This window comes from Rathayibacter sp. PhB152, assembly GCF_003751395.1.
Lineage (GTDB): Bacteria > Actinomycetota > Actinomycetes > Actinomycetales > Microbacteriaceae > Rathayibacter > Rathayibacter festucae.
In genome coordinates this window covers 230,687-287,365 of the sequence record NZ_RJUT01000002.1, presented here as the reverse complement: position 1 = coordinate 287,365, position 56,679 = coordinate 230,687, and the positions used below count along the sequence as shown (strand labels likewise).

Sequence of the window (56,679 nt, the reverse complement as noted above, 5' to 3'; positions counted from 1 at the left end):
CGCTCGATGGCAGTGCGCTTCGACAGTCCGTCGAGCGGGCCGGAGTTGATCAGGCGGCCGTCGCCGGTCAGCGCCTCGCCGGTGGTCGCCGGGTCGAGCGAGTACTCCTTCTCGAGCGCGGCCAGCTCCTCCGGGTCCTTCGGGATGACCGGGATCGCGCCGGTGACCGAGGCGGTCGTGTCGACGACGACCCGCACCGGCAGGTCGAAGGCGCGGGCGAAGTCGAGGTCGCGCTGGTCGTGCGCGGGCACGGCCATGACCGCGCCGTGACCGTAGTCGGACAGCACGTAGTCGGCCGACCAGATCGGCAGGCGCTCGCCGTTGACGGGGTTGATCGCGTAGCGGCCGAGGAAGACGCCGGTCTTCGGGCGGTCGACGGTGAGGCGCTCGATCTCGCTCGACTTCTGCACCTTCTCCAGGTAGCTCTTGAACGCGGTCCGCAGCTCGGGCTCGGCGCCCTCGACCAGCTCGGCGGCCAGGTCGGAGTCGGGCGCGACGACCATGAAGGTCGCGCCGAAGAGGGTGTCGGGGCGCGTCGTGAAGACCGTGATCCGCTCCTCGCGGCCCTCGATCTCGAACTCGACATCGGCGCCGATCGAGCGGCCGATCCAGTTGCGCTGCATGGCGATGACCTTCGACGGCCAGGAGCCCTCGAGCTGGTTGAGGTCGTCGAGCAGGCGGTCCGCGTAGTCGGTGATCTTGAAGTACCACTGCGTGAGCTTCTTCTTCACGACGACGGCGCCGGAGCGCTCCGAGGTGCCGTCGGCGAGGACCTGCTCGTTCGCGAGGACGGTCTGGTCCACCGGGTCCCAGTTGACCCAGCTGTCCTTGCGGTAGGCGAGGCCCTTCTCGTACATCTTGAGGAACAGCCACTGGTTCCACTTGTAGTACTCGGGGTCGGAGGTGTGCAGCACGCGGTCCCAGTCGAAGGACGCGGCGTAGCGCTTCATCGAGCGCTTCTGCTGCTCGATGTTGTCGTAGGTCCAGGTGACCGGGTTGAGGCCGCGCTTGATCGCCGCGTTCTCGGCGGGCAGGCCGAAGCTGTCCCAGCCGATTGGGTGCAGCACATTGAAGCCCTGCTGGCGCCAGTAGCGCGCGATGACGTCGCCCAGCGCGTACGCCTCCGCGTGGCCCATGTGCAGGTCGCCGGAGGGGTACGGGAACATGTCCAGCACGTACTTGCGCGGGCGCTTGTCGGTGGAGTCGCCGGTCGCGAACGGCCGGGTCTCCTCCCAGATCGGGAGCCACTTCTCCTGGAGCGCGCGGAAGTCGTAGCGCTCCTCGTCGGTCGGGCCGGTCTGCTGGGAGGTCTCTTCTGCCACAGGTGTGTCCTACTTCTGTGAGGGTGGGGGTGGGCGCGCGCTCGGAGGGCGCCTGCGTCCGACCAACAACCCTACTGGCCTCTAGCGACCGGGCGACGACTCCGCCGTGACGTGCGGGTCGACTCCGAGCGCGGCCAGCAGTGCGCGGGCCTTGAGGCGGGTCTCCTCCACCTCCTCGTCCGGGACGGAGAGCGCGGTGATGCCTCCGCCGGTGCCGATCCTGGCGCGGACGCCGTCGAGCACGAGGGTGCGGATGGTCATCGCGAGATCGAGTGAGCCGTCGCCGCCGAGGCGGCCGAACGCGCCGGCGTAGAGACCGCGCGGCCCGGCCTCCCACTCGTGCAGGAGCTCGATCGCGCGTCGCTTCGGCGCTCCCGTCATCGATCCGGCGGGGAAGGTCGCGGCGAGCAGCTCCGCCGGTCCGACACCGGGCGCGAGCTGCGCCGACACCTCGCTCACCAGCTGGTGCACGTGCGGGTAGGTCTCGATCTCGAGGAGGCGGTCCACCTGCACCGAGGCGGGGGCGGCGATGCGGGCCAGGTCGTTCCGCACGAGATCGACGATCATCACGTTCTCGGCGCGCTCCTTGACGCTCGCGAGCAGCTCGGCCCGCAGCTCCGCGTCGACGACGGGGTCGGCGCTGCGCGTCCGGGTGCCCTTGATCGGATGCGTGGCGACGCGGCCGTCGGCCGTGACGTCGAGGAAGCGCTCGGGCGAGGCGCTGACGAGAGCGAGCCCGCCGACCCGGATCAGTCCGCCGTGGTGACTGGGGCTCGAGCGGCGCAGGCGCCGGTACGCCTCGACCGGATCGAACGCACCCTCGACCACCACCTCGTTGGTGAGGCAGAGCTGATAGGCGTCACCCGCGCGGATCGCGGCCTGGCAGTGGGCGATCAGGGCTCGGTACCGCTCGGGACCGTGCCGCCACTCGGCGGGTCCGGACGGCTCCGCGTCACGCGGCTCGCCGACGTCGGCAGCGGTCTCGGCGAGCGCCGTCAGCGCCCGCTCCAGCCGCCGCGCCTCCTGCTCCCTCTGCGGGGAGGAGACGAGGTGCAGGGTCCGCCGGGCGTGGTCGAACTCGAGCACCGGGTCGCCGCGGATCAGAGCGAGCGCGGGCGGGGCGTCGGCGTCGACGGGGGCGGGCGGAAGGGCGACGAACGGCGCACCCGCCTCGTAGGCGATCCAGCCGTACCGCCCGAGCGCCCGGTCGCCGGTGCGCTCCGTCTCCACGGCGGCGAGCGCCGCCGACACGTCCGCGCCGGGCCCGACCGTGAGCACGTCGTCCGAGGAACCGAGGAAGGAGAGGCCCTCGGCGGCGTCGCGACCGGAGTCGAGCCAGAAGGAGGCGTTCGCCGAGGCGAACAAGCCGAGGTATGCTCGCTCCGGATCGACCCAGGTCAGCTGCCGCCGGGCGGCGGAAACCTCGGGGAGCGCGGCCACTGGGCTAGCGTAGGCCGTCGTGGACGGCGAGCTGGTGCGGAAGTGGGACGGGCGGGAGCTCGGTCCCGCAGTGGACGAACCGGCCGGCGCCCTCCTCGCGGCCGACTCCTGGCTGGTGTCGGAGGGCCGCGTGCGCGGTCTCGAACTGCACCGGGAGCGGTTCCTGGGCGCGCTCAGCGACGCCGGGCGGCCCGTCGGCGGAGACCACGACGACTCCGCGGCGTTCCTCGACGCCGCGATCGCGGCGCTCCCCCGCACCGGCGACTCCTTCCCGCGCGTCGAACTCACCGCCGAGGGTCTGCGCCTCCGGCTGCGCCCCGCCCCGCCGCGGGGCCGCACCGTCGTCCTCTGGACCAGCCCCGTGGATCCGCGCCGCACCCCGGAGCGCAAGGGACCCGACATCGCACGGCTGGCGCTCCTGCGCTCCCGTGCTCTCGCCGCTGGTGCGGACGAGGCCGTGATCCTCGGTGCCGACGGCGCGGTGATCGACGGCGCCTCGAGCGCCGTGCTCTGGTGGCTCGGCGACGCGCTGGTCGTCCCGCCCGCGAGCAGCCGCCGGGTGCGGAGCGTGACAGCCCGCACGGTCTCCGTGCTCGCGGGGGCACTGGGCGTCGACGTCATCGAGGCGCCGGCTGAGCCGGTCGACCTCGACGGCCGCGAGGTGTGGACGGCGAACGCCCTGCACGGCCTGCGCCTGGCCACGGGCTGGGTCGACGGACCGGCGCTCGCCGCGGTGCCGGGCCGGCTCGATGCCTGGCGCCGGCGCCTGGACGCCCTCCGCCGCCCCCTCCCCTGACGCGCGCGAGGCGCCGGAACGGACGGCGTGCCAAGGACCGGTCACCGCGCGCCGATCCCTCGTCGTACGCACCCGCGCGCGCCAGGATCGAAGCAGTCCGCTCGTGATGCCGCCCTCACCCCGACGGCGCCCATCTCTCGAGAAGGAACTGCGATGACAGCACACACCACCCCCCGCCCGCTCGCCTCAGGTCTCGTCGCGCTGGTCGCGACCGGCGCCCTGCTCTTCAGCGCGACACCCGCCCTCGCTCAGGGCGGTCTCAGCACCGCGTCCTCGAGCATCTCCGCCGCCGCCCGCGCGTCGGCCCCCGACGCACTGAACCCCGGCCAGCAGCTCCTCGCCGGTCAGTCCATCGCCTCGAGCCAGTCGGGAGGCGGGTACACCTTCCGGATGCAGGACGACGGGAACGCCGTCGTCTACGACGAGGTCGGCCACGCCCTCTTCAGCACGGCCACCTCGGGGCGGAGCAACCGCCTCGTGATGCAGGAGGACGGCAACGTCGTCATCTACTCCGCGGACGGCCGTGCGCTCTGGAGCACCGGGACGGACAGCGAGCCGGACGCCCACCTCGTGATGCAATCGGACGGCAATCTCGTCCTCTACCGCGAGGACGACTCCCCGGCCTGGGCGAGTGACAACAACAGCAGGATCCCCGAGCCGCCGTTCAGCACTCTCTACGACGACGAGGTGCTGTACCGCGGCCACCAGCTCACGTCACCGAACGGACTGTTCCGCGCCGTCATGCAGCGCGACGGCAACCTCGTCGGCTACGGCCCGGACGGCGTCGTCTGGAGCACCGGCACCTTCGGCACCGACAACCAGCTCCTCGTCTCCGACGACGGCTACGCCGTGATCATCGGCGCGGACGGGGGGATCGTGTGGGCGGCCGACACCGAGGGTCCGGCCACCTCCATCGCCCTCGACGACAGCGGCGTCCTGAACGTCCTCGACGAGGACGACGCCGTCCTGTGGACGAGCCAGTCCGGACTGCCCGGCGCTCAGCTGTACGCCCCCAACACCCTCGAGATCGACGACCACCTCCGCTCCGACGACGGCGCCTACCGTGCCGTGATGCAGGCCGACGGCAACTTCGTCGTCTACGGCCCGACCGGAGCGATCTGGCAGACCGCCACCTCCGGAGTCGAGAGCTCGTTCGAGTTCTCGGAGGACGGCACGGCACAGGTCGTGGCCGGCAACGGCGCCGTCACCTGGACGGCGACACCCGCCGCCGGTGCCGCCCCGTTCCACTTCGTCATGCAGGGCGACGGCAACCTCGTCGAGTACGACGCCCACCACCACGCGGTCTGGTCCAGCCGCTGACGGCTCCTGCGGTCCGGCGACCGCAGTCGCGCTGACGCTTCCACTCGACGGCCCGGCCCGTGCCCCTCAGCACGAGCCGGGCCGTCGTCGTGCCCTCGGAGCAGCATGCGAGGAGATCGCGTGCCGACCGCCGGCGCCGTCCGGAGAGCCGGGAACCGGACCGCGCGACAGAGAGCACGTGCCGAACGCCAACGGGTGACGGGTCCGAGCGCGAGTGCTTCGGTGAGAGGGAAGACCGCTCGGCGACGCCGCCTCGTCAACGGCGGTGCCGATCTCTCGAGAAGGAACTGCCATGACATCCACCACCCACCCACGACGCCGAGCCTCCGGGATCGTCGCACTCGTCGCAGCCGGAGTCCTACTCCTGGGTGCGACACCTGCTGTGGCCCAGGAGGCCGCCGCTGACGCGTCTGCATCGACGCACTGGAGTCCGACCACGCCGGCCTTCAAACGGTGGCCCGCCCCGTCCGGTGGCCCCGACCGCGATTACTACAACGCTCTTCTCGCCGGGGAAGTGGTCTACTACATCGGCACGAACCCGGGCGGAAGCCCGAACCTGGACCGAACCGTGCTCTCCGACCCGTCCGGAAGCTACGTCTTCGCCATGCAGGAGGACGGTGACGTCGTCCTCCGCTCCAACGACGGCAGGATCCTGTTCCGCACAGGGACCCGCAACGCCTCCCCGACCCAGGTGAACTATCTGGGACTGCAGAAGGACGGGAACATCGTGGTCCTCTCGGGCGATGATCGTCCGATCTGGAGCTCCGGAACGGACGGCGAACCGGGCGCGAATCTCGTGCTCGGGGAGGACGGCGATCTCGTCCTCTACCGCCGGAACGGCACTCCGGCCTGGTCCGCCAGCGCCGGGAAGATCGCCGAACCGCCGACCGACACCCTCGCCACCGGCGGCACCCTCACCTACGGCCACCAGCTCACCTCCGAGAACGGGCTCTTCCACGCGGTCATGCAGCGCGACGGCAACCTCGTCGGCTACGGCCCCTCCGGAGCGATCTGGAGCACCGGCACTCGCGGCATCGGCAATCGCTTCGTCATCCAGGACGACGGGAACGCCGTGGTCTACGGAGCCGACGGCGCGGTGAAGTGGGCGTCCGGTACCAGCGGGGACGGTCTCACCGTCCAGCTCGACGACAGCGGCGTGCTGGAGATCCGCGATGCCGACGACGACCTGGTATGGGACAGCCAGTCTGCGCTGCCCGGATCGATTCTGTACGCCCCGAACTACCTCCAGACCGACGACCGGCTGCGCTCGGACGACGGCGCCTATCGTGCCGTGATGCAGGGTGACGGCAACTTCGTCGTCTACGGCCCGACGGGAGCGATCTGGCAGACCGCCACCTCCGGTGTCGAGAGCTCGTTCCAGTTCTTCCGGAACGGGAGAGCGCAGGTCGTAGCCGACAACGGCGCCGTCACCTGGACGGCGAAGCCCGCCGCCGGCGGTGACGGCCCGTTCCGCCTGGTCATGCAGAGCGACGGCAACCTCGTCGAGTACGACGGACAGGGCCACGCGATCTGGTCCATCCGCTGACCGCGCCGGGATCGACGCGTCGGCGGACGCGCTGACGTCCCCCTCCGATGGCCCGGCTCGTGCACACCCTGCACGCGCCGGGCCCTCGGCGTTCTCACGCGCACGGTCCGGCCCTGCGCGACTCCCCCTCAGAGCGCAGAAGCAGGACGACGCGACAACGACCCTGCGCGCCGCGCCGGAACGCATCGAAGTCCAGCAGCAGTGCTTCGGTGAGAGGGAAGACCGTTCGGCGATGCCGCCTCGTCGACGGCGGTGCCGATCTCTCGAGTAAGGAACTGCCATGACGTCCACCTCACATCCACGCTCCCTCGCCTCCGGACTCGTCGCGCTCGTCGCGGCGGGAACCCTGCTCCTCGGCGCGACACCCGCCCTCGCCGAGAGCGCCGTCGGAGCAGCATCCTCAGCGAGCCGCGCTCCCGCCTGGTCCGCCGGCGCCGGGACGACCGCCGAACCGCCGCACGACACCCTCGGCACCGGCGGCAGCCTCGCGCCGGGCGACCAGCTGACCTCGAAGAACGGGCTGTTCCGCGCGGTCATGCAGACCGACGGGGACCTCGTCGGCTCCGGGCCCTCCGGCGTGATCTGGCACACCGGCACCCACGGCGCGGGCAATCGCTTCGTCCTGCAGAACGACGGTGACGCCGTCGTCCTCGGCGCCGACGGCTCGGTGAAGTGGACGTCCGGCACCAGCGACGACACTCTCACCGTCCAGCTCGACGACAGCGGAGTGCTGATGCTCGTCGACGACGAGGGCGACCTGGCGTGGGACAGCCAGTCCCAGCTGCCGGGGTCGGTCCTGTACGCACCGAACTACCTCTCGGCCGGTGACGTGCTGCGCTCGGACGACGGTCGGTACCTCGCGGTGATGCAGTCGAACGGGGACCTCGTCGTCCACGGTCCGACGGGCACTGTCTGGCAGAGCGGGACCTCCGGCATCGACAACGCGCTGCACGTCGCCGAGAACGGCGTCGCGTCGATCGACGACTGGAAGGACACCGTGGTCTGGACGAACGGTCCCGCCTCCGGTGCGGTCGGACCGTTCCGGTTCGTGATGCAGAACGACGGCGCCCTCGTCGAGTACGACGGCCAGGGCCACGTCGTCTGGTCCAGCCGCTGACGGCAGCGGACAGCGGGCTCCGCCGAGGCGGTCGGCCCTGCTCCGACGGCCCGGTCGTGCGCATCCCGCACGGACCGGGCCGCCGTCGTGAGGGCACGAGATCGGGGCGACGGGCGAGCGAGTGCCTCCGTCATGCCGACGAGCGCTGGACCGGGACACGGCGTCCCGACCGCACGCCCGATCCCGCCCCCGCGTGCGAGCATTCGAGGATCCGCTCGGCGACGCCGACCTCTCGAGAAAGAACTGCGATGACGCCTCCCTCTTCCTCCCGCTCCACCGGAGCCTCGCGCTCCACCGGGCCCTCCCGATTCGCCGGCTCCGGGCTCGTCGCGCTGGTCGCGACCGGGGCTCTGCTCTTCACGGCGACGCCGGCGTTCGCCGAGGAGGCGGTGCAGCAGACGCTCTCCTCGTCCTCCGCCGACTCGGCGCCCGCACTCCAGACGAACGCCGACCCGCAGGCCCGCGCCGCCGGCGCGTACTACAACGCGCTGGAGGGCGGCGAGGAGCTCGCCCGCGGCGAGAGCATCGTCTCCGACAACCCCGGACCCGCCTACGAGTTCGTGATGCAGGCCGACGGCAACGCCGTCACCTACGGACCCGACGGCCGCGTCGTCTACGCGACCGGCACCGCCGGGCGCGGCGACCACCTCGTCATGCAGACCGACGGCAACGTCGTGATCTACTCCGCCGACGACCGGCCCGTCTGGAGCACCGGCACGAACGACGAGCCCGGTGCGTACCTGATCATCCAGCAGGACGGCAACCTCGTCGTGTCCCGCGAGAACGGCTCCCCCGCCTGGGCGAGCAGCGTCAACGGGAGGATCGCCGAGCCCGCGACCGACACCCTCTTCACCGGCGAGACCCTCCGCGGCGGGCACCGGCTCACCTCGGCCGACGGCCGCTTCCGCGCCGAGATGCAGACCGACGGCAACTTCGTCGGCTACGGCCCGCAGGGCGTCGTCTGGACCACCGGCACGCGCGGCGCCGGCAATCGGCTCGTGCTGCAGACCGACGGCAACGCCGTGATCTACGGGCCGGACGGCTCGGTCCAGTGGTCCTCCGGCACCCGCGGCTCGGATCTACGCCTCGGCATCAACAACGCCGGATCGCTGATCATCGTCGACCAGGTCGACACCGTGCTCTGGACCAGCCAGGCGCAACTGCCGGGCTCGAGCCTCTACGCCGAGAACGGGCTCGCGGCCGGCAGTCTCCTCCGCTCGGCGAACGGCGTCTACCGCGCCGTCATGCAGGGCGACGGCAACTTCGTCGTCTCCGGCCGCTCCGGCCCGATCTGGTCGACGGTCACATCGGGCGCCGGCAGCTCGTTCAACCTCTACGAGGACGGCTTCATGGCCGTCGTCCGCGGCGACGGCGCCGGGACCTGGACGGTGACCCCCCGCGCCGGCGCGGTCGCTCCGTTCCGCCTCGTCATGCAGGACGACGGCAATCTGGTCGAGTACGACGGCCGCAACCAGGCGGTGTGGGCGAGCCGCTGACCGCGGTCGACTCGACGCAGCTCTGATGGGGTCCCGCCCTGCGGCGGGCCCCTCCCGACGGCCCGGCTCGCGCCTCCCGTGCACGGGCCGGGCCGTCGGCGTCCCCGGGCGGCGCGACCCGCGGCCGAGGGCGGACCGCGACCTTCGGCGCGCGGTCGCCGGCGGAGCACGGTTCGTCGCTGCTCCCCCGCGCGTCGCATGATGGAGGGGTGAGCGACGCCGGCGACTTCATCCGCACGGCGCTGGAGTACGAGGGCGACGTCTGGCGCGCGCAGGACGTGCGCGAGCGACTCGGCGCGGGCCTCGATTCCACCGGCGCCTCGGTCGGCGCCGTGCGCGGGACCGTGCGGGACGCGCTGAAGAAGTTCCGCGGGCTCGGGCACGACGACGTCACCGCGCTGTCGTCGGAGCTGTGGGAGGCGCACGTCTTCGAGACGCGGCTCGCCGCGATCGTCCTGCTGCAGTCGCGGGCGGCGCTCCTGCGCGCCTCCGACCTGACCCGGCTCGAGGGATTCGTCCGAGATGCACGGGTCGAGGAGTTGACGGCGCCGCTGGCCCGCGACGTGATCCGTCCTCTGCTCGAGAGCAGCAGCGGATCCGCACGGGCTCGGGTCGACGGCGTGCTCGACCGATGGGCCGCCGAGGGCGGGACGCTCGCCGAGGCCGAGAGACGGGTCCGGCCGGCGCACTGATCCGGCCGGATCACCACTCGATCACGACCGCGCCTCGGCGGCGTGGCGCGGCGAGCGGCGTGGAAGCATTCGGGAGAACCGCCCACCGACTCCGCTCGAAGGACCCGCGATGACGCCTCTCCACCCCGCCCGCACCCTCGTCTCCGGGGCGGTGGTGCTCGTGACCGCGGGCGCCCTGCTGCTCGGCGCGACTCCTGCCCTCGCCGCCGGCCCCGGGCAGGTCCCGACCACGGTCGTCACCGCCGCGAACGTGTTCACCGACGCGCTGGTCAGCGGAGAGCAGCTCGTGCCCGGCGAGAGCATCGCCTCGGTCGGCGGCGGCTACCGCTTCGTGCTGCAGACCGACGGCAACGCCGTCACCTACGACGCGAGCGGCCGGGCCACCTTCAGCACCGGCACCCAGGGCCGCGGCGACCGCCTCGTCATGCAGGCCGACGGCAACCTCGTGATCTACGCCGCGGACGGCCGACCCGTCTGGTTCACCGGCACCGACGGTGAAGCGGGTGCCAGCGTGCGGATCCAGAGCGACGGCAACCTGGTCGTCAGCCGCGCCAACGGCAGCCCCGCGTGGGCGAGCAGCATCGGCACGACGATCGCAGCGCCGCCCACGGACTTCCTCTACCCCACCGAATCCCTCCGGCCGGACGGACGCCTCACCTCGGGCGACGGCCGCTTCACCGCGGTGATGCAGGGCGACGGCAACTTCGTCGGCTACGGCCCGAACGGAGTGACCTGGAGCACCGGCACCTCGGGCGCCGGGAACCGGCTGGTGCTGCAGGAGGACGGCAACGCCGTCATCTACGGTGCGGACGGCTCGGCGAAGTGGGCCACCGGCACCAGCGGCTCCGGAGTGCGGATGAACCTCGACAACACGGGCAGGCTCGTCCTGTACAGCATCGAGGACACCGTGATCTGGAGCAGCCGGATCGCCTTCCCGAGCAGCACCCTGTTCGCTCCGGCCGCACTGTACGCGGGCGAGGGCCTCCGGTCGGGCAACGGCGCCTACCGAGCGACGATGCAGGCCGACGGCAACTTCGTCGTCTCCGGCCGCACCGGTCCGATCTGGACCACCGGGACGTCCACGTCCGGCGACTTCCTCTCGATCGACGAGAACGGATACATGGCGGTCGCCGGCCAGGGCCGAGCGAGCTGGAGCGTTCTACCGCGCTACTTCGTCAATGCCGGCCCCGCTGTTCCGCCGTTCCGCCTGGTGATGCAGGACGACGGCAACCTGGTGCAGTACGACGGGCGCGGCCGCGCGAGCTGGTCCAGCCGCTGATCGCCGCGCTCCCGGGCTGAGCGGATCCCCGGGCCGTCCTCCGGTCCGGGGATCTGCCGCGTCGGGGGTCAGCGGGCGGTGCCCTCCGCGACCGTGATCCGCCGGTCGAAGGCGAGGGACGCGGGGACGCGGTGCGCGATCAGCACGACCGTGCGGCCCGAGGCGGCGTGCAGCAGGTCGGCGAGCAGGGCGTCGGCCACCGGCGCGTCCACCGAGGCGGTGGGCTCGTCGAGCACCAGCACGTCGAAGTCGGCGAGCAGGGCGCGGGCGAGCGCCAGCCGCTGCGCCTGACCGCCCGAGACGAGCGAGCCGCGCTCGCCGACCCGCGCGTCGAGACCGCCGCGCACCGCGGTCCAGGAGGCGAGGCCCACCCGCTCGAGAACGGTGGTCAGCACCGCGTCGTCGGCCTCGGGCCGGGCGAAGAGCAGGTTCTGCCGAATAGTGTCGTCGAAGAGGTAGGGCTGCTGCTCGACGAGGCCGACCAGCCGGCGCAGCTCGTTCTGGGGCAGCGTGCGCGCCTCCACCCCGCCGATCCGGTAGGAGCCGGTGTGGTCGAGGAACCGGACGAGCGCGTGCGCGAGGGTCGTCTTGCCCGAGCCGCTGCCACCGGTGACGAGGACCCGCTCGCCCGCGCGCAGCTCGAGCGAGACGTCGCGGAGCGCCGGCGTCGCGGCTCCGGGCCAGGAGATCGAGAGGTCGCGGAGGACGATGTCGCGGCCGAGCGGGACGGCGGCCGACGGATCGACGTCGGCGTCGGTCGCCAGCGCCGGCGACGCGGCCTGCGCGTCGAGGTCCGCGAGCCGCTGCGCGCTCGAGAGCGCGGAGCGCGCGCTCTGCACCGCCAGCGGAGCGGCGGCCACGACCTCGAAGACGGCCAGCGGCACCAGGGCGAGCACCCCGAGCGCGGGGCCGCCCAGCTCGCCGACCGCCGGGATCCCGAGGGCCAGACCGGCCCAGACCGCGCCGCCGGAGCACAGCGCGAGAACGGCGGCGGCGAGCCCGGTCGACGCCGCGCGGCGACGAGCCGCCCGACTCAGCGCCGCCTCCGCCTGCGCGGCGTCGGCGATCGCGGCCTCGGCCGCGTCGAAGGCGATCAGCACGTCGAGCCGGGTGACCAGCAGGTTCAGGCGCTCGGCCAGCTCGCCGCGCAACGGCGCCAGCTCGCGGTCGGCGCGCGCCGAGACCAGCCCCGAGCCGAGGGCTCCGCCGAGGAAGGCGAGCACGAGCAGACCGAGCAGCACGGCGCCCATCGCGGGCAGCAGGAGCCAGATGCCCACCACCGCGGCGGCGGAGACGACGGCGGTGACGACCAGCGGCTGCACGATCCGCAGCGGCACGTCCTGCTGGGCGTCGACGTCGGCGACCACGCGCGAGACGAGATCGCCGCGGCGGACCCGCCCGAGTCCGTCGGGCGCCACGGGGACCAGCCGGTCGTAGACGCCCGCGCGCAGCTCGGCCAACGCGCGGAAGGCCGCATCGTGCCCGGAGAGGCGCTCGAGGTAGCGGAAGAACGCCCGCGAGAGCGCGAAGGCACGCACGCCGACGACGGCCATCGAGAGGAAGAGGATCGGCGGCTGCTCGGCCGCCCGCACGATCAACCAGGCCGAGCAGGCGAGCAGGGCGACGACCGACGCGGACGACAGCAGCCCGAAGGAGAGTCCGGGGAGGAAGCGCCGCGGCGCCGGCATCGCCGCGCGCAGCACCTCGGCGCGGTTCACCGGAGCACCGCCTCGGCGGGGGCGAGTGCGAGCACCGCGTCAGCGGCGGCGATGGTCGCCGGGCGGTGCGTGGCGACGAGCACGATCACGCCCTCGTCGGCGAGAGAGCGGAGCCCGGCGAGCAGCGCGCGCTCCGACTCCTCGTCGAGCGCGGCGGTCGGCTCGTCGAGAGCCAGTACGGCGCAGCCGCGCTCGAGGACGCGGTGCACGGCCCGGGCCACGGCGACCCGCGCCGCCTGCCCGCCGGACAGTCCGGTGCCGTCCGCATCGATCCGCCGGCCGGGGTCGAGGTCGGCACCCGCGATCGCGAGCGCCCGGTCGATGCGCACCGGGTCGGGCGAGCGCGAGCCGAGCGCCACGTTCGAGCCGACGGTCCCGGGGAGCAGATCGGGCCGCTGCCCCGACCAGGCGAGCCAGTCGCGGCCGGTCGACTCGTCGACGGCGACGCCGCCGAGGGCGATCGAGCCGGTCGCGGGAGCGAAGCCGGCGAGGGCGGCGAGGAGGGTCGACTTCCCGGATCCGCTGGGCCCGGTCAGCGCCGTGATCGAGCCGGCGGGCAGGACGGCGTCGACGGGCGCGAGCACGCGGCCCGCACCGTCGTCCACCGCGAGCCCGCGCAGCTCGAGCGCCCCCGAGCGACCGGGCACCGCGGTTCGCCCGGGGACGGTCGCCGCCGCCTCGATGATCGCGAAGGCCTCGTCCGCCGCCTGCACGCCGTCCGCCGCCGCATGGAACTCGGCACCGACCTGCCGCACCGGCAGGAACACGTCCGGCGCCAGCACGAGCACGAAGAGCCCGATCGCGAGCCCGAGCGAGCCGTCGACCAGGCGCAGCCCGATCGACACCGCGACGAGCGCGACCGAGAGCGAGCCGGCCAGCTCGAGGACGAAGCTGCTGACGAAGGTCACCCGCAGCACCTTCATCGTGTGCACGCGGTAGTCCTCGGTCAGCGCGCGGATGCGGGTGCTCTGCCGCTCCGCCCGTCCGAAGATCTTCAGCGTGGCCAGTCCGCCGACCGTGTCGACGAAGCCGGAGGCCAGCGCCTGCAGGCGGCTCCACTGCCGCTTCTGCACCGCCTGCGTCGCCCAGCCGATCAGGATCATGAACACCGGGATCAGCGGCAGCGTCACCACGAGGAAGAGCGCGCTGAGCGGATCCGCGAGGAAGACCACGAACGTCAGGATCGGCGTGGTGATCGCGGTCGCGATCAGCTGCGGCAGGTAGCGGGCGAAGTAGCCGTCGAGCGCGTCGAGCCCGCCGCCGAGCAGGGCGACGACCCCGCCCGAGCCACCCGTGCGGCCGGCCGGGCCGAGCGCGACGAGCGAGGCGAGGACCGCCGACCGCAGCTGCGCCTTCGCGTCGGCGCCGCCCCGCGCGGCGTTCACCTCGACGGCCCAGGCCAGCAGCGCGCGCACCGCCACGACCCCCAGCAGCGCCGCGAGCGACGGCGCCGGGTCGGCGGCCGAGCGCCCGTCGACCGCACCGGCGACGAGCTGCGCCACCAGCCACGCGAACGCGACCGCGGTCGCCGTGCGGGCCAGCGCGAGCGCCCCGCCGAGCACGAGGAACAGCCGTGCGGAGCGGGCGTAGCGGAGCAGTCGGGGGTCGAGGGGCTTCACGGTCGCGATCGGTCAGTGCGCGTCGACCGGGATGTGGCTCCGGGTGATGCGCTTGCGGAAGATCCAGTAGGTCCAGGCCTGGTAGCCCACGATGAGCGGGACGAAGACCAGCGCCGTCCAGCTCATCACCGTCAGGGTATAGGGCGTGCTCGAGGCGTTCTCGATGGTCAGGCTGTTGGCGACGTCGTTCGAGGCGGGCATCACCGCCGGGAAGAGCGTGGTGAACAGCGCGAGCACCGCGAGGCCGATGGTCCCGGCCAGCAGGGCGAAGGCACGGCCCTCCCGCCCGCGGACGTTCGCGAGCCAGGCGAGCACCAGGGCGGTCGCCGCGGCGATCGACAGCAGCCAGGACGGGCCGCTCCCCTGCGCCAGGTTCGTCCAGCCGAGGAACACCGCGGCGACCGCGATGGTCACCAGTCCAGCCCGCGTCGCCAGCCGGCGCGCCCGCTCGCGGATCTCGCCGTCGGTCTTCAGCGAGACGAAGACGACGCCGTGGGTGAAGAAGAGCAGGAGCGTCGTCGCGCCGCCGAGCAGCGCGTACGGGTTCAGCAGATCGAAGACCGTCCCGATGTAGTTGTGGTCCGCGTCCAGCGGCACGCCCTGCACGATGTTCGCGAACGCGACGCCCCAGAGGAACGCGGGCACGGCCGAGCCGACCACGATCATCGTGTCGAACCGCTTCTTCCAGGCGGCCTCCGGGCGCTGGTGCCGGTACTCGAAGGAGACGCCGCGGGCGATCAGCGCCAGCAGGATCAGCAGCAGCGGCAGGTAGAAGCCGCTGAAGAGCGTCGCGTACCACTCGGGGAACGCGGCGAACATCGCCGCTCCCGCGACGATGACCCAGGTCTCGTTGAGGTCCCAGACCGGCCCGATCGTGTTGATCAGGACGCGGCGGTCGGTGTCGTCGCGGCCGAGGAACGGCAGCGACATCCCGACGCCGAAGTCGAAGCCGTCGAGGACGAAGTAGCCGATGAAGAAGACGGCGACGATCCAGAACCAGAGCGTGGCGAGATCGAGCGATCCGAGGTCCATGTGCGCAGTGCCCTTCTCAGTAGACGGTGCCGACGAGCTGCGGGCGACCGCTCTCCTCGTCGATCTCGGGGGCGTCGTCGGGGCCGGCCTGGGCCGCCCGCTTGATCAGCCGGAACTCGACGACCGCGAGCGTGCCGTAGATGGCGGTGAAGGCGATCAGCGAGATCAGCACCTCGATGCCGCTGACCCCGGGCGAGACGCCGTCCGCGGTCTTCAGCAGGCCGAAGACGAGCCAGGGCTGGCGGCCCATCTCGGTGAAGACCCAGCCGACGATCATCGCCATCAGCGGCAGCGGTGCCGCCCAGATCGCGATCTTCCACATCCACTGCTTCGGCTCGCGGCCCTTGCGGGTGAACCAGAGGCCGGCAGCGGCGACGCCGATGGCGAGCACGCCGAGCGCCATCATCCAGCGGAACGACCAGTAGGTGATCCAGATGATCGGCGTGTAGTCGCCCGGGCCGTAGACCGCGCTGTACTGCGCCTGCAGATCGTTGATGCCCTCGACGGTGCCGGTGAAGGTGTGCGTCGAGAGGAAGGAGAGCAGATACGGGATGCGGATCGAGAAGAGCTCGCTCGAGCCGTCGGGAGTGCCCCAGGTGAAGATCGAGAACGAGGCCTCGACACCGGTGGACGTCTTGTAGAGCGCCTCCGCGGCCGCCATCTTCATCGGCTGCGTGTCGACCATCGCGAGGCCGAGCGAGTCGCCGGTGAAGAGGGTCAGACCGCCGCTGATCAGCATCATCCAGGCGCCGAACTTCAGTGCGGGGCGCATCGTCTCGAGGTGCTGGTTGCGCGAGAGGTGGTAGGCGGCGACGCTGACGATCACCGCGGCCGAGACCATGAAGCAGGCGAAGATCGTGTGCGGGAAGGCGGCGAGCGCGACCTTGTTGGTCAGCAGGGCCCAGATGTCGGTGAGCTCGGCGCGGCCCTTGGCCTCGTTGATCCGGAAGCCGACCGGGTTCTGCATGAAGGCGTTCGCGGCGATGATGAAGTAGGCCGAGAGCGTCGTGCCGAGCGTGGTGAGCCAGATCGTCGCGAGGTGCAGCTTCGCCGGGAGCTTGTCCCAGCCGAAGATCCAGAGGCCGATGAACGTCGCCTCGAGGAAGAACGCGAGCAGCCCCTCGAAGGCGAGCGGGGCGCCGAAGACGTCGCCGACGAAGCGGGAGTAGTCGCTCCAGTTCATCCCGAACTGGAACTCCTGGACGATGCCGGTGACCACGCCCATCGCGAAATTGATCAGGAAGATCTTCCCGAAGAACTTCGTCAGCTGCAGGTAGTGCACGCGACCGGTGCGCACCCAGCAGGTCTGGAAGATCGCCACCGTGAGCGCCATGCCGATGGTGAGCGGCACGAAGAGGAAGTGGTAGATCGTCGTCAGGCCGAACTGCCAGCGCGACAGGAGGAGCGGGTCCAGGAGTTCGTTCACGGCTCCGAGCCTAGGTTGGCCGGAGGGGCGCGATGCCCTCGGATCCCAGTACTGGGGCGGATGTGCGCCTCCCGCGGGGCCCCTGGCGACACCCTTCCGGGGCGGTCCGCGCGGCCCGCCGCCGGCCCGCGCGTCAGCGACGTCTCGACGTCGAGACAGAGCGTCTCCACGTCGAGAGATCTCCGCCCGCGGGTCCGGTCGAGCAGCGCCCGCGTCCGTCAGAGGGTCGGCGACGGACCTCTCGACGGCGAGCGACCACGTGCGCTGACGCTTCCCGCTGTCGAGCTCGCATCTTCACAGGTCTTTCCCAGTCGCCCCGGCGTCCCGCGTCCGCTGTGAGAGATCGTGCGCCGTCACCGCGCGACGCTCGCGGCTCCCGCCCGGCCGCGCCCCCTACGATCGAGGGATGCCGAGCAAGGGGAGCTACGCCAAGGGCGTCGCGAAGCGCGAGGAGATTCTGCAGACCGCTCTCGAGGTGTTCTCGCGGCAGGGGTACCGCAAGGCCTCGCTGCGCGAGATCTCGGAGGAGGTCGGCCTGACGCAGGCGGGGCTGCTGCACTACTTCGACTCGAAGGAGGAGCTCTTCGCCGAGGTCCTCCGCAAGCGCGACGACACGGACCGCGCCGTCTACGACCTGGAGAAGAAGGGCGACCAGGCGATCGAGGAGGTCGTCAGGCTGATCCGGCACAACAGCGAGGTGCCCGGTCTCGTCCACCTCTACGCGACGCTCTCCGCCGACGCGACCGACGAGTCGCACCCCGCGCACGAGTTCTTCATCGAGCGCTACCGGACCGTCAACGAGGTCTTCGCCGCCCGGGTCCGCGAGGACCAGAGCGAGGGGCTCATCGCCGCCGACATCGATCCGGAGCTGGCCGGCAAGATGATCACGGCGCTGTCCGACGGCCTGCAGGTGCAGTGGCTGCTCGACGACCGGGTCGACATGGGCTCGATCGTCGAGACCTTCTGGTCGCTGCTCAAGCGGGTCCGCTGAGATGCCGGAGCGCACGCGGCCGTGAACGACGCTCTGACCGGCATCCTCGCCTTCGTCGTGAGCGTGCCGCCCGTCTGGCGGACCCTGCTGGCCGGCCTCGCCGTCTTCTTCGAGACGACGATCCTCGCCGGGCTGATCGTGCCGGGCGACACCGTCGTGATCGTCAGCGCGACCGGCGTGACGTCTCCCCTGCAGTTCGTCGCCCTCGCCGTCGCCGTGATCATCGGCGCGCTCTGCGGCGAGTCGGTCGGCTTCTACCTGGGCCGCTGGTTCGGACCGCGGATCCGCGGGTCGCGCCTCGGTCGCCGCCTCGGCGAGAAGAACTGGCTGCGGGCCGAGCGCTACCTCGCGCGCCGCGGCGGCATCGCCGTCTTCCTCTCGCGCTTCCTCCCGGTGCTGCACTCCCTCATCCCGCTCACCGTCGGGATGAGCGGCATGAGCTACCGGACCTTCATGGCCTGGACGACGCCCGCGTGCATCCTCTGGTCGTTCGCCTACGTCGGCGTCGGAGCCGCGGCGGCGGGCGGCTACCGCGAGTTGTCGGACAGCCTGCACTACGCGGGCTACCTCTTCGTCGGCGCGATCGTGGTCTTCGTGCTGGTCGTGATCGGCGTGAAGAAGCTCCTCTCACGCGCAGAGGCGCGTCACCTCGACGAGTGACGCGCCTCCGGGCGTGAGCGGGTCGGGTCAGCCGAGGAGGCCGGCCGAGGTGAGCCACTCGGTCGCGATGGCCGCGGCCGACTTCTGCTCGTTGACGCTCTCGGAGTTCAGCGCGACGAGGTCGTCGGCGGTCAGCTTCGCGCTGACCCCGTTGATGATCTCGGCGGCGTCGTCGTCGACCTTGTCGGAGACGATGGGCACCACGTTGTCCGCGACGAACAGGCCGTCGGGGTCGGCGAGGGGCAGCAGATCGTTCGACTCGATGTTCGGGTCGGCGGTGTAGATGTTCGCCATCTGGATCTGGTTGCTGGCCAGCGCGTCGACGGTCGTCGATCCGCCGCTGTCCTCGATCGCCTGGAACGTCGTGGTGATGCCGTACTTCGACTGCAGCGCGTCGGGTCCGTAGGGACGGGTCTGCAGCTCCGAGTTGCCGCCGAGCACGATCGGGTCGGTGACGTTCTTCAGCGAGGCGATGTCGGTCAGGTTCCACTTGTCGGCGAAGGCCTGGGTGACCGTGTAGGAGTTCTGGTCGCTCGCGTCCGCGGCGTCGAGCGCGCGCAGTCCGTCGGGCAGGGCGTCGGTGAGCGCCGAGTAGACGTCGTCGGCCGTGGTCGCGGTCGTGTCCGGCTCCAGCGCCTGCAGGAGGCTGCCGCCGTACTCGGGGAAGACGTCGATCGAGCCGCTCTCGATCTCGGGCAGGTAGATCTCGCGCTGACCGATGCGGAAGTCGCGCTGCACGGTCATCCCCCCGTCCTCGAGGGCCTGCGCGTAGATCTCGGCGATGATCTCGTTCGAGTAGTAGTCCTGCGAGCCGATGACGATGGTGTCGCCGCCGGCGGTCGCTCCCGATCCTTCGTCGAGCGGATCGCTGGACGAGCACCCTGCCAGCGCCACCATGGCGCCGACCGCGAGTGCGCTGAGAACGACACGGCCCTTCTTGGTTGCTGTGAACATCTCTTATTTCCCTTCGTCGATGGGGATTCCCACCACCGCGCGGCGTCGGAATGACGACGCGCGGAAACCTGTGCGCTCGGTCGAGGCGCGGCCGAGGCCGAGCACGACGCCGCGGGGCACGGCGATCCGCTGGAGGACCGCGAACAGCACCTCGCTGAGCAGCGTGAGCACGATCACGATGATCGAGCCCGCGAGCATCTGCGGGTAGTCGCCCGCCTTCACGCCCTGGAAGATGTAGCGGCCGAGACCGCCGGCGCCGATGTAGTCGGCGAGCGTCGCCGTGGCGATGATCTGCAGGGCCGCGACGCGCAGACCGCCGATCAGCAGCGGCAGGCCGAGCGGGATCTCGACCTTCGCCAGGATCTGCCACTCCGTCATGCCGACGGAGCGCGCGGCGTCGACGGTGCGGCGGTCGACCGCCTCGAGCCCGGAGTAGGCGCCCGCGAGGATCGACGGGATCGCCAGGATCACGAGTGCGATCAGCGGTGCGCCCAGGCCGAGGCCGAGACTCATCGCCGCGAGCACCAGCACGCCCAGGGTGGGCAGCGCGCGGAGGCCGCCGGCGACGGGCACGGCGATGCCCTTGCCCTTGCCGGTGTGGCCGATGAGGTAGCCGAGCGGGATGGCGATGGCCGCGGCGATCACCAGCACGACGAGGCTGATGCCGAGGTGCTGCGCGACGCGGGTCGGGATGCCGTAGATGCCCTCCCAGTGCGCCGGGTCGCCGATCCAGGCGAAGGCCTGGGCGATGAGGTTCATGCGGTCACCGCCTTCGCGCTCGCGGCGCTCCTGCGGCGGGAGCGGCTCCGGTCGAGGGTGGTCCACGGCATGAGCAGGCGCCCGAGCAGCACGAGGAGCCCGTCGAGGACGAGGGCCAGCACGATGGTCAGCACGATGCCGGTGATGATCTCGCCCTGGATGCCGCGCTGGAAGCCGTCCGTGAAGAGCAGGCCGAGGCTCTGGATGCCCAGCACCGCGCCGACCGTCACGAGGCTGACCGTGCTCACCGTGACCACGCGCAGGCCCGAGAGCAGGACGGGACCGGCGAGCGGGAACTCGACCTTCCAGAACCGCGCCCAGGCCGAGTAGCCCATCGCCGTCGCCGACTGGGTGACGTCCTCCGACACCGCCGAGAGCGCGTCGGAGGTGGTCCGCACCATCAGCGCGATGCCGTAGAGGGTGAGGCCGATGATGACGTTCGCGGTGGAGCGCAACGGGATGCCGAGCAGCGCGGGCAGCAGGATGAACATCGCCAGCGACGGGATGGCGTAGAGCACGCCGAGTCCGGTGAGCAGCGTGCCGCGGCTCCAGCGGTAGCGGTTGGCGACCCAGCCGAACGGCAGCGAGATCACGAAGCTGAGCAGGATCGGCGGGACCGAGAGCGCGAGGTGCGCCAGCAGGTTCGCGACGATCTGATCGGTGTTGTTGACGACCCAGTTCACGCGCCGACGCCGTCCTGCGCGCGCAGGACGCCGGTCGGCCGCCCGTCGCCGTCGACGACGATCCGGGCGCCGTCGCGCTCCTCGATCGACAGCGATCGCTTGCCGCGGTCGGCGCCGACGAAGCCGGCGACGAACTCGCTGGCGGGGTTCGCGAGGATCTCGGCGGGCGAGCCCTTCTGCGCGATCCGGCCGCCCTTCTCGAGGATGACGACCTGGTCGCCGAGCAGGAACGCCTCGTCGATGTCGTGGGTGACGAAGACGACCGTCTTGTCGAGCTCGCGCTGCAGGCGCAGGGTCTCGCGCTGGAGATCGGCGCGCACGAGCGGGTCGACGGCGCCGAACGGCTCGTCCATCAGCAGGATGTTGGGGTCGACGGCGAGGCCGCGCGCGACGCCGACGCGCTGCTGCTGACCGCCGGAGAGCTGGCTCGGGTACCGGGTGGCGAGCGAGCGGTCGAGGCCGACGGTGTCCATCAGCTCGAGCGCGCGATCGTGGGCCGGCTTCTTCGCGACGCCGTTCAGCCGCGGCACGGTCGCGATGTTGTCGATCACCCGGCGGTGCGGCAGGAGACCGGAGTTCTGCATCACGTAGCCGATGCGGCGGCGGAGGGAGACAGCCGGGAGCGTGGAGATGTCCTCGCCGTCGATCTCGATCGTGCCGCCGGTCGGCTCGATCATGCGGTTGATCATCCGCAGGATCGTCGTCTTGCCGCAGCCGGACGAGCCGACGAAGACGGTCGTCTGGCGGGAGGGCAGCACGAGCGAGAAGTCGTCCACCGCCCGCGTGCCGTCCGGATACTGCTTGCTCACTCCGCGGAATTCGATCACGGTCCTGCTCTTCCCTGTCCCGTGGTCCCGGTCAGAACCTGGCGATCAGCAAAACATCATTCGGAGACGCGTGCCAACCCGGATGGCGCAGTGTTGCACCGGAGCGTGGAAAGAGCTAGGCCGTCGGCGGCCGTCGCGGTCAGGCCTCGATCGGCCCGTAGTGCATCGAGAGGTAGTTGCGCAGCAGCACCCGGGCCTCGTCGATGAAGCGCTGGTCGCCAGCCGGATCGATGAGGAAGGCGCGGGTGAGCATCGCGTCCGCGACCTCGATCACGACCTCGAGGCGGAACGACAGCTGGGCACCGCCGGGCAGGCCGTACTCGGAGGCGAGGATCTCGGCGAAGCGGCGGGCGAAGAAGCCGGCCTCGAACGCCTCCCCCGCGACCTCGGGGGCGTGGATCGTGTCGACGAAGCGGATCGAGCGGAAGCCGGCCTCGGTGCGGTGCATCTCGCAGAACGCGTCGACCGCGCAGTCGACGGCGCCCCACCAGTCCGCCGGGTGCTTCTCGCGGATGTCGGTGATGACCTTCTTGCGGAAGCGCTCGAGCGCGCGCTCGCGCAGGGCCTGGAGCACGGCGATGCGGTCGGGGAAGTAGCGGTAGACGGTGCCGATCGCGGCACCCGCGCGCTCGGCCACCATCGCGGTGGTCAGGCGGTCGAAGCCGACCTCGTCGACCACGGCCGCGGCGGCGTCGAGGAGGGAGGCCAGCCGGGCCGCGCTGCGGACCTGGACCGGCTCGTTGCGGACCTGAGGCGACTCTCCGAAAGGTCGATCGACGAGGTTTCCAAGCGGCACGGCGAAGCTCCTTCGGTATCGGTTTCTACAATCGTACGCACGCGGACGTGCCGTTCGCGTCGAATCACCGAATGTCTCTCGCTTTCTTCGCCCCGCGTAGGGTGGGCGCGCAGCGGCACCCCAGGAGGACCCATGTGCGGACGCTTCGTCCTCTCGCAGACCAGCGCCGACCTGGTCGCGCTCTTCGACATCGACGAGCCGGGCGCGGATCTTCCGGGCCCGTCCTGGAACATCGCGCCGACGCAGCGGATCGCCGTCGTCGCGGAGTCGATGAAGGGCGTGGAGGAGGGCGAGCCGCCGCGCCGCCGCCTGGCCGGCGCGCGCTGGGGCCTGGTGCCGCGCTCCGCCGCGGATCCGTCCGGTGCGCCGCTCTTCAACGCGCGGATCGAGTCGGTCGCCGAGAAGCCCTCCTTCCGGGAGTCCTTCGCGGCGCGACGGGCGATCGTGCCGGCCTCCGGCTGGTACGAGTGGCGGGTCGGCGCGGACGGCGTGAAGGCACCTGTCTTCGTGTCGCCGGGCGGTGGCGCGCTCGTGCTGTTCGCCGGGCTGTACGAGTGGTGGCGCTCGGCGGAGCCCGGGGCACCGTGGCTGCTGTCGGCGACGATCCTGACGCGCCCCTCCGCGGGAGCGGTGGCCGAGGTGCACGAGCGTATGCCCGTGCTGCTGCAGCCGGAGCTGATCGAGGACTGGCTCGACCCGCTCACCCCGGGCGACGGCTCGCTGCTGCGCGCGGCGTCCGACGGCGCGGCCGAGCTGGCCGAGGAGCTCGACGTGCACCGCGTCGGCGCCGCGGTCGGCACGGTGGGCAGCAACGGGCCGGAGCTGATCGAGCCCGTCGAGGACTGAGCCGGACCGGCGTCCCTCCTCCGGTGCAGCGCGGCGCCCGCCGGACGGGGGCGACCGGCTCCCGGGGCCGTCTGGCACACTGGGCGGATGCCGCTGACGCCTGAGAGCAAACCGATGAGCGCCGGGGCGGCCGAGGTCCTGCACCGCGCCGCACGCATCGAGGACCGGATCCACGCGCTGCGCATGCGCCGGGTGACGCGCAAGGGCTACGTGCCGCGGATCATCCCCTACACCGGCTACGGCACCACCGAGCAGCTCCGCGTGCTCGCGCGCGTCCTCTACACCCGGCCGACCCCGCCCGGGGCGGAGGAGGTCCAGCCCGTGGAGAGCGTCCGCGGCTGGCGCAGCTTCACGAGCCTCTACATCAGCGGCGCGGTCGTCTCCGTCTCGGTGGACGGGCAGAGCCACCGGATGGTCGCGGATCGCGGCGGTGTCATCGACACCGACATCCCGATCACGCTCGAGCCGGGCTGGCACCGCATCACCCTCACCGTCGAGGGCGGCGCGCCGGTCGAGGCCCCCGTCTTCATCGTGCGGCCGGAGGCGAGGATCGGCGTCGTGTCCGACGTCGACGACACGGTCATGGTCACGGCGCTCCCCCGGCCCTTCGTCGCCGCCTGGAACACGTTCGTGCTCGACGAGCACGCGCGGATGCCCACGCCGGGGATGGCCGTCTTCCTCGACCGCTTCTCCCGCCAGAACCAGGGCTCGCCCGTCATCTACCTCTCCACCGGCGCCTGGAACGTGGCGCCGGCGCTGACGCGGTTCCTGTCGCGGCACCTCTACCCGGCGGGGGCGCTGCTCCTGACCGACTGGGGGCCGACGCACGACCGCTGGTTCCGCAGCGGCAAGCAGCACAAGGAGGAGAACCTCCGCCGCCTCGCCGCGGAGTTCCCGGACGTCCGCTGGCTGCTGGTCGGCGACGACGGGCAGCACGACGAGGAGATCTACTCCGACTTCGCGCACGAGCACCCCGAGAAGGTCGCGGCGATCGCGATCCGCCAGCTCTCCAACGGCGAGGCGGTGCTCGCGGGCGGTCGCTCGAAGGCGGCCGACCTCTCGGAGACGAGCGGCACCCCGTGGGTCTACGCCCCGGACGGCGCCGGCATCTCCGAGCAGCTGACCGAGCTCGGCATCCTCTAGCCCGGTGCGGCACGGCCGTGCCGACGCGCGGGTCTCGGGCATGCAGAGCCGGCCTCGGCACGCGGAGACCGTGCGGAACGACGAGCCGGACGTGGAATCGCGAGCCGCGACTCCCGCAGCCCGAGCTTCGGCTCGCGAAACTTGCCTGGGCACGCGAAAACCGCGCAGAACGACGAGCCGGAGCTGATTCCGCGAGCCGAAGCTGCTCGACGGCGAAGTCCGGCTCGCAGAATCCACCTCGGCACGCGGGAACCGTGAGGAACCGCGAGCCAGAGGTCGAATCACGAGCCGAAGATCCTCCCGCCGGACCTCCGGCTCGCCGAACATTCCTCGGCACCCGGAAACCCCGCCAGACCACGAGCCGTACGCGTAATCGCGAGCCGAAGGCCTCGCCGCCCAAGCTCCGGCTCGCGAGAACCGCCCAGGCACGCGGAAACTGCGTAGAACGACAAGCCGAAGAGCATTTCGCGAGCCGACCGTCGAATCGCAAACCGGAGGGCTTCCCACCCGAGGTTCGGCTCGCGAAAACCGCCCCGGCACGCGGAAACCCCGCAGAACCACGAGCCGGAGCTCGAATCACGAGCCGAAGCTCATCGCGCCTGACGTGTTCGGCTCGCGGAAACGTCCTCAGCACGCGGAAACCGCGCAGAACGACGAGCCGGAGATGATTTCGCGTGCCGAAGGTCCTCCCGCCGGGGGTTCGGCTCGCGAGAACCGTCTCGGCACGCTGGAACCCCGCAGAACTACGAGCCGTAGGCCGAATCACGAGCCGGAGGTCCTCCCGCCGGAGGTTCGGCTCGCGGAAACCGCCTCGGCACGGGGAACGGGGCGGAATCACGAGCCGGAGGTTCTCCCGCCAGAGGTTCGGCTCGCGTAAACCGTCGCGGCACGCGGAAACGGGGCGGAATCGCGAGCCGGAGGGCGAATCACGAGCCGGAGATCCTCCCGCCGGAGGTTCGGCTCGCGGAGACCGCCTCGGCACGCGGGAACCGGCAGGAATCGCGAGCCGGAGGTGGTTTCGCGAGCCGGAGGTACCGGGGTGGCGGAGGGGTGGAGTGGCGGAGGGGTGGCCTGGAACGACGGAGGCCGCCCGCTCCCCGGGTGGGGAGGGGCGGCCTCGGTCGTGGGGGGACGGACTACGCCTGGTGCGCGGCCTGGAGGTCGAGCGTGATGGTGACCTTCTCGCCGATGAGCACGCCACCGGTCTCGAGGGCGGCGTTGTAGGTGAGACCGAAGTCGGTGCGGTCGATGGTCGCCTTGGCGGTCAGACCGGCCTTGTAGTTGCCGTAGGGGTCGGAGCCGAAGCCGCCGAACTCGACCTCGAAGGTCACGGGCTTGGTGACGTCCTTGATGGTGAGCTCGCCGTCGACGAGGAAGTCGTCGCCGTTCGCGCGGACCGCGGTCGACACGAAGTGGATCGAGGGGTACTTCTCGGCCTCGAAGAAGTCGCCGGTGCGGAGGTGTCCGTCGCGGTTGGGCTCGTTGGTGTTGATGGAGGCGACCTCGGCGGTGGCCTCGACCTTGGAGTCCAGCGGGTTCTCGCCGGTGGTGAAGGTGGCGGTGAAGCGCTCGAACTTGCCCTTGACCTTGCTGATCATCAGGTGGCGGACGCTGAAGCCGACCTCGCTGTGCGTGGGGTCGATGACCCAGGTGCCGGCGCGGTATCCGGGGATGGTGGTGGTGTCGCTCATGGTTTCTCCTCGAGAGTGTGAATCGCGCGGGAAGCTCGTCCCCGTCCGATGTATGCAAGCGCATCGACGGATCGAGTATTCCATGTAGCGACAACCTTTTTCGACACGGGACCCCTGTCCGACGACTGATGGACACTTCCACGCCGCCTTCCACCCTCGGAAGGGGCACAGGCGGTCGCCGGGGCCGGGGTGAGTCGGCGCGGAGCACGACGAAGACTGAGGACGGCCCCGCAGCATCCGCGCGATCCCCGGCCAGAGCCGGCGCCCCTTGGGAGGCGCCCTTCGACAGGAGACACCGATGACCGACGCCCCCACCCCCGCCGACGCCCTCCGCCGCCGCACCGTGCTGGCCGGTGCCTGGGCCGCTCCCGTGGTCGGAGCCGCCCTCGCCTCCCCCGGCGCCGCGGCCTCGACCACCGAGATCACCGGGACGATCGTCTTCAACCCCCGCCAGTACCGCGGGACCCGCGTCGGCGACCGGGTCGAGTTCCCGCCGCTGACCGGCACCGTCACCATCTCGCGCGGTCCGATGCCCTCGAAGGCCTTCGTGAACTTCTCGGAGCCGAACGAGCGCGTCGACCTCCGCCGCGACGCGGGCCGGTTCACCCCGGTCGATCCGGTGACCGGCCGCTTCTCCTTCGACGGCATCTACAACGCGATCGTCGACGGCGAGAACCCGTTCGGCTTCGCCTACGCCGGCATCGCGGAGGAGGACGCCGACGGCGCGATCTTCGGCTACGACGTCGCCGAGCTGGACGGCTGAGCCGTCCGGGGCGGCCGACCTGTCAGCGCGCGGCCGTCGGCTCCGCGTCGCGCACCGGGTTGCGAATGCCGAGCAGCGAGACCAGCCCGCCGAGGAAGAGCAGCACGGCGGTCGCGATCGCCGCGCGGCGGAAGCCCTCGGCGTCGAGCGTGTCGCCGACGATCAGGGAGGTGGCGGCGATCGCGACCAGCCCGGCGATCCGCGAGACCGCGTTGTTGATCGCGGAGCCGACTCCGCTGTGCCGGCTGTCGACCGCGCCGAGGATGGTGGAGGTCAGCGGGGCGACGGTGATCGCGAGGCCGAGGCCGAAGAGCAGGATGCCGGGCAGCAGCTGCGTCACGTAGTCGGCGGGCGGCCGCACACCGGCCAGCAGCAGGAAGCCGACGCCGGCGACCAGCGGGCCGACGCCCATGAAGAGCCGCGGCCCGAACCGCGCTGTCAGCGCGCCGGCGACCTGCGAGAGCAGCAGGAGCAGGATCGTCGGCGGGAGCGTGGCGAGGCCGGCGAGCGTGGCCGAGAAGCCGAGCCCCTGCTGCAGGTAGAGACCCAGGGCGAAGAAGCCGAACGAGAGCGCCCCGTAGATGAACGCCGTCGACACGTTGCCGACCGTGAAGTTGCGCGAGGCGAACAGCGAGAGCGGCAGCATCGGGTTCGGCGTCCGCCGCTCCCAGAGCACGAAGGCGACCAGGGCGGCCAGACCGCCGATCAGGGCGACGAGCACCAGCGGGTTCCCGAAGCCGAGCCGCTCCTGCTCGATCAGCGCGAAGACCGGGCCGCCGAGGCCGATCACGCCGAGCACCGCGCCGACGCCGTCGATCGGCACCCGGGTGCCGGAGTCGACGTGGCCGAGCCGGCGCAGCAGCAGCAGCGTCACCGCGATCGGGAGGAGGTTGAGCGCGAAGACGTAGCGCCAGGAGCCGGCGTCCACGAGCAGCCCGCCGATCACCGGGCCCGCGATCGTCGCCGTGCCCGTCCACGCGGTCCACGCGCCGATGGTCTTCGCCTGCGCGGCGCCGTGGACCGTCGCGATGATCAGCGCGAGCGAGCTGGGCACGAGGATCGCCCCGGCGGCGCCTTGGAGCATCCGGGCGACGATCAGCACCTCCGCCGTCGGCGCGAGCGCGCAGAGCAGCGAGGTGACGCCGAAGCCGATCAGGCCGATCGTCATGCTGCGGGCGCGCCCGATCCGGTCGGCCAGCGAGCCGGCGACCAGGATCAGCGCGCCGAGCGTGATCAGGTAGCCGTCGACCACCCACTGCTGCACGGCGAGCCCGCCGCCGAGCTCGCGGGTGATCGCGGGCAGCGCCACGTTGACGACGGTGCCGTCGAGGAACGCCACGAAGGAGGCGAGGATCGCGACCACGAGGACCGCGCGCGGGCGGCTCATCGCGGTGTCTGCGGAGGTGCTCATCGCTGCTGCCGGCTCATCCGCTCACCGTACTCCGAGCCGACGCGGCGCAGCGCGGCACCGCCGGTACAGACTCGTCGCCTACTCTCGTAGCCATGTCTGCGCAAGGAACCGCCCGCAGCGGCGTGCTCGCCCGGGTCCTCGGTGTCGTCGGAGCGAGCCTGGCCGGAGGGCTGCTGATCACCGTCGGCGTCACCCCCGCCCTCGCCGTCACCGGGCTCGCCGCCAACAACCCGATCGGCCTCTTCGAGACCGTGCCCGAGTACCTCGAGCTGGGCCAGCTGGCGCAGAAGACCGAGATCTACGCGAAGAACGCCGACGGGACCGACGGTCTCCTCGCCTCCTTCTACGCGCAGAACCGCGAGGAGGTGGCCTTCGACCAGGTCAGCCAGTTCGTGAAGGACGCGGCCGTCTCGACCGAGGATCCGCGCTTCTACGAGCACGGCGGCGTGGACCTGCAGGGCACGATCCGCGCGGTGCTGAGCAACGTGGTCGGCGGCGATCTGCAGGGCGGGTCCTCGATCACTCAGCAGTACGTCAAGAACGTCCTCGTGCAGAAGGCCGAGGCGCTCAGCGACACCGACGCCGCCGCCTCGCAGGCCGCCTACGACGAGGCGACCGCCACGACGCCCGCGCGCAAGCTCAAGGAGATGAAGCTCGCCGTCGACCTCGAGAAGAAGTACAGCAAGGACGACATCCTGCTCGGCTACCTCAACATCGCCGGCTTCGGCGGGCAGGTCTACGGGATCCAGGCCGCGGCCGAGTACTACTTCTCCAGCACGGCGGCGACGCTCTCGCTCGCCCAGGCCGCGAGCCTGATCGCGACGGTGAACAACCCCAACGGCCTCCGGATCGACCAGCCGGAGAACATCCCCGAGAACAAGGTCCGGCGCGACTACGTCCTGGGCCGGATGCTCGAGGAGGGGAAGATCTCCCAGGCCGACCACGACGCGGCGGTGGCCGAGGAAGTCGTCCCGGCGATCAAGGAGACGCCCACGGGCTGCCAGCAGGCCGGCAACGCCGCCTTCTTCTGCGACTACGTCACCCGCGTCATCCAGAACGACCCCGCCTTCGGCGACGACGAAAACACCCGCTTCGCCAACTTCCAGCGCGGCGGCTACAAGATCTACACGACGCTCGACCGCGAGCTCCAGGACGTCGCGACGGCGGCCACGAACGCCGCGGTGCCGAAGGTGCCCACGAACGACGTCAACATCGGCAGCTCGACCGTCTCGATGGAGGTGGGCACGGGCCGCGTCCTGGCGATGGTGCAGAACAAGGACTACGACGCCGCCGGCTCCGTGAACGGAGCGAACTTCTCGGCGATCAACTTCAACACCGACACGGCCTACGGCGGTTCCGCCGGCTTCCAGGTGGGGTCGACGTACAAGGTCTTCACCCTCGCGCAGTGGCTCGCCAACGGCCACACCCTCTATGAGACGGTGAACGGCCGCGAGCGCGGCTTCTCCGGTTTCACGGCGAGCTGCGACCCGAACGGCGGCGAGGACCTGTCCTATCCCGCCGTCGGCAACGACGACAACGAGAACGGCACGTACAGCGTCCTCGAGGGCACGATGCGCTCGATCAACACCGTCTTCGTCTCCATGGCCCAGCAGCTCGATCTCTGCGCGATCCGCGATCAGGCGGTCGCCTTCGGAGTGAAGGCGGCGGACGGTGGCGTGATCGACTACAAGCCGTCCTCGATCCTCGGCTCCGACACCCTGATCTCGCCGATCTCGATGGTCACCGCCTTCGCGGGATTCGCGAACAACGGCTCCGCCTGCTCGGCCATCGCGATCGACTCCATCACGGATGCGACCGGCGTCGGCGTGCAGCCGCCGACATCGACCTGCAATCAGGCGCTCTCGCCCGAGCTGACCGCCGTGGCGAACTACGCGCTCCAGCGCGTCGTCACGTCCGGTACCGCCGCCCAGTCGGATCCCGATGACGGGATCGAGCACATCGGCAAGACCGGAACCACCGACAACGCCGAATCCACCTGGATCGACGGCGCGAGCTCTCGCGTCGCGACCGTCGTCTGGGTCGGCAACATCGACGGCCACGTCTCGATGCGCGAGGTCCGCTTCCCGAACTCGGACCTGGAGTCGCGGCCCTACGCGTCGAACATCCGCCACTACATCTGGAACAGGGTGATGACGGCCGCCGACGAGAAGTACGGCGGAGACGACTTCGCCGAGCCGAGCAGCGCGCTGCTGAACGGCCGGCAGATCGCCGTGCCGAACGTCGCCGGGCAGTCCGTCGACGACGCGACGGAGGTGCTCGAGGACCTCGGCTTCGACGTCGAGGAGGGCGCCACCGTCGACTCCGCGACGCCCGCCGGGACCGTCGCCGGCACCGAGCCGGGCGCCGGGACGACGATCGCCCGCTACTCCAGCATCACGCTGCTCGTGAGCAACGGCGCCCTGGTGCCCGCGCCCGAGACGCAGGCGCCCGCTCCCACGGCGACCACGGATCCGACCGCGACGGCCGAGCCCACCGCGGAGCCGACCGCGACTCCGACGCCGCTGCCGACCGCGACGCCCACCACCACCCCGACGGCGGAGGTCGACCAGTGAGCGGCTTCGATCCCGGCTTCCTCGGCGCCCCGCTCGCGGCGCCCCGTCCCTCCGGCGAGCGCGTGGTGCGGCAGCTGCCGTACACGCACTTCGAGGTGCTCCTCGACCCGGAGCGCCGGCTCGCGCTCTCGACCGCGGTGAACATCGACGGCGCGCGGCTGCTCGACCTCGGCCGCGGCGACGACTGGCACCTCGACGAGCGCGTGCCCGCGCGCGAGCAGACCGGGCCGGAGGTGTACGCGCGGAACGACTTCGACCGCGGCCACCTCGTCCGCCGCCGCGACCCCGTCTGGGGCGAGCCGGCCGTGGCCCGAGCCGGCAACGTGGACAGCTTCTGCTACACGAACGCGGCGCCGCAGGCGAGCGGCTTCAACCAGTCCAAGGAGCTCTGGCTCGGCCTCGAGGACCAGGTCCTCGAGTACGCGCAGGCGAACCGCGCCCGGATCGACGTCTTCACCGGCCCGGTGCTGGCGGAGGACGACCCGGTCTACCGCGGCATCGGCGTCCCGCTGCGCTTCTGGAAGATCGCGGCCTGGAGCCCCGACGGCACGACCCTCGCGGCGAGCGCGTACCTGCTCGACCAGACCGCGCTGGTGCGGCGGATCGTCGACGGCGAGGACCGCGAGGGCCTCGCCCCGCTCGGCGCCTACCGGACCTTCCAGGTCGCGGTGTCGAGCCTGGCCGGGCCGACGGGTCTGGACCTCGACGCCCTCGCCGCCGTCGACGTCCTCGGCGCGGCCGGAGCGCGGGCGGAGCCGCCGCGCGAGCTGCTCACGGCCGAGGACGTGGCGCGCGGTCTGACCGCCCGCTGAGCCGCACGCCGAGCCGCCCGGCGGTCCAGGATGGGGGCATGACCTCCCCCGTCCTCGTCGAGATCGACGACTCCGGCACTCCCCTGCTCCGCGATCCCGGGGCCGGGCTCGTCCGCGTCGACGAGCCGGGCTATCTGCGCGGCGACGGCGTCTTCGAGACGCTGGCCGTGATCCGCGGCCGTGCTCGCGGGCAGGAGGAGCACCTGGCGCGCCTCGCGGCCTCCTCCGCGGCCGTCGGGCTCGAGATCCCGTCCGCCGAGGTGTGGTCCGCGGCGATCGCCCTCGCGGTCACCGAGCACGACGCGGTCGAGGACCTCAGCATCCGGCTGGTCGCGGGCTACCGGGACGCCACGACGGCGCGGGCGACGGTCCGCGCGGAGCCGACCGCCGACTCCTCGGAGCTGCGTGACCGGGGCGCCGCCGTCGCCGTGCTCGACCGCGGCTACCCGCACGGGGTGCAGGAGGAGGCCCCCTGGCTGCTCAGCGGCGTCAAGACGACCTCCGGCGCCGTCACCCGCGCCGCACTGCGCGAGGCGAAGCGGCGGGGCGCCGACGACGTGGTCTGGCGCACGAGCGACGGCCTCCTGCTCGAGGGCGCGACCTCGAGTCTCGTCCTGCTCGCGGACGGGGTGCTCGTGACGCCCGCCGCCGGCGCCGGGATCCTCGACGGGACGACGGTGGCGAGAGTGCTGGCGATCGGCGAGGGGCGCGGCCTCTCCTCCGCGCGGCGGGACCTGCCCGTCGCGGCGCTGGCCGGCGCCGACGCGGCCTGGCTGGTGTCGAGCACCCGGCGCGCCGTGCCGATCCGCTCGGCGGACGGACAGCCGCTGCCCGTGGACCGCGCACTGACCGCGGCGTTCGAGGAGGGACTGCTCGCCGACTGACTTGTCCCGGGCGCTCAGGCCGCGTCGGCGAGCTCGCGCGCCGTCCAGGCGCCGACCCCGACCGACTCCGCCTGGCGCAGGTCGTCGACGGTGTCGACGTCCAGCCGCAGCGTCGAGGACTCGGGCAGGTCGAGCACGCGGTAGCCGGCAGCGACGTGCTTCTCCCGCGAGTCGAGGCCGAAGGCCGGCTCCGGGCCGGTCCCGCCGGGCAGGAGCAGCGCGGTCGTGCCGCTGCCGGCGCGGTCGCCGACCATCGCCGGGGTGTCGCCGGCGGCGGCGAGCGCGCTGTCGAGATCGGCGGCGGTGAGCGCGGGCAGGTCGGCGGTCAGCGCGATGACGGGCGAGCCGGGGCGGTGGTCCTGCGCCGCCGCGATGCCCGCGGCGACGGCGGGGTTGAGCTGCCCGGGATCGCCGACGACGTGCAGGCCGGGGTGCTCGAGCGCGGCCCGCTCCACCGCGGACATGTCGGAGGTGACGAGGACGACGGCGCCCACGGACTCCGCCGCGCCGACCGCGGCCAGGGTGTCGAGGAGGAACGCCTCGGCGAGGGCGGAGCGCGCCACGAGCTCGAGGCGGGTCTTGGAGGTGCCTCGGCCCCGGTAGACGACGACGGCGGTCCAGGCGCCGCTCACGACGCGACCCGCCCGGCCGCTGCCGCCAGCCCGGCCGCGTGACCCTCGGCGTAGCCCTCCGCGTGCGCCTCGTCCGCGCCGACGCGGAACATGTCGTCCGGACCGGTGCGGGTCAGCGTGCGGGCGCCCGGTGCGTCGAGGCCGCTGACGAAGCGGTCGAGACCGCGAACGACGGCGACGGGGTGCCCGGTCGCCTTGCCCTTCACCAGGTCGCCGAGCGCGGCGATCTCGTCGGCGACCGCGGGCATGGTCACCGCGAGCGTCCGGCCGAGCGCGTCGACGGCGCCGCGCAGGTCGTCGATCACCAGCAGGCCGGCCGCGCCGATCGCCGCGTCGGTCTGCCCGACCCGCCAGGCACGGCCGAGCGTGTCGCTCACGACGACGCCGACCCGCGCTCCGAGCCGCTCGCGCAGACCGGCGCAGAGGGCGCGGGCCGAGGCGTCCGGATCCTCGGGCAGCAGCAGGACGGTGCCCTCGGAGACGTTGCTGGAGTCGACCCCCGCCGCGGCCTGGACGATGCCGAGGCGGTTCTCCACGATCCGGGTGACCCCGTGCGCGTGCGCGCGGGTGGCCACGACGCGGACCGTCTCGGCGGTGATGGCGTCCTCGCGGTCGTCGGCTGCGACGACCCGGCCCTCGGCCTTCGAGACCACCTTGCTGGTCACGACGAGGACGTCGCCGTCGACGGGACGGTCGGGTTCGGGAGCGGCCGCGACCGCCGCGAGGATCAGCTCGAGCAGGTCGTCCCCCGGGACCACCTCGGGGATCCCCTCGAGGACCCAGGCCGCCACGCGCATCGCACTCATCCCGCCATTGTCCCAGGCGCCGGAGACGTGGAGCGCACGCCCCCGGGGCGCTTGCGGCCCGGGCCCGGAACGTGCGAGCGGGAGTTCAGGAGGCGAGGTACGCCGCGACGGCCGGCGGCACGTAGGGCGAGACGTCGCCGCCCAGGCCCGACACCTGGCGCACCAGCGAGGAGGAGACGTGGGCGTGCGCGGGATCCGGCAGCAGGAAGACCGTCTCGACGTGCGCGAGGTTGCGGTTCACGATCGCCATCGGCGTCTCGTAGGCCACGTCGACCTGCGAGCGGATGCCCTTCACCAGGATGCTCGCGCCGACGTCGGTGCAGTAGTCGACGAGCAGTCCCATGCTCCAGGAGGCGACGACGATCGACCCCTCGATGCCGGCCTCGGCGATCGACTGCTCGATCAGCGCGACGCGCTGCGCGATCGGCAGCAGCGCGGTCTTGGACGGGTTGTGCACGACGACGACGTGCAGCTCGTCGACGAGGCGCGCGGCGCGCTCGATGACGTCGAGATGCCCGAGGGTGACGGGGTCGAACGAGCCGGGGACGACGGCGATGCGGGCCATGCCCCCAGCGTATCGGGCACCCCGGCGGGCCGACCGGGCCCCGGCCAGCCCGTCGGGGGTCAGCTCTTGCCGAGGAACTCGCGGTCGCGCTCCTGCACGCGGCGCTCGAGCGCGGCGCGCAGGCGGTCGTGCGTGGCGAGCACCGGGTCGGTCTCGAGCAGCCGCTCGGCCAGCACCCGCGCCTCGAGGATCATCCAGGAGTCCTGCACCACGCGCAGCAGGCGCAGGGAGGAGCGCCCGCCGGACTGCGAGTCGCCCAGCACATCGCCCTCGCGGCGCAGCTCGAGGTCGGCCTCGGCCAGCTCGAAGCCGTCCAGGGTCGCCGCGACGGTCTCGACCCGCTCGCGCGCGGTCGTGCCGGCCTCGGCCGCGGTGACGAAGAGGCAGACGCCGGGCACCCCGCCGCGCCCGATCCGGCCGCGCAGCTGGTGGAGCTGCGAGACGCCGAACCGCTCCGCGTCGAGGACGATCATCATCGACGCGTTCGGCACGTCGACGCCGACCTCGATGACCGTCGTCGAGACGAGGACGTCGATCTCGCCGGCCGCGAAGGCCCGCATGACGGCGTCCTTCTCCTCCGCCGTCATCCGGCCGTGCAGGGCGGCCGAGCGCCGCTTCCCGAGCAGGGCGTGCCCGCGGACGCCCTCGATCGTCTCCGACACCGTCGACAGCGGGGTGGCCGCGGGCTCGTCGTCACCGGCGAGCGGACCCTCCGCCGCCTCCCCGGGCTCGATCGCCGGGCAGACCAGGTAGACCTGATGGCCCTTCCGGATCTCCTCCTCGGCCCGCTCCCAGGCCCGGGCGATCCAGGCGGGGTGATCGGCCAGCGGCACCACGTGGCTGGTGATGCCCGGGCGACCGGCCGGCAGCTCGCGGATCGTCGAGACGTCCAGGTCGCCGAAGACGGTCATCGCGACCGTCCGCGGGATGGGCGTCGCGGTCAGCACGAGCACGTGCGGCGGCTGCGCCCCCTTCCGCCGCAGCGCATCGCGCTGGTCGACGCCGAACCGGTGCTGCTCGTCGATCACCACCAGACCGAGGTCGTAGAACGAGACCTTGTCGCCGAGCAGGGCGTGCGTGCCGACCACGATCTTCGCGGTGCCCGAGACGATCCGCAGCAGGGCCGCGCGCCGGGCCGCGGCGCCGAGGCCGCCGGTCAGGAGGGTCGGCGAGAGCTCCGCCGCCAACTCGGGCCCGAGGGTGCGCACGATCGAGCGCAGGTGCTGGCCGGCGAGCACCTCGGTGGGCGCCAGCAGCGCCGACTGCCCGCCGCTCTCGGCCGTCGCGAGCATGGCCCGCAGCGCGACCAGGGTCTTGCCCGAGCCGACCTCGCCCTGCACGAGCCGCGACATCGGCGACTCGGCCGCGAGGTCGCCGGCGATCTCCCGGCCGACCGTCCTCTGGTCGTCGGTCAGCGTGAACGGCAGCGCGGCGTCGAAGCGCTCGAGCAGACCGCCGGGCTCGGCGACCCGCCGGGTGCCCGGGGTCGAGCGCGCCGCCGCCCGCCGCTCGAGCAGGGCCAGCTGCAGCAGGAACGCCTCGTGGAAGCGCAGGGTGTCGCGCGCCGGGACCTCCTCGCCCTCGCGCTGCGGCCGGTGGATCAGCTCGAGCGCGGCGCCGAGGTCGAGCAGCTTGCGGTTCGCGCGCACCTCGGCGGGGATCGGGTCCTGCACGTACTTCAGGTCGTCGAGCACCACGTCGATCGCCGCCTGCAACTGCCAGCTCGCGATCGTGCTGGTCGCGGGGTAGATCGGGATCGGCCGCTCGGTCCAGTCCTTCGTGAGCGCCGACTTCGCGATCGGGCCGTGCGCCGTGACCTCCTCGTCGTCGAAGAGCCGGTAGTCGGGGTGGGTGAGCTGCTTCGTCTCGCGGAACATCGACACGGTTCCGGCGAAGATGCCGCGCACGCCCCGGCGCAGCTGCGCGGCGCGCCAGGGCTGGCCGAAGAACGTCAGCGAGAGGGTGCCCGTGCCGTCCGAGATGATCACCTCGAGCAGTCCGCCGCGGCGGTTCTTCATCTCGCGCGAGCGCACCTCGCGGACCTCGGCGACGATCGTCACGTTCTCGCCCACCGGCAGCCGCGACACGTCGGTCAGCTCGCCGCGCTTGGCGTAGCGGCGCGGGTAGTGGCCGAGGAGCTCGCCGACCGTGCGGTAGCCGAACGCCTTCTCGATCGGCTTGGCCGTGCGCGGGCCGATCAGCGGCGCGAGCGAGGCGTCGAGGGGGTCCGGGATCACCCGACGATCATAGGTCGGACCTCGGACGCCGGACCCGCGCGAGGCCCGGGAGGACCGATCGCGGCGCGACAGCCGCGCTCAGGCGGCGGCCGGTGCCGACGGAGGAGCGCAGTCCGGCGACCACCGTCGTCGCTGCGCGCCAGCCCGCGGACTGCTCCGCGAGCACCGGCGCGTAGCGGACGCGCTCGACCCCCTGCCGGAGCTCCCGCAGGGCCGACCGTGCGCCCTCGTCCTCGCCGAGGGCGGCGCCGATCAGAGCCTCCTGGGCTCGCGGCGACTCGCCGTCCTCGACCGGGATACCGAGGTCGCGCGCGCTCGCCACCAGCTCGGCCCAGGCCGGCTCGAGCGAGCCGTCGGCCGCCCGGCGCCGGCGGACGGCGCGCTGGACGACGCGCAGGAGCCACGGCACGAGCAGCAGCAGGACCAGCAGCGACCAGAGCGTGACGACCGGGGCGGTGGACGTCGTGGAGCCGCCGAGGGCCCCGGGCGTCGCCGTCGCGGTCGATGCCGTGGGCGTCGGCGTCGCCGTCTCGCCGGGCTCCGCGCCGGGCGCGGCACTCGCGGCGGCTCCGGGGGTCGTCGACGGGGCGGAGGTCGTCGCGCTCGGCAGCGTGTACGAGGCCGGGGCGCCGCGGCTCGGTGTCGGCTCGAACGGGAGCCAGCCGACGCCCTCGAAGTACAGCTCCGGCCAGGCGTGCAGGTCGGACGACTGCACGCGGTAGCTGGTCAGCTCGGTGCCCGGCGAGGGCACGACCGAGCCCGGCTGGTAGCCGATGGCGAGCCGGGAGGGGATCCCCAGCTCCCGCGCCATCACGGCCATCGCCGAGGCGAAGTGCACGCAGTAGCCCTCGCGGACCTCGAGGAAGGAGGCGAGCACGCCGACGCCGTCGCCGTCGTAGCCCTCCTCGGCGGGGGTGTCCTCGGAGTAGCGGAACTCGGACGAGCGGAAGAAGGTCTGCAGCGCGCGGGCCCGGTCGTAGGCGGTGACCTCGTCCGCGGTGACCTCCGCGGCGGTGCTGCGGACGATCTCCGGAACGTCCTCCGGGAGCGAGAGGTAGCGCTCGAAGCCGGTGGGCACGGGCGCGTCGAGGAGCTGCTGCGGATCGGGCTCGAGGCGCAGCGCCTGCACCTGGTACTCGTCGCCCGCGCGGGTGGTGGCGTCGCCGCGGATCGAGCCGTCCTGCACGTCCTGCAGCCAGCCGTCGCCGACCCCGCTGAGCTCGGAGACCGGGTAGGGAACCGGCAGCCAGCGGCTCCGGAGAGTCTCGACCGAGACGTCGACCTCCTCGGTCTCGCGCGGAACGGCCTCGCCGAGACCGGAGGGCGCGATGGGAGCCGCGATGTCCGCCGTCTCCTCGGTGTCGCTCGGCGCCCAGTCCTCGCCCTCGAAGTCCGAGACGGTGAGCACGCGGAGGTAGACCGGGAGGTCGGAGTCGGTCGAGTAGCGCAGCACCGTCACCGGGTTGGGCCGGCGGAGGTCGGCGCCGAGGGCGACGACCGGGTCGATCGAGCCGTTGAAGAGCGTGCCCGAGACCCCTGACGGCGTGGAGACGCGGGTGAAGCCACCCGCGGAGCCGGCGACGAGCCCCGCGGCGATCACGACGACCCCGGCCATCGCGATCGACGGCACGGCGGCGCCGAGCGAGCCCCCGCGCGGCGCACGGCGCTCGGGACGCGCGCTGACCGCGAGGATCCCGAGGTAGACCAGCGCCGTGAGCAGCAGGCTCGGCCAGGAGACGTCGGCCGGGTCGATGATCGCCGGCACCGCCAGCAGGGTGGCGGGGAAGAGACCGGCGAGCGCGGGCAGCCGCACCGAGAAGGCGAAGAGGTCGGCGGCCCAGGCCAGCACGACGACACCGCCGACGAGGAGGAAGGCGATGCCGTTGTCGGCGACCGCCGGCAGGCCCTGCTCGGCGATCGAGGTGAAGCCGGCCTGGGCGAGTGTCTGCGCGTCGGCGATCGCTCCCGGCGTCGGGACGAGGAAGAGCAGCGCCCGCCCGGGCACGAACATCGCGGTGAGCACGCCGACGGCGGCCACGGTGCCGAGGATCGGCGGGACGACCGGGTGAGCGCGGACGGCGCGCGCGGCGGCCGGGACGGCGAGGACGACGCCGACCGCGACGGCCAGCTGGACGAGCCAGCCGATGCCCTCGAGGAGGCGGCCGATGCCGGAGGACGCGGTGACGAGCGAGAGCCAGAGCAGGACCGAGAGCAGGACCGAGCCCGAGCGGGCGTCGCGCCCGCGGCGGCTCACGCGACCACCCGGAGCGCGAGGGCCTGGGCCCACGCCTCCTCGACGGCGGTGCGCGGGGTGACCGGGACGGGGTACCAGCCGAGGGAGCCGAGCGCGGCCTCCTCCTCGGGCGTGCCGCCGACGAGGAAGGCGACGGCCGGGCGCGCGTGGGCGGCGAGGGAGGCGAGAGCGGCGAGGTCCTCCTCGTGCAGCCGGGAGAGGACGGCGAAGACCGGGCGGCTGCCGCCGGCGTCGCGCATCTCGGCGGCGATGCGGCCGACCGCCTCGACCGACTCGGCGGCGGGGGCGAGCTCGGCCAGGCGCAGCAGCACGTCGTGCGCGGCCTCGCGCTCGTCCTCGGAGCGGACGGGCTGGTCGGGCGCGCCGGTCTCGATCAGGTGCGTCTCGAAGCCGCGCTCGAGCAGGTGCACCGCGAGCGAGGCGGTCATCGAGACCGCCCACTCCAGGCGGTCGTCGCCGCCGCGCTCGTCGAGGATGCGCGCGGCGCGCGTCTCCAGCAGGATCCAGGCGTGCGGGTCGGTGTTCTGCTCGTCCTGGCGGACCTTGAGCTCGCCCGAGCGGGCGCTGGCCCGCCAGTGCACGCGGCGCATGGCGTCGCCGGGCCGGTAGTCGCGCGGGATCACGTCGTCGGTCCCGGCCCCGGCGGTCGCATGGGCGACCGGGCTGGAGCCGCCGGCGCCGTGCGCGTCGAGCACGTCGCTCTGCAGCGGGACGGCCCGCGGAGTGACCACGAAGGGCTGCGCCGCGCCCGCGATCGTCTCGCGCACGGCCAGGCCGAAGAGGTCGCCGCGGAGGAGCCGCAGCGGGCCGATGCGGTGGATGCCGCGCCGCCCCGCGGGGAGGCGGTAGCGCGCGCGGACCCGGCTCGAGCCGCTCCCCCGCTGCGCGACCGCCGGCAGGGTGAACGCGCCGCGGGCGACGGTGCGCCCGGAGACGAGACCGCGCTCGACGCGGTCGAGCCGGTCCTCCGCCCGGGCACCGGCCCGCAGGGCCGCGCCGCGGTTGTCGAGGACGACGTCGACGTCGACCACGTCGCCGACCGCGACGACCTGCGGGGCGAAGCGCCGCTGCACCTGCAGCACGGGCGTCACGGCGAGCAGCGCGAGGACCGCGGCGACGGGCAGGCCGAGGAGGACGATCCCCACGAAGAGCAGCTCGCGGAACTCGATGACCGGCGCGACGACGATCCCGAGCGCGCCGAGCACGACCAGTGCCCAGCCGCGCAGGGTGAGCGCGACCCCCCGGACGGCCGGGAGCGCGCCGATGCGCCGAGCCGGCCGCTCCGCACCGCGCCGCTGGGGCTCACGGGACCGGGGTGCGCCGGAGCGGGGACCGCGCGGCTCAGTCGGCACGGCCGCTGAACGGGACGGGGGTGGCGGCGACGATGCGCTGGACGATCTCGGTGACGGAGTGCGAGGCGCCGGTGCCGGAGCGGCCGGGGAGCCGGGTCGCCGGCAGCAGGCGGTGGCCGAGCACCGGCACCGCGAGCACGTCGATGTCGTCCGGGACGACGAAGTCGCGGTCGTTGATCGCGGCGAGCGCCTTCGCCGCGGCGATCAGCTGCAGGGTCGCGCGCGGGCTGCCGCCGAGGCGCAGCTCGGGATCGATGCGGGTCGCCTGCATGATCGCCACCACGTACTCCTGCACCGGCGGGGCGACGTAGATCGACTGGACGTAGTCCATCATCCGGGCGAGCTGATCGTGGCCGACGACCTGGCGCAGCTCCTCCAGCGGGCTCGCGGCGTCGCGGGTGCGGATCATCTCGAGCTCGGCGCGCTCGTCGGGATAGCCGAGCGAGAGCCGCGCCATGAAGCGGTCGCGCTGCGCCTCGGGGAGGCTGTAGGTGCCCTCCATCTCGACCGGGTTCTGCGTCGCCACCACCGCGAACGGCCGCGGCAGGACGTGCGTCACGCCGTCGACCGAGACCTGGCGCTCCTCCATGCACTCCAGCAGCGCCGACTGGGTCTTGGGCGAGGCGCGGTTGATCTCGTCGCCGATCACCACGTTCGCGAACACCGGACCCGGCTTGAACTCGAAGTCGCGGGTGGCCTGGTTGAAGACCGAGACGCCTGTGACGTCGGAGGGCAGGAGGTCCGGGGTGAACTGGATCCGCGAGACGGTGCCGCCGACGGAGGCCGCCAGCGACTTCGCCAGCACGGTCTTGCCGGTGCCGGGGACGTCCTCCATCAGCAGGTGGCCGCCCGCGAGGAACACCGTCAGGGCCATCGAGACCTCGGCGTCCTTGCCGTCGATCACGCTGCACAGGTTCTTCAGGATCGCGGCGCAGTGGGCGCTGAACTCCTCGCGGGTCATCGCCGACTCGGGAGCCGCACCGCGGTCCGATGCCGTGCCGACTGCGGAGCGGGTCTCATCGAGGGACGTCATAACTGGTGATTCTCGCAGTGCGAACCGGAAAACGGCTCAGGCTTCCGGGGGGCTCCCAGCCCTCGGCGCGAGTCCTATGCTCGGAACGGTGACCAGGATCATCGCCGGCTTCGCCGGATCGCTCACCCTGCGGGTCCCCCGCGCCGGCACGCGGCCCACGAGCGACCGGGTGCGCGAGGCGATCTTCTCGGCGCTCGAGGCGCGCGACGCCCTCGACGGCGCGACGGTCATCGACCTCTACGCCGGCTCCGGAGCGCTCGGCCTCGAATCGGCCAGCCGCGGCGCCGCCTCCGTGCTGCTGGTGGAGCGCGACCCGAAGGCCGCGAAGACCGCCGGCGAGAACGCCCGCGCGATCGTGACGGCCGCGGCCTCGAACAAGCGTCCGAAGCCCCGGATCGAGGTCGTGATCGCCTCCGTGCGCTCGTTCCTCGACGGCTCCCCCGCGGTCAACGCCGACACGGTCTTCCTCGACCCGCCCTACGACCTCCCCGAGGACGAGCTGGCCGCGGATCTCGCCGGTGTCCTCCCGCTGCTCGCCGAGCACTCCGTCGTCGTCGTCGAGCGGAGCTCGCGCAGCCCGGAGCCGCGCTGGCCCGCCGGGCTCGAGCGCGACCGGCGGAAGGACTACGGCGAGACAACGATCTGGTGGGCGTCGCCGGCGGCGGGCGAGTAGCCGAGCCGCCCGCCGCCGCGGATCAGCCCGCGGCGCCGTCCCAGCCCAGGTAGGGGTCCCAGCCGCCGCGCTCGTCCAGCGCGACTCCGCTGAGCCGCACCTCCGGCGCGCCCTCGCGCACCGTGCCCAGGGGCGTGAAGCCGGGTGGCAGCGCCGTGCCGGGCGGGAAGCAGGCGAGCATCGCGTGGTCCTCGCCGCCGCCGAGAACGAGCGCGCGGGCGAGCGCCGCGTCGATCCCGTCCACGGCCGTCAGTGGGGCGGCGTGGGCGTCGACGGCATCAGGATCGAGATCGAGCACGACCCCGCTCGCCCGGGCCATCCGGCGCGCGTCGAGGACGACGCCGTCGGAGACGTCCATCATCGCCGTGGCGACGCCGCCCGCCGCGATGCCGGCCGCGATCGGCGGCGTCGGCCGCAGCTGCGCGTCGAGCACCTCGGGATGCTCGGACCGGAGCGCCTGGGCGAGGGCCGCGTCGGGCTCGCCGGCCGTCCGGGCACGCTCGAAGAGCAGCCGGAGGCCGAGCCCGGAGACGCCGAGCGGCCCGGCGGTCGCGATCACGTCGCCCGGGCGCGCGCCGCTCCGCAGCACCGGCGGCCGGCCGTCGAGCGAGCCGAAGGCCGTGATCGCCAGGGTCAGCGTCGCGGAGGCGGACAGGTCGCCGCCGACCACGCCGCAGCCGGGGGCCATCGCCGCGCAGCCCGAGGCGAGACCGTCGGCGATCCCCTCGAGCACGTCGACCCCGAGACGCTGCGGCGCCGCGATGGCGACCACCAGCGCGGTCGGGCGCGCGCCCATCGCGGCGACGTCGGAGAGGTTGGAGGCGGCGGCCTTCCAGCCGAGATCGAACGGCGAGGACCAGGCGAGCCGGAAGTCCGGGCCGTGCACCATCATGTCGGTCGTGACGACGAAGCGGCCGTCCGGCGCCCGCAGCACCGCGGAGTCGTCGCCCGGCCCGACGAGCGTCTCGGCACCGCCGCCGAGCCTCGGCAGGATCCGTGCGAGGACCTCGCCCTCGCTGAGCTCGGCCAGGGTGGGGCTCGGATCCGGTGCCATGGTTCACACGCTAGCGTTGCCGTCGATGTCCTCCCGCCTCCTCCGCACCCCCCTCGTCGCCGCCGCCGCCGTCCTGCTCCTGAGCGGCTGCTCGGCCGCCGTGGCGCTGCAGCCGGCCGACGACGCGACGAACGAGGGCTGCGCCGAGGTCTCGGTGCGCCTGCCCGACGTCGTCGCCGAACTGCCCGAGCGCGAGACGAACGCGCAGGGCACGGCGGCCTGGGGCACCCCCGCCGCCGTCATCCTGCACTGCGGCGTCACGCCGCCCGGCCCCACCACCGAGCTCTGCGTCTCGGTCAGCGGCGTCGACTGGATCATCGACGAGTCGCAGGCCGCCGACGACGTCTACACGCTGACCACCTACGGCCGCGATCCGGCGGTCGAGATCACCGTCGATCAGAGCCGCGCCTCCGGCACCTCGGCCGTCGTCGACCTCGCGAACGCCGTCTCCTACCTGCCGCAGGAGCGCGCCTGCACGAACGTGTCCGACACGGACACCCTCGACCCGCCGAGCACGCCCGCGGGCTGAGCCGTCGTCAGCCCGACGTGCCGAGCGCCGCGGCCGCGACCTCGAGCGCCCGCTCCGGCGTCGCTCCGAGCGCCCGGACCCGCGCCGCGTACGCGCCGGCCGCCAGCTGCAGCTCGTGCTCGACCGAGTCGACGCCACCGGAGACGACGGTGCCCGCGCGGCCCCGCGTCTCGACGATCCCCGCGGCCTCGAGCTCCTTGTACGCCCGCGCGACGGTCCCCGGAGCGACGCCCAGCTCCTCGGCGAGGGTCCGCACCGCGGGCAGCCGCGTGCCGACCAGGAGCGACCCCGCGGCGATCTGCGCGGTGATGCCCTCGCGGATCTGCTCGAACGGCGCCCGCGGGCCCGGCTCGAGCCGGAGGCCGAGGCCCGCCGCGGTCATCGGACCGCGGCGGGGACGCGCTCGAGCGCCAGGTCGAGCAGCTCGCTGATCAGGTCGGGGTAGTCGACGCCGCTCGCGCCCCACATCCGCGGGAACATCGAGATCGGCGTGAAGCCGGGCATCGTGTTGATCTCGTTGATGACGAAGCCGTCGGCCGTGAGGAAGAAGTCGACCCGCGCGAGGCCCTCGGCCCCGATCGCGGTGAAGGCGCTGACCGCGAGGGCCCGCATCTCGGCGAGCTCGTCCTCGGTGAGCTCGGCCGGGCAGACCAGCTCCACGCCCTTCATGCCGAGGTACTTCGCTTCGAAGTCGTAGAAGCCGCCGCCGCTGACGACGACCTCGCCGGCCACGGACGCCCGCGGGGACTCCCCCCGGCGCGCGCCGAGCACGCCGATCTCGACCTCCCGGCCGACGATCGCGGACTCGATCAGCACCCGGGAGTCGTGCGAGAACGCCTCCTCGAGGGCGGCGTCGAGCTGCGAGCGCTCGTCGACCCGGCTCACGCCGACGCTCGACCCGGCACGGGCCGGCTTGACGAAGGCGGGCAGGCCGAGCTCGTCGAGGGCCGACGCGGCGTCGCTCGGGTCGTCGCGCCACTCCGCCTCGGTCACGGTGTACCAGGGGGCGACCTCGATGCCCGCGGCGCGGAAGACGGTCTTGGTGAAGTGCTTGTCCATCCCGAGCGCGGACGCGAGCACGCCCGAGCCGACGTAGGGCAGCCCGACCAGCTCGAGCATCCCCTGGACGGTGCCGTCCTCGCCCCACGGGCCGTGCAGGATCGGCAGCACCACGTCGACGTCGCCCAGCGAGCGGACGGAGCCGTCGGCCGCGGTGACGGTCAGCTCGCGGGAGAGCGCCGACTCCGGCCAGCGCACGCGCGTCCCGTTGTCCTCGACGCGCGGCAGGGCGCTCGCATCGAGCGCGAACTTCTCCGGCCGGTCCTCCTCGAGCACGAACGCGCCGTCAGCGGTGATCCCGACGGGGATCACGTCGAAGCGGTCACGATCGATCGCCCGCAGCACCCCCGCCGCCGTTGCGCAGCTGATCGAGTGCTCGCTTGAACGCCCCCCGAACAGAACGGCCACTGCGAGCTTGCTGGTCATCGAGGTTCCTCTCACCCTGGGGCTCGTCCGAATCCGTGGTCAGGTGCGGCGCGATGTCCTTCGGATCGAGCGTACCGGCGAGCACCTGCGACACCTGCTCGACGATGGGCATGTCGACTCCGCGGGCCCGGGCGAGCTCGAGGATCGGCGCGACAGAGGAGAGTCCCTCCGCCGTCTGCTGCATCGACTTCACGACGTCGCCGAAGCTGTAGCCCTGGCCGAGCAGGCGCCCGGCCGTGTTGTTGCGGGAGAGCGACGAGCTCGACGTCGCGATCAGGTCGCCGAGGCCGGCCAGCCCGGACATCGTCTCGGGCCGCCCGCCGTACGCGACGGCGAAGTCGGTCATCTCGGCGAGGCCGCGAGTGATGATCGACGCCTTGGTGTTCTCGCCGTAGCCGACGCCGTCGACGATGCCGATCGCGACGGCGATCAGGTTCTTCAGCACGCCGCCGAACTCGGTCCCGATCACGTCGGTGTTGACGTAGGAGCGGAAGTAGCGGTTGGTCGCGGCGAGCGCGACCTCCTGCGCGGTGACGAGGCTCTCCGAGGCGATGACCGCCGCGGTCGGCTGCTCCTTGGCGATCTCGAGCGCGAGGTTCGGCCCGGAGGCGACCGCGATCCGGCTCGGATCGATCGGCAGCACCTGCGAGATCACCTCGCTCATCCGCTGGCCGGTGCCCTTCTCGACGCCCTTCATCAGGCTGACGAGGACGGTCCGCTCGGTGAGGAACGGCGTGATCGCCTCGAGGTTCCCGCGGAGGGTCTGCGACGGGATGGAGAGGTAGACGTGGTCGGCGCCCTCGAGCGCCTCCTCGATCCGCGGCGTCGCCCGGATGTTGCGCGGCAGGTTGATCCCGGGGAGGTAGTCGCTGTTGCGCTTGGCCTCGGTGATCTCGCGGGCGAGCTCGGCCCGCCGCGCCCACATCACGACGTCGGAGCCGCCGTCGGCGAGGATCTTGGCGAAGGTGGTCCCCCAGCTGCCGGCGCCGAGGACGGCGACACGGCGCGGCACGGGGATCGGCGCCTTCTCGGCCCTACTGCCCCTGCTCAAAGCGTCCCGTGCCCTTCTGATTGTGCTCGGCCGGGTTCCAGCGCTTCTCCGGTGCCGTCTCGCCGCGCAGCTCCTCGAGCAGGCGGGTGATCGCGGCCATCACGACGGTCGACGCCTCGTTGAGGGTCGCGGAGTCGAGGCTGCGCCCGCGGAACGCCGACAGGTCGACCGGATCGCCGACCAGGACGTCGACGCGCTTGCGGCGGAAGAGGGTGACCTTCTTCGAGTAGCGGCCCATGACCTGCTGGGTGCCCCAGTGCGCGACGGGCACGACGGGCAGTCCGTACTGCAGCGCCATCCGCACCGCGCCGGTCTTGCCGCGCATCGGCCAGAGCTCGGGGTCGCGGGTGAGGGTGCCCTCCGGGTAGATCAGGACGGAGCCGCCCCGGTCGACCAGCTCCTTCGCCGCCTTCAGCGGCTCGCTGCCGCGCACGGAGCCGGAGCGCTCGACCGGGATCTGCCCCGAGGCGCGCAGGATCGCTCCGGCGACGGGGATCTTGAACAGCGACGCCTTCGCGAGGAAGCGCGGCGCTCGACCGGCGCGCCACAGCACCCAGCCCGTGATGAACGGGTCGATCTCGCTGTAGTGGTTCGGCGCGAACACGAACGCGCCCTTGCGCGGGATCTTGTCGATGTCGCGGACCCGGAGGTCCACGGAGGCGGTGAGCGTCGGGATCACCAACGCCGCGAGGAGCCAGAAGATGGACGGGCGGCTTCGTTCAGACACCCGCCCATCCTCGCATCCCGGCTCCGCCGCCCCCGCCGCCCACGCCAACGGGCGGCGCGGTGCGCGCGCCGACGCTGGTCAGGCAGCCCCGCAGGGGCGTATCGAGACCCGGCGGAAGCGACTTCGGCTCGCGGAATCTGACTCGGCACGCGGGATCCCGCCGATCCGACGAGCCGGAGACGGTTCCGCGAGCCGGAGGTCGAGCCGACGAGCGGCGACGAGACGTCCGGCACGGGGAAACGGCTCCGGCTCGCAGGATCGGGGGGATTCTGCGAGCCGGAGCCGGTGTCACGTGCCGGAGGTGCTCCGGCGCCGCGGTTTAGGCGTCGAGCGAGAAGTCGGCGCCGAGCAGCTCGAGCTTGGTGAGGAAGTTCTCGTAGCCGCGGCTGATGATGCCGACGTTCGAGACCGAGGAGGTGCCCTCGGCCGAGAGCGCCGCGATCAGGTGCGAGAAGCCGCCGCGCAGGTCGGGCACGACGATGTCGGCGCCGTGCAGCTTCGACGGGCCGGAGATGACCGCGGAGTGCATGAAGTTGCGCTGACCGAAGCGGCAGGCCTGGCCGCCGAGGCACTCGCGGTGGATCTGGATGGTGGCGCCCATCTCGACCAGCGCGTCGACGAAGCCGAAGCGCTGCTCGTAGACGGTCTCGTGCACGATCGACACGCCCTTGGCCTTGGTCAGCGCCACGACGAGCGGCTGCTGCCAGTCGGTCATGAAGCCGGGGTGCACGTCGGTCTCGATGATGACCGGCTTGAGCTCGCCACCGGGGTGGTAGAAGCGGATGCCGTCCTCGGCGATCTCGAACGCACCGCCCACCTTGCGGAAGACGTTGAGGAAGGTCGTCATCTCCTGCTGGCGGGCGCCGCCGACGAAGATGTCGCCGTCGGTCGCGAGGGCCGCGGCGGCCCAGGACGCGGCCTCGTTGCGGTCGAAGAGCGCGCGGTGGGTGTAGCCCTCGAGGCGGTCGACGCCCTCGATGCGGATCACGCGGTCGGTGTCGACCGAGATGATCGCGCCCATCTTCTGCAGGATGTTGATGAGATCCATGATCTCCGGCTCGATCGCCGCACCCGACAGCTCGGTGATGCCCGAGGCGCGGACCGCGGTGAGCAGCACCTGCTCGGTCGCGCCGACGCTCGGGTAGGGCAGCGACACCTTGGCGCCGTGCAGGCCCTCGGGCGCCGACATCCGGATGCCGGAGGGCAGCTTCTCGACGATGGCGCCGAAGTTGCGGAGCACCTCGAGGTGGTAGTCGATCGGGCGGTCGCCGATGCGGCAGCCGCCGAGGTCGGGGATGAACGCCTCGCCGAGGCGGTGCAGCAGCGGTCCGCAGAACAGGATCGGGATGCGGCTGGACCCGGCGTGCGCGTCGATGTCGGCGAAGTGCGCGGACTCGACGTTGGAGGGGTCGAGGATCAGCTCGCCCACCTCGGGGCCCTGCTTCACCTTGACGCCGTGCACCTCGAGGAGGCCCTTCACGACGCGGACGTCGCTGATGTCCGGGACGTCGCGCAGGGTGGACGCGGTCTCGCCGAGGAGCGCGGCGACCATCGCCTTGGTGACGAGGTTCTTCGCGCCCTTGAGCTCGATCCGGCCCTTCAGCGGTCGCCCGCCGTGGATGGTGATCCGCTCGGTGGTCATCCCCACACGGGCTCCCGCCGCCTTCGCATCCTGTGCTCCCGCCGCCTTGGCGTCCTGAAGAAGTGTGTTCACGCTATTTCACCGGCAATGTCTTGGGCCGCCAGCTCGCGCGACGGGTCTCGAATTCGGAAATGAGCGCTTCGTCGCGCAGGGTCAGGCCGATGTCGTCCAGCCCTTCGATCAGGCGCCAACGAGTGTAGTCGTCGACCTCGAAAGGGAAGGTCTCGCCACCGGCGGTGACCGTACGACCAACCAGATCGACGGTCGCTTCTATTCCCGGCGTCGCATCGATCAGCTCCCAGAGCCGGTCGATGTCGCTCTCCGCCAGGGCCGCCGCGAGCAGCCCCTGCTTGCCGGAGTTGCCGCGGAAGATGTCACCGAAGCGGGAGGACAGCACGACGCGGAAGCCGAAGTCGCGCAGCGCCCAGACGGCGTGCTCGCGGCTGGAGCCGGTGCCGAAGTCGGGGCCCGCGACGAGGATCTGCGCACCCTGGAAGGCCGACTGGTTGAGCACGAACTCCGGGTCCTGGCGCCAGCCGTGGAAGAGCGCGTCCTCGAAGCCGGTCTTGGTGACCCGCTTGAGGAAGACGGCGGGGATGATCTGGTCGGTGTCGACGTTGCTGCGCTTCAGCGGCGCGGCGATGCCGGTGACGGTCTCGAACTTCTCCATGATCAGGCCTCCACCAGCTCGCGGACGGGCTCCAGATCCGACGGACTGGAGAGAGTGCCGCGCACGGCGGTTGCAGCGGCGACGAGCGGCGAGACGAGGTGTGTGCGGCCGCCCTTGCCCTGCCGGCCCTCGAAGTTGCGGTTCGAGGTGGAGGCGCAGCGCTCCCCCGGGGCCAGCTGGTCCGGGTTCATCCCGAGGCACATCGAGCAGCCGGCGAAGCGCCACTCGGCGCCGAACGCGGTGATCACCTTGTCCAGGCCCTCGGCCTCGGCCTCGATCCGCACGCGGGCGGAGCCGGGGACGACCATCACCCGGACGCCGGGCGCCTTGGTGCGGCCGGCGATGATCGACGCGAAGGCGCGGAGGTCCTCGATGCGCGAGTTGGTGCAGGAGCCCATGAAGACCGCGTCGACCGGGATCTCCTTCATCGGCGTGCCGGCCTCGAGGTCCATGTACTCCAGGGCGCGGCGGGCGTTCGAGCGCTCGTTCGGGTCCTCGATCGTGTCGGGGTCGGGCACGGCCTGCGAGAGCGAGACGCCCTGGCCGGGGTTGGTGCCCCAGGTGACGAACGGCTCGAGCGCGTCCGCGTCGAGGACGACCTCGGCGTCGAAGACAGCGCCCTCGTCGCTCGGCAGCGTCCGCCAGTAGGCGACCGCGTCGTCCCAGTCCTGGCCCTCGGGGGCGTGCGGGCGGCCCTGGAGATAGGCGAAGGTCGTCTCGTCCGGCGCGACCATGCCGGCGCGCGCGCCCGCCTCGATCGACATGTTGCAGATCGTCATCCGGCCCTCCATCGAGAGCGCGCGGATCGCCGAGCCGCGGTACTCGAGCACGTAGCCCTGACCGCCGCCGGTGCCGATCTTCGCGATCACGGCGAGGATGATGTCCTTCGCCGTGACGCCCTCGCGCAGCTCGCCCTCGACGGTGATCGCCATGGTCTTGAAGGGCTTGAGCGGCAGGGTCTGCGTGGCCATCACGTGCTCGACCTCGCTGGTGCCGATGCCGAACGCCATCGCGCCGAACGCGCCGTGGGTCGAGGTGTGCGAGTCGCCGCAGACCACGGTGATGCCGGGCATGGTCAGGCCGAGCTGCGGGCCGACGACGTGCACGATGCCCTGCTCGATGTCGCCGAGGGAGTGCAGGCGGACGCCGAACTCGGCGGCGTTGCGCCGCAGGGTCTCGATCTGGGTGCGGCTGGTGAGGTCGGCGATCGGCTTGTCGATGCCGACGGTCGGGGTGTTGTGGTCCTCGGTCGCGATCGTCAGATCGGGGCGGCGGACGGGTCGGCCGGCCTGGCGAAGGCCGTCGAAGGCCTGGGGGCTGGTCACCTCGTGCACCAGGTGCAGGTCGATGTAGATCAGGTCGGGCGTGCCGTCCTCGCCCTTGGCGACGAGGTGGTCGTCCCAGACCTTCTCGGCCAGGGTGCGCGGGCGCTCGGCGGCCGGGGTGTCGGCGGCCGAGGGCGCGGCGGTGTCGGGGGAACTGTCGTTCATGACGGGTTTCTCTTCCTCAGGAATGGTGGTCAGCCCGCGAGAGACACCGCGACGAGGGAGGCCTGTCAGATCGAGGTCTCGTCGCGGCGGAGAAGGAGGAGCCGGCCGAACAGCATTGACCGAGGATAGCACCGCGTCGACGAGCGGCAGGGAGGCGGGACCCGAGCGGATCGGGGCGGGCCGGAGCGGCCGTCAGGGCGCGACGAGCATCGCGATGAGCACCGCGGGGACCACCAGCAGCGCGGCCGCGCCGACCACGACGCCGCCGACGACGAAGACCGCGGCCACCGCCGCGCCGACCATCCCGACGAAGCCCGAGCGCCGCTTCACCGGCAGCGCCTCGTGCTCGAACCAGTCGCCGTCGAGCGGGTCGGGCGACTCGCGCTCGAAGCGCTCGGCCTCGTCGATGCGGGCCGGGAGTGCCGCGAGCATCATCGCCGCGTGCTGCGACTCGGCCGCGAGCTCGAGCGGGCGGACCAGGGCACGCTCGGCGAATTCGAAGGGGTCCTCGTCGGTGCGCACGAGCGCACGCTCGAAGGCCCGCCGCTCCTCGGGAGCGGCGCAGTTCTCGATCAGGTAGCCCCACCGGCCCGCCTCGATGAGGTCGCCGGACCTCCGGTAGAGCTCGGACAGGAGGACGCGGGGGTCGATCCAGGTGGGGTCGGCCTCGACGCAGCGCTCGAGCAGCGACACGGCTCCTCGGACGTCCCCCTCTGCGAAGCGCATCTTCGCGCGATCGAGAGCCTCGACGGTGTCCATCCCTCCAGTATGCCCATCGACAGCCCGGCTCTGCAGTCCGGAGCCGGAGACGCTGCCACCTGTTCGAGGGGCACGACCAGTGGAGTCGGGTCGACGGTCTAGGCCCGGGGCACGAGCACGGCCTCCACGACGACGACCGTCACGTTGTCCCGTCCGCCCGCGTCGACCGCGGCGCGCACGAGCTCCTCGGCGAGATCGGCACCGTGCAGGTCCCCCGCGTCGCGGCGGGCGAAGAGCTCGGCGATGCGGGCGTCGGAGAGCTCCTTGGTGAGGCCGTCGGAGCAGAGCAGGTAGGTCGCCCGGGGCACGATCGGCAGGGTCCAGACGTCCGTCTCGACCTCGTCGTCGGCGCCGAGCGCCCGGGTGACGATGTTGCGGTCGGGGTGCGACTCCGCCGCCTCCCGGCTGAGCAGGCCGGCCGAGACCAGCTCCTGCACCGCCGAGTGGTCGACGGTCAGCTGCTGGATTCCCGCTCCGTCCCAGCGGTAGACCCGGGAGTCGCCGACGTTGAACAGGGCCCAGGAGGCGGGTCCGCCGTCCTCCGGCCGGACGAGCGTGAGGCCGGTGAGCGTCGTCCCGCAGAGGGCGCCGCCGACGTCGAGGTCGCGGACCGCGGCGTTGGCGGTCTCGACGACGGCGAAGACGTCCGAGACCGGGCCGATCGCCTCGGCCGCGCTCGCCCGCAGGCTCTCGACGGCGGTCGAGCTGGCCAGGTCGCCGCGAGCGTGCCCGCCCATGCCGTCGGCGACGGCGACCAGCGTCGGCGCGACCAGGAGGGCGTCCTCGTTCACCCGGCGGACGGCGCCGACGTCGGTGCTGCTCGACACCGTCAGGTGCAGGACGCCCTGGGGCAGGTCGATGCTGGTCGTGCTCGTCGTCGCAGTCACGGGACCGGGCTCACTTCTTCTCGGCGCGGTCCTGCCCGTCGGCGTCGGCGACGACCTCCGGGTGGCCGTCGTGCAGCTCGATGTGGGAGTGCTCGCGGCGCATCTTGATCAGGCTCGCGACCGTGGCGACGGTCATGCTGACGACGATGACGGCGAGCGAGGTGATCGTGTCGATGTCCCAGACCGGCAGCGGCTCGCCGCCGTTGAGGAACGGGAGGTCGTTCTCGTGCAGGGCGTGCAGCACCAGCTTCACGCCGATGAAGGCGAGGATGAACGCGATGCCGTACTTGAGGTACTCGAGCTTGTCGATCAGACCGCCGAGCAGGAAGTAGAGCTGTCGGAGGCCCATCAAAGCGAAGATGTTCGCGGTGAAGACGATGAACGGGCTCTCGGTGATGCCGAAGATCGCCGGGATCGAGTCGAGCGCGAAGAGCAGGTCGGTCGAGCCGATCGCGAGGAACACGATCAGCATCGGCGTGAAGTACGTCTTCCCGTCCTTCACCGTGCGGATCTTCGAGCCGTCGAATTCGTCCGAGATCTTCACGCGCTTGCGCAGCAGGCGGATGAGGAGGTTGTCGGTGCCCTCGTTCTCGTCCTCCTTGCCGAACGCCTGGTTCCAGGCGGTGTAGACGAGGAAGGCGCCGAAGAGGTAGAAGATCCAGCTGAAGCTCTCGATCAGCTGCGCGCCGAGCAGGATGAACACCCCGCGGAAGATCAGCGCGATGATGATGCCCACCATCAGCACTTCCTGCTGGTACTTCGGCGGCACCGCGAAGCGGCCCATGATGATCACGAAGACGAACAGGTTGTCGATCGACAGGCTGTACTCGGTCAGCCAGCCCGCGACGAACTGGCCGGCGACCTCTCCCCCGCCCAGCAGCAGCATCACCAGGGCGAAGATCAGCGCGAGCGTGACGTAGAAGCCGACCCAGAGGCCGGACTCCTTCAGGCTCGGCACGTGCGGGCGCTTGTAGACCAGCAGCAGGTCCGCGGCCAGGATCAGGCTGAGGACGACGAACGAGCCGGTCACGAACCAGACGGGCAGCTCTTGCATGGGGACCTTCCGGGGGTCAGTGGATTCCGACGGTCTCTCCCGGGGAGCGGGCCGTTAAACGAGAAGAACCCCCGGCCATGACCGGGGGTTCTTCTCGTGTTGCCGTGGTGACCCCAGCGGGATTTGAACCCGCGTTACCGCCGTGAGAGGGCGACGTCCTAGGCCGCTAAACGATGGGGCCGCGTTTTTGCAACTCGAAGAGTGTTGCACACGGATCCGCACCGGTGCAAATCGAGCGGGCGGACGGCACGGCCCCCGGGACCGTCTTGCACCGCGGTCGCCCCCGCGAGAGGCTCGGAGCATGCGACTGACCAAGCTCGAGCACGCCACCGTCCTCGTCGAGGAGGCGGGCTCGCGGCTCGTCCTCGACCCCGGCTCCTTCACGCGGCCCCTTGAGGGCACGGCCGACACCGTCGCGGTCGTGATCACCCACGAGCACGCCGACCACTGGACCGCGGAGCAGCTGGAGCGGCTGCGCGCCGCGAACCCGGCGCTGCGGATCCTCGGCCCCGCCGGAGTCGCCGCGGCGGCCGAGGGCTTCGACGTCGAGACGGTCGCCGAGGGCGACGTGATCGAGGTCGGACCCTTCGAGCTGCGCTTCTTCGGCTCGCGGCACGCGGTGATCCACTCCTCCATCCCGGTGATCGACAACGTCGGGGTGCTCGTGAACGGCCGGCTCTACTACGCGGGCGACTCGTTCACCGTCCCCGCCGGCGTCGACGTCGAGGTGCTGGCGGCCCCCTCCGGTGCGCCCTGGATGAAGATCGCGGAGTCGATCGACTACGTCCTCGAGCTCGCGCCGCGGCACGCCTTCGCGACGCACGAGCGCGTGCTGTCCGAGGCGGGCCAGAAGCTCGGCCACGACCGCCTCGGCTGGGCGACCCGCGAGGGCGGCGGCGAGTACCACGCCCTCGAGCCGGGCGACGTGCTCGAGCTCTAGCCGCCCGTCGGAGTGCGCTCCGCCGTCAGAGGACGCGGGCGTCGAGGATCTCGGCCTGATCGAGGTCGGTCCCCGCGGGCAGCACCCCGATCTGGACGAGCGCGCCCTCCGGAACGGTGCCGTCGGGCGTGACGATCGAGGCGCCGTCGATGTTCGTCTTCGACGCGTACAGCGAGACGTCGTCGAGCACCTCGGCCCGGTAGACGCCGTCGACCCAGACCACGACCCGCTTCCCCGAGTTCACCAGCGCGCTACTCATCGTCACCGCGACCCGGTCACCGGTCCGCTGGACGCTGTCGACGCCGGTGAGCGTCGACTGGAAGAGCAGGTCGGCCGCGGCGACGTCCACGCCGGAGGCCAGCTCGCCGACCTGGACGAGGTCGCCGTCCTTCACGGGCGTAGTGGGGACGATCTTCGTGCCGCCCGGGACGTCGTACTTCCACGCGTACCAGCCCCTGCCCTCGTTGTAGTCACCCGCGTAGCGCCCGTTCAGCCAGACCACGACGCGCTTCCCGGAGCGGACCAGCGCCTCGCTCATCGTCGCCTCCACGTACCCGCGGACGACCGAGACGTCCGTGATGCCCACCGTCTGGTCCGAGGCCGCCTCCCGCGGGGATCGGTCGTGCCCCTGAAGCTCCTTCAGCTTCTCCAGCGCCGGCCGCACGTCGGTGTACCCCATCATCGGCACCCGTTCATCGGGAAGGGTCGTCCCGTAGAACACCCCGACGAGGTTCCCGTTCACGATCAGCGGCCCGCCCGAGTCGCCGGTCTCGCCGATCTGCTCGGTGCTGCCCGTCGTCGCTGTCGAGTGGAAGCCGATGAGTCCGTTCGGCATCCGTCCCACCCTTCTGATCCAGACCTTCTCGGTCCTCTGCGTCGGGAACATGTCCGGACCCAGCCCGTAGAGGTGGCCCACCGAGCCGACCCGGTAGCCGCCCGGCACCAGTCGCGGGTAGTGCGGCAGCGCGTGCGGGCGGGAGAGGTGGAGGAGCTTCATGTCCGCGGGGGCGAGCGAGATCGACTCCGCCACCGGAACCACTTCCGTCACCTCGTCCTCCGTCGGCGACGGGGCGTAGCGGTAGTAGACGTGACTCACGGGGCAGTGGTCCACGGTGAGCACCCAGTCGGCGGCGATCGCCGTGCCGGTGCAGGTGTTGGTCTGGATTCCCACGATCTTGTCGTAGACCTGCACCACCCAGGGCTCGTTCGACTTCGTCCCCGATGTCAGCGCCGCCGCGGGCGCCGTCGTGAGCGCACTGATGCCCAGCACGGTCGTCAGCACGACCAGCGCAGCCGCCGTCCTCCGCAGGAGGCGAGTCCTCATCGCCGTCACCTCTTCCTCAGTGCGGGCTCACCCGGGGCCGGGCTCCCTCTCCGCCCGAGAACGATCGACGAATCACCGGGAACGCGTCAAAGATCTGGCGCCGAAGCGACCGGACGGCGGGATCGGGACCGATCGACGACGTGCTCGAGGTCGGCGCCGAACTCGAACGTGCGGTCGACCACGGCGCCGGAGTGCAGCACCGCGGGCAGCCAGAAGCGGGCGTCGTCCCACATCCGGCCGTAGGGGACCTCGTCGCGCGGGACGAAGGACGCGGCGAGCTCGCCCGAGGCGACCACCTCGCCCGACCAGCGGCGGCAGACGAAGACGTGCGAGCGCTGGCTCCACGCGGGGCGGTGCGGGAAGAAGTAGTCGAGGGAGCCGCGGGGCTCGAGGTCGTGAGGGTCCGCGTGCAGGCCGACCTCCTCCGCCAGCTCGCGGACGGCCGCCTCGACGGGCGACTCCCCCGGCTCGAGCTTCCCGCCGGGCGCGACGACCCGGCCCTCGCCGAGACCGCGGAGCTTCCGCCCGAGCAGCACCTCGGTCCCGCGGGGCGATTCGCGGAGGACGTAGACCACGCAGACCTCGGGCAGCGGGTCGGTCGGCGGCCGCACACCCATGCCGCACCTCCGCTCGCCGGGTCCGGGGGGTCGGGACCGCCGTCGTAGGCTAGCCCGGTGACGACGACCGCGCTCGAGCGCTTCCAGGCCCTGCTGCGGGTCGACACGGTGTCGCACTCCGACGAGTCCGACACCGACTGGAGCCGATTCCGCGTCTTCCAGGAGCTGCTCGAGCAGTTCTACCCCGCGCTGCACAGCGCCCTCGAGCGCGAGACCGTGGCTGGTCACTCCCTGGTCTGGCGCTGGCGCGGCACCGAGGACGGCGAGCCGTCGGTCCTGATGGCGCACTACGACGTGGTCAG

Annotated in this window: 52 protein-coding genes and 1 tRNA gene (2 of these 53 only partly in view); 19 read left to right on the top strand and 34 right to left on the bottom strand. The window is 72.2% G+C overall.

Translation table 11 applies throughout. The features are described from left to right. Window positions 1-1,322 carry the 5' portion of a leucine--tRNA ligase gene (gene leuS, locus EDF36_RS04740; protein WP_123732096.1) on the bottom strand. The gene continues 1,261 nt to the left of window position 1, outside the view, so only the first 1,322 of its 2,583 coding nucleotides appear in the window; its start codon is at window positions 1,320-1,322; its stop codon lies off the left edge, out of view. Between the two features lie 81 nt (window positions 1,323-1,403). After that, on the bottom strand, window positions 1,404-2,762 hold the full coding sequence (locus EDF36_RS04735) for an anthranilate synthase component I family protein (RefSeq protein WP_260300529.1): 1,359 nt from the start codon (window positions 2,760-2,762) through the stop codon (window positions 1,404-1,406). 19 nt (window positions 2,763-2,781) lie between these two features. Between EDF36_RS04735 and EDF36_RS21725 the strand changes: the two genes are divergently transcribed. From EDF36_RS21725 to EDF36_RS04700, 7 genes are all read left to right on the top strand, one after another. After that, entirely contained in the window at window positions 2,782-3,558 is a 777-nt protein-coding gene (locus EDF36_RS21725) for an aminotransferase class IV (RefSeq protein WP_123732424.1), read from the top strand. Between the two features lie 153 nt (window positions 3,559-3,711). Further along, a complete protein-coding gene (locus EDF36_RS04725; protein WP_123732094.1) occupies window positions 3,712-4,878 on the top strand; it encodes a hypothetical protein in 1,167 nt (388 codons plus the stop codon). A 292-nt stretch (window positions 4,879-5,170) separates the two neighbouring features. Next, the gene (locus tag EDF36_RS04720; protein ID WP_123732093.1) at window positions 5,171-6,424 is read left to right on the top strand and encodes a hypothetical protein; all 1,254 of its coding nucleotides are present in this window, start codon (window positions 5,171-5,173) and stop codon (window positions 6,422-6,424) included. A 280-nt stretch (window positions 6,425-6,704) separates the two neighbouring features. Beyond that, a complete protein-coding gene (locus tag EDF36_RS04715; RefSeq protein WP_123703069.1) occupies window positions 6,705-7,541 on the top strand; it encodes a hypothetical protein in 837 nt (278 codons plus the stop codon). A 248-nt stretch (window positions 7,542-7,789) separates the two neighbouring features. Then, window positions 7,790-9,037, top strand: a complete 1,248-nt coding sequence (locus tag EDF36_RS04710; RefSeq protein ID WP_123732092.1) for a hypothetical protein — start codon at window positions 7,790-7,792, stop codon at window positions 9,035-9,037. Window positions 9,038-9,246: 209 nt separating this feature from the next. Then, window positions 9,247-9,729, top strand: a complete 483-nt coding sequence (locus EDF36_RS04705) for a DNA alkylation repair protein (protein ID WP_123732091.1) — start codon at window positions 9,247-9,249, stop codon at window positions 9,727-9,729. A 109-nt stretch (window positions 9,730-9,838) separates the two neighbouring features. Then, window positions 9,839-11,008 carry a hypothetical protein gene (locus EDF36_RS04700; RefSeq protein ID WP_123732090.1) on the top strand — a complete coding sequence of 390 codons (1,170 nt, stop codon included), beginning with the start codon at window positions 9,839-9,841 and terminating at the stop codon, window positions 11,006-11,008. 68 nt (window positions 11,009-11,076) lie between these two features. Here EDF36_RS04700 and cydC read toward each other — a convergent pair whose 3' ends face one another. From cydC to EDF36_RS04680, 4 genes are read right to left on the bottom strand one after another with little or no spacing between them, the layout of a single operon-like run. Then, on the bottom strand, window positions 11,077-12,726 hold the full coding sequence (gene cydC, locus EDF36_RS04695) for a thiol reductant ABC exporter subunit CydC (protein WP_260300528.1): 1,650 nt from the start codon (window positions 12,724-12,726) through the stop codon (window positions 11,077-11,079). Beyond that, complete coding sequence (gene cydD / locus EDF36_RS04690) at window positions 12,723-14,345, bottom strand: thiol reductant ABC exporter subunit CydD (protein WP_123732089.1); 1,623 nt, start codon at window positions 14,343-14,345, stop codon at window positions 12,723-12,725. Before cydD ends, cydC begins: the two co-directional genes overlap by 4 nt. Window positions 14,346-14,357: 12 nt before the next feature. Beyond that, window positions 14,358-15,377 (bottom strand): cytochrome d ubiquinol oxidase subunit II, encoded by a 1,020-nt coding sequence (cydB, locus tag EDF36_RS04685; RefSeq protein ID WP_123732088.1) that lies wholly within the window; start codon window positions 15,375-15,377, stop codon window positions 14,358-14,360. Window positions 15,378-15,393: 16 nt separating this feature from the next. After that, window positions 15,394-16,803: a cytochrome ubiquinol oxidase subunit I gene (locus EDF36_RS04680; RefSeq protein WP_123732087.1), complete on the bottom strand. Its 1,410-nt coding sequence runs from the start codon at window positions 16,801-16,803 to the stop codon at window positions 15,394-15,396. 406 nt (window positions 16,804-17,209) lie between these two features. Here EDF36_RS04680 and EDF36_RS04675 point away from each other — a divergent pair, with 406 nt between their 5' ends. Both EDF36_RS04675 and EDF36_RS04670 read left to right on the top strand, forming a co-directional pair. Beyond that, complete coding sequence (locus EDF36_RS04675) at window positions 17,210-17,794, top strand: TetR/AcrR family transcriptional regulator (RefSeq protein WP_123732086.1); 585 nt, start codon at window positions 17,210-17,212, stop codon at window positions 17,792-17,794. Between the two features lie 21 nt (window positions 17,795-17,815). Continuing rightward, on the top strand, window positions 17,816-18,454 hold the full coding sequence (locus EDF36_RS04670) for a DedA family protein (RefSeq protein WP_123732085.1): 639 nt from the start codon (window positions 17,816-17,818) through the stop codon (window positions 18,452-18,454). Between the two features lie 27 nt (window positions 18,455-18,481). Here the strand turns inward: EDF36_RS04670 and EDF36_RS04665 are convergent, their stop codons facing one another. From EDF36_RS04665 to EDF36_RS04645, 5 genes are all read right to left on the bottom strand, one after another. Next, window positions 18,482-19,408: an ABC transporter substrate-binding protein gene (locus tag EDF36_RS04665; protein ID WP_123732084.1), complete on the bottom strand. Its 927-nt coding sequence runs from the start codon at window positions 19,406-19,408 to the stop codon at window positions 18,482-18,484. 3 nt (window positions 19,409-19,411) lie between these two features. Beyond that, window positions 19,412-20,167: an ABC transporter permease gene (locus EDF36_RS04660; protein WP_123703049.1), complete on the bottom strand. Its 756-nt coding sequence runs from the start codon at window positions 20,165-20,167 to the stop codon at window positions 19,412-19,414. Beyond that, window positions 20,164-20,850, bottom strand: a complete 687-nt coding sequence (locus EDF36_RS04655; protein WP_123703047.1) for an ABC transporter permease — start codon at window positions 20,848-20,850, stop codon at window positions 20,164-20,166. The genes EDF36_RS04660 and EDF36_RS04655 overlap by 4 nt, the downstream gene beginning before the upstream one ends. Further along, complete coding sequence (locus tag EDF36_RS04650; protein ID WP_123732083.1) at window positions 20,847-21,677, bottom strand: ABC transporter ATP-binding protein; 831 nt, start codon at window positions 21,675-21,677, stop codon at window positions 20,847-20,849. The genes EDF36_RS04655 and EDF36_RS04650 overlap by 4 nt, the downstream gene beginning before the upstream one ends. 139 nt (window positions 21,678-21,816) lie before the next feature. Continuing rightward, window positions 21,817-22,473 (bottom strand): TetR family transcriptional regulator, encoded by a 657-nt coding sequence (locus tag EDF36_RS04645; RefSeq protein ID WP_123445588.1) that lies wholly within the window; start codon window positions 22,471-22,473, stop codon window positions 21,817-21,819. A 132-nt stretch (window positions 22,474-22,605) separates the two neighbouring features. Between EDF36_RS04645 and EDF36_RS04640 the strand changes: the two genes are divergently transcribed. Then, window positions 22,606-23,319, top strand: coding sequence for an SOS response-associated peptidase (locus EDF36_RS04640; protein ID WP_123732082.1), 714 nt, complete (start codon window positions 22,606-22,608; stop codon window positions 23,317-23,319). 87 nt (window positions 23,320-23,406) lie between these two features. Beyond that, entirely contained in the window at window positions 23,407-24,462 is a 1,056-nt protein-coding gene (locus EDF36_RS04635) for an App1 family protein (RefSeq protein ID WP_123703043.1), read from the top strand. A gap of 1,136 nt (window positions 24,463-25,598) precedes the next feature. On the opposite strand, the gene EDF36_RS04630 is transcribed toward EDF36_RS04635, so the two are convergent. Next, a complete protein-coding gene (locus EDF36_RS04630; protein ID WP_123445585.1) occupies window positions 25,599-26,153 on the bottom strand; it encodes a YceI family protein in 555 nt (184 codons plus the stop codon). A gap of 298 nt (window positions 26,154-26,451) precedes the next feature. Between EDF36_RS04630 and EDF36_RS04625 the strand changes: the two genes are divergently transcribed. Continuing rightward, window positions 26,452-26,916 (top strand): hypothetical protein, encoded by a 465-nt coding sequence (locus EDF36_RS04625; protein WP_123703041.1) that lies wholly within the window; start codon window positions 26,452-26,454, stop codon window positions 26,914-26,916. Between the two features lie 22 nt (window positions 26,917-26,938). Here the strand turns inward: EDF36_RS04625 and EDF36_RS04620 are convergent, their stop codons facing one another. Then, window positions 26,939-28,327, bottom strand: a complete 1,389-nt coding sequence (locus EDF36_RS04620; protein ID WP_260300527.1) for a DHA2 family efflux MFS transporter permease subunit — start codon at window positions 28,325-28,327, stop codon at window positions 26,939-26,941. Window positions 28,328-28,419: 92 nt separating this feature from the next. Between EDF36_RS04620 and EDF36_RS04615 the strand changes: the two genes are divergently transcribed. The 3 genes from EDF36_RS04615 to EDF36_RS04605 are packed head-to-tail and all read left to right on the top strand — an operon-like array spanning window position 28,420 to window position 32,596. Then, window positions 28,420-30,900: a transglycosylase domain-containing protein gene (locus EDF36_RS04615; protein WP_123732081.1), complete on the top strand. Its 2,481-nt coding sequence runs from the start codon at window positions 28,420-28,422 to the stop codon at window positions 30,898-30,900. Next, entirely contained in the window at window positions 30,897-31,712 is an 816-nt protein-coding gene (locus tag EDF36_RS04610) for a DNA/RNA non-specific endonuclease (protein ID WP_123732080.1), read from the top strand. Before EDF36_RS04615 ends, EDF36_RS04610 begins: the two co-directional genes overlap by 4 nt. 38 nt (window positions 31,713-31,750) lie before the next feature. Further along, window positions 31,751-32,596, top strand: coding sequence for an aminotransferase class IV (locus EDF36_RS04605; protein ID WP_123732079.1), 846 nt, complete (start codon window positions 31,751-31,753; stop codon window positions 32,594-32,596). 14 nt (window positions 32,597-32,610) lie between these two features. Here the strand turns inward: EDF36_RS04605 and cofC are convergent, their stop codons facing one another. The 7 genes from cofC to EDF36_RS04570 form a co-directional block, all read right to left on the bottom strand. Further along, complete coding sequence (gene cofC, locus EDF36_RS04600) at window positions 32,611-33,228, bottom strand: 2-phospho-L-lactate guanylyltransferase (RefSeq protein WP_123732078.1); 618 nt, start codon at window positions 33,226-33,228, stop codon at window positions 32,611-32,613. Further along, complete coding sequence (gene cofE, locus EDF36_RS04595) at window positions 33,225-34,025, bottom strand: coenzyme F420-0:L-glutamate ligase (RefSeq protein ID WP_123732077.1); 801 nt, start codon at window positions 34,023-34,025, stop codon at window positions 33,225-33,227. The genes cofC and cofE overlap by 4 nt, the downstream gene beginning before the upstream one ends. A 94-nt stretch (window positions 34,026-34,119) precedes the next feature. Continuing rightward, on the bottom strand, window positions 34,120-34,599 hold the full coding sequence (gene coaD, locus EDF36_RS04590) for a pantetheine-phosphate adenylyltransferase (RefSeq protein ID WP_123445577.1): 480 nt from the start codon (window positions 34,597-34,599) through the stop codon (window positions 34,120-34,122). A 59-nt stretch (window positions 34,600-34,658) separates the two neighbouring features. Further along, window positions 34,659-36,836 carry an ATP-dependent DNA helicase RecG gene (locus EDF36_RS04585; RefSeq protein WP_260300526.1) on the bottom strand — a complete coding sequence of 726 codons (2,178 nt, stop codon included), beginning with the start codon at window positions 36,834-36,836 and terminating at the stop codon, window positions 34,659-34,661. A 7-nt stretch (window positions 36,837-36,843) separates the two neighbouring features. Next, window positions 36,844-39,090 (bottom strand): DUF3488 and transglutaminase-like domain-containing protein, encoded by a 2,247-nt coding sequence (locus EDF36_RS04580; RefSeq protein WP_123732076.1) that lies wholly within the window; start codon window positions 39,088-39,090, stop codon window positions 36,844-36,846. Further along, window positions 39,087-40,442: a DUF58 domain-containing protein gene (locus tag EDF36_RS04575; protein ID WP_123732075.1), complete on the bottom strand. Its 1,356-nt coding sequence runs from the start codon at window positions 40,440-40,442 to the stop codon at window positions 39,087-39,089. Before EDF36_RS04575 ends, EDF36_RS04580 begins: the two co-directional genes overlap by 4 nt. Beyond that, window positions 40,432-41,403: a MoxR family ATPase gene (locus tag EDF36_RS04570; RefSeq protein ID WP_260300558.1), complete on the bottom strand. Its 972-nt coding sequence runs from the start codon at window positions 41,401-41,403 to the stop codon at window positions 40,432-40,434. The genes EDF36_RS04575 and EDF36_RS04570 overlap by 11 nt, the downstream gene beginning before the upstream one ends. Window positions 41,404-41,563: 160 nt before the next feature. On the opposite strand from EDF36_RS04570, the gene EDF36_RS04565 reads away from it, so the two are divergent. After that, a complete protein-coding gene (locus tag EDF36_RS04565) occupies window positions 41,564-42,148 on the top strand; it encodes an RsmD family RNA methyltransferase (RefSeq protein ID WP_123732420.1) in 585 nt (194 codons plus the stop codon). Between the two features lie 22 nt (window positions 42,149-42,170). Here EDF36_RS04565 and thiL read toward each other — a convergent pair whose 3' ends face one another. Further along, window positions 42,171-43,202 (bottom strand): thiamine-phosphate kinase, encoded by a 1,032-nt coding sequence (thiL, locus tag EDF36_RS04560; RefSeq protein ID WP_123732073.1) that lies wholly within the window; start codon window positions 43,200-43,202, stop codon window positions 42,171-42,173. Between the two features lie 25 nt (window positions 43,203-43,227). On the opposite strand from thiL, the gene EDF36_RS04555 reads away from it, so the two are divergent. After that, complete coding sequence (locus EDF36_RS04555; RefSeq protein WP_123703021.1) at window positions 43,228-43,731, top strand: DUF3515 domain-containing protein; 504 nt, start codon at window positions 43,228-43,230, stop codon at window positions 43,729-43,731. A 7-nt stretch (window positions 43,732-43,738) separates the two neighbouring features. On the opposite strand, the gene EDF36_RS04550 is transcribed toward EDF36_RS04555, so the two are convergent. The 11 genes from EDF36_RS04550 to EDF36_RS04500 form a co-directional block, all read right to left on the bottom strand. Continuing rightward, window positions 43,739-44,113: a GntR family transcriptional regulator gene (locus EDF36_RS04550; protein ID WP_123703019.1), complete on the bottom strand. Its 375-nt coding sequence runs from the start codon at window positions 44,111-44,113 to the stop codon at window positions 43,739-43,741. Then, window positions 44,110-45,216 (bottom strand): D-alanine--D-alanine ligase family protein, encoded by a 1,107-nt coding sequence (locus EDF36_RS04545; protein ID WP_123732072.1) that lies wholly within the window; start codon window positions 45,214-45,216, stop codon window positions 44,110-44,112. Before EDF36_RS04545 ends, EDF36_RS04550 begins: the two co-directional genes overlap by 4 nt. Beyond that, window positions 45,113-46,228 (bottom strand): NAD(P)H-dependent glycerol-3-phosphate dehydrogenase, encoded by a 1,116-nt coding sequence (locus EDF36_RS04540; protein WP_173286025.1) that lies wholly within the window; start codon window positions 46,226-46,228, stop codon window positions 45,113-45,115. The genes EDF36_RS04545 and EDF36_RS04540 overlap by 104 nt, the downstream gene beginning before the upstream one ends. Window positions 46,229-46,250: 22 nt before the next feature. Continuing rightward, on the bottom strand, window positions 46,251-46,994 hold the full coding sequence (locus tag EDF36_RS04535; RefSeq protein ID WP_260300525.1) for a 1-acyl-sn-glycerol-3-phosphate acyltransferase: 744 nt from the start codon (window positions 46,992-46,994) through the stop codon (window positions 46,251-46,253). Window positions 46,995-47,313: 319 nt separating this feature from the next. Beyond that, entirely contained in the window at window positions 47,314-48,636 is a 1,323-nt protein-coding gene (gene murA / locus EDF36_RS04530) for a UDP-N-acetylglucosamine 1-carboxyvinyltransferase (RefSeq protein ID WP_164874434.1), read from the bottom strand. A gap of 73 nt (window positions 48,637-48,709) precedes the next feature. After that, on the bottom strand, window positions 48,710-49,306 hold the full coding sequence (leuD, locus tag EDF36_RS04525) for a 3-isopropylmalate dehydratase small subunit (protein WP_123732070.1): 597 nt from the start codon (window positions 49,304-49,306) through the stop codon (window positions 48,710-48,712). A 2-nt stretch (window positions 49,307-49,308) separates the two neighbouring features. Beyond that, the gene (gene leuC / locus EDF36_RS04520; RefSeq protein WP_260300524.1) at window positions 49,309-50,796 is read right to left on the bottom strand and encodes a 3-isopropylmalate dehydratase large subunit; all 1,488 of its coding nucleotides are present in this window, start codon (window positions 50,794-50,796) and stop codon (window positions 49,309-49,311) included. A 192-nt stretch (window positions 50,797-50,988) separates the two neighbouring features. Beyond that, window positions 50,989-51,555 carry a DUF6584 family protein gene (locus EDF36_RS04515; protein ID WP_123703007.1) on the bottom strand — a complete coding sequence of 189 codons (567 nt, stop codon included), beginning with the start codon at window positions 51,553-51,555 and terminating at the stop codon, window positions 50,989-50,991. Window positions 51,556-51,653: 98 nt separating this feature from the next. Then, on the bottom strand, window positions 51,654-52,442 hold the full coding sequence (locus EDF36_RS04510) for a PP2C family serine/threonine-protein phosphatase (RefSeq protein ID WP_243839900.1): 789 nt from the start codon (window positions 52,440-52,442) through the stop codon (window positions 51,654-51,656). 10 nt (window positions 52,443-52,452) lie between these two features. Next, entirely contained in the window at window positions 52,453-53,496 is a 1,044-nt protein-coding gene (locus EDF36_RS04505) for a TerC family protein (protein ID WP_123703005.1), read from the bottom strand. Between the two features lie 105 nt (window positions 53,497-53,601). After that, window positions 53,602-53,677, bottom strand: a tRNA-Glu gene (locus EDF36_RS04500). A 120-nt stretch (window positions 53,678-53,797) separates the two neighbouring features. Between EDF36_RS04500 and EDF36_RS04495 the strand changes: the two genes are divergently transcribed. After that, window positions 53,798-54,436, top strand: a complete 639-nt coding sequence (locus tag EDF36_RS04495) for an MBL fold metallo-hydrolase (protein WP_123703003.1) — start codon at window positions 53,798-53,800, stop codon at window positions 54,434-54,436. Between the two features lie 25 nt (window positions 54,437-54,461). Here EDF36_RS04495 and EDF36_RS04490 read toward each other — a convergent pair whose 3' ends face one another. Next, the gene (locus EDF36_RS04490) at window positions 54,462-55,760 is read right to left on the bottom strand and encodes a trypsin-like serine protease (protein WP_133961720.1); all 1,299 of its coding nucleotides are present in this window, start codon (window positions 55,758-55,760) and stop codon (window positions 54,462-54,464) included. Window positions 55,761-55,846: 86 nt separating this feature from the next. Further along, window positions 55,847-56,377 carry an 8-oxo-dGTP diphosphatase gene (locus tag EDF36_RS04485; RefSeq protein WP_123732068.1) on the bottom strand — a complete coding sequence of 177 codons (531 nt, stop codon included), beginning with the start codon at window positions 56,375-56,377 and terminating at the stop codon, window positions 55,847-55,849. A 57-nt stretch (window positions 56,378-56,434) separates the two neighbouring features. On the opposite strand from EDF36_RS04485, the gene EDF36_RS04480 reads away from it, so the two are divergent. Then, window positions 56,435-56,679 carry the start of a M20/M25/M40 family metallo-hydrolase gene (locus tag EDF36_RS04480; protein ID WP_123732067.1) on the top strand. 1,108 nt of this gene lie beyond the right edge of the window, so 245 of the gene's 1,353 nt are visible here — the first part of the coding sequence; its start codon is at window positions 56,435-56,437; the stop codon falls past the right edge of the window.

What these genes read in the sequence shown, in the direction of transcription:
- EDF36_RS04725 (WP_123732094.1), top strand. Translation starts at nt 3,712, where the DNA reads ATGACAGCACACACCACCCCCCGCCCGCTCGCCTCAGGTCTCGTCGCG.
- EDF36_RS04720 (WP_123732093.1), top strand. Translation starts at nt 5,171, where the DNA reads ATGACATCCACCACCCACCCACGACGCCGAGCCTCCGGGATCGTCGCA.
- EDF36_RS04715 (WP_123703069.1), top strand. Translation starts at nt 6,705, where the DNA reads ATGACGTCCACCTCACATCCACGCTCCCTCGCCTCCGGACTCGTCGCG.
- EDF36_RS04710 (WP_123732092.1), top strand. Translation starts at nt 7,790, where the DNA reads ATGACGCCTCCCTCTTCCTCCCGCTCCACCGGAGCCTCGCGCTCCACC.
- EDF36_RS04700 (WP_123732090.1), top strand. Translation starts at nt 9,839, where the DNA reads ATGACGCCTCTCCACCCCGCCCGCACCCTCGTCTCCGGGGCGGTGGTG.
- cydB (WP_123732088.1), bottom strand. Translation starts at nt 15,377, where the DNA reads ATGGACCTCGGATCGCTCGATCTCGCCACGCTCTGGTTCTGGATCGTC.
- EDF36_RS04675 (WP_123732086.1), top strand. Translation starts at nt 17,210, where the DNA reads ATGCCGAGCAAGGGGAGCTACGCCAAGGGCGTCGCGAAGCGCGAGGAG.
- EDF36_RS04665 (WP_123732084.1), bottom strand. Translation starts at nt 19,408, where the DNA reads ATGTTCACAGCAACCAAGAAGGGCCGTGTCGTTCTCAGCGCACTCGCG.
- EDF36_RS04660 (WP_123703049.1), bottom strand. Translation starts at nt 20,167, where the DNA reads ATGAACCTCATCGCCCAGGCCTTCGCCTGGATCGGCGACCCGGCGCAC.
- EDF36_RS04640 (WP_123732082.1), top strand. Translation starts at nt 22,606, where the DNA reads ATGTGCGGACGCTTCGTCCTCTCGCAGACCAGCGCCGACCTGGTCGCG.
- EDF36_RS04635 (WP_123703043.1), top strand. Translation starts at nt 23,407, where the DNA reads ATGCCGCTGACGCCTGAGAGCAAACCGATGAGCGCCGGGGCGGCCGAG.
- EDF36_RS04630 (WP_123445585.1), bottom strand. Translation starts at nt 26,153, where the DNA reads ATGAGCGACACCACCACCATCCCCGGATACCGCGCCGGCACCTGGGTC.
- EDF36_RS04625 (WP_123703041.1), top strand. Translation starts at nt 26,452, where the DNA reads ATGACCGACGCCCCCACCCCCGCCGACGCCCTCCGCCGCCGCACCGTG.
- EDF36_RS04620 (WP_260300527.1), bottom strand. Translation starts at nt 28,327, where the DNA reads ATGAGCACCTCCGCAGACACCGCGATGAGCCGCCCGCGCGCGGTCCTC.
- EDF36_RS04615 (WP_123732081.1), top strand. Translation starts at nt 28,420, where the DNA reads ATGTCTGCGCAAGGAACCGCCCGCAGCGGCGTGCTCGCCCGGGTCCTC.
- EDF36_RS04605 (WP_123732079.1), top strand. Translation starts at nt 31,751, where the DNA reads ATGACCTCCCCCGTCCTCGTCGAGATCGACGACTCCGGCACTCCCCTG.
- cofE (WP_123732077.1), bottom strand. Translation starts at nt 34,025, where the DNA reads ATGCGCGTGGCGGCCTGGGTCCTCGAGGGGATCCCCGAGGTGGTCCCG.
- coaD (WP_123445577.1), bottom strand. Translation starts at nt 34,599, where the DNA reads ATGGCCCGCATCGCCGTCGTCCCCGGCTCGTTCGACCCCGTCACCCTC.
- EDF36_RS04570 (WP_260300558.1), bottom strand. Translation starts at nt 41,403, where the DNA reads ATGACCCGCGAGGAGTTCAGCGCCCACTGCGCCGCGATCCTGAAGAAC.
- thiL (WP_123732073.1), bottom strand. Translation starts at nt 43,202, where the DNA reads ATGGCACCGGATCCGAGCCCCACCCTGGCCGAGCTCAGCGAGGGCGAG.
- EDF36_RS04555 (WP_123703021.1), top strand. Translation starts at nt 43,228, where the DNA reads ATGTCCTCCCGCCTCCTCCGCACCCCCCTCGTCGCCGCCGCCGCCGTC.
- EDF36_RS04550 (WP_123703019.1), bottom strand. Translation starts at nt 44,113, where the DNA reads ATGACCGCGGCGGGCCTCGGCCTCCGGCTCGAGCCGGGCCCGCGGGCG.
- EDF36_RS04545 (WP_123732072.1), bottom strand. Translation starts at nt 45,216, where the DNA reads ATGACCAGCAAGCTCGCAGTGGCCGTTCTGTTCGGGGGGCGTTCAAGC.
- murA (WP_164874434.1), bottom strand. Translation starts at nt 48,636, where the DNA reads ATGACCACCGAGCGGATCACCATCCACGGCGGGCGACCGCTGAAGGGC.
- leuD (WP_123732070.1), bottom strand. Translation starts at nt 49,306, where the DNA reads ATGGAGAAGTTCGAGACCGTCACCGGCATCGCCGCGCCGCTGAAGCGC.
- leuC (WP_260300524.1), bottom strand. Translation starts at nt 50,796, where the DNA reads ATGAACGACAGTTCCCCCGACACCGCCGCGCCCTCGGCCGCCGACACC.
- EDF36_RS04515 (WP_123703007.1), bottom strand. Translation starts at nt 51,555, where the DNA reads ATGGACACCGTCGAGGCTCTCGATCGCGCGAAGATGCGCTTCGCAGAG.
- EDF36_RS04505 (WP_123703005.1), bottom strand. Translation starts at nt 53,496, where the DNA reads ATGCAAGAGCTGCCCGTCTGGTTCGTGACCGGCTCGTTCGTCGTCCTC.
- EDF36_RS04495 (WP_123703003.1), top strand. Translation starts at nt 53,798, where the DNA reads ATGCGACTGACCAAGCTCGAGCACGCCACCGTCCTCGTCGAGGAGGCG.
- EDF36_RS04490 (WP_133961720.1), bottom strand. Translation starts at nt 55,760, where the DNA reads ATGAGGACTCGCCTCCTGCGGAGGACGGCGGCTGCGCTGGTCGTGCTG.
- EDF36_RS04485 (WP_123732068.1), bottom strand. Translation starts at nt 56,377, where the DNA reads ATGGGTGTGCGGCCGCCGACCGACCCGCTGCCCGAGGTCTGCGTGGTC.